We start from the raw sequence: 42,818 nt of genomic DNA on the forward strand, positions 1-42,818 counted from the left end.
TCTGCCACATCTCTTGATGTGATTATTCGCGCTTATTGTGCAACGAGTGTGTCTCATTTTTATTTGAAATAACTATAGTGATGGATAACTTACCAGCGCATAAAGTAGATTCAATTAAGCCTATGATTGAAGCGGTGGGTGCTTCTATCTTGTGTTTGTCCCCATACTCACGCCTATTTTAATCCAATTGAATTATGGTGGTCGCAACTCAAATCTTTATTGCGACAGTTTTCACCAACCACCACTAAAATGGTTGACACCATAATTGCTGTGGCTCTTGATTTAATGAATCCGAAACATCTCAAGAACTGGTTTACGGTAGCGCTCAAGATGTAATGATAAGTGATATAAGAGTTAAAGTTGATTTCCTGGTTATCTTTGTCTGCTCATGCCTGCTTGTCCCATCTGTACATCTTCCCGAACTGTCAAAAACGGTCGCATCCACAACGGTAAACAGCGCTTTAAGTGTCATGAGTGTGGACGGCAATTTGCCCTTGCATCCGCACAAGAAAGTGATTGATACAGCAACCCGGGCATTGATTGACCGCTTGCTGCTGGAACGCATTTCCCTGGCTGGCATTGCCCGTGCAACAAGCGGTGTCTGAGCAATGGCTACTTTCCCTACATCAATGAGAAATATGCTGCGGTGTCACGCCAAGTCCAAGTGACACAAAAAAAAAGGGGAGGCTAACCATGAGCGTGTGATGAGTTGTGGTCCTTTGTCGATAACAAGGGAAACAAACAGTGGGTCTGGTTGGCCCTGGATGCAGACACCCGCGAGATTGTGGGTGTTTACATTGGAAGCCTGGATGAAGCTGCAGCCCGCCAATTGTGGCAATCGTTACCACCTGTCTACCGCCAATGCGCAGTTGCATACACGGACTTTTGGGCAGCGTATGGGGCTGTTCTACCGACCAAACGACCGGACAGCGGTGGGAAAAGAAACAGGCTCTCACCAGCTACCGAAGAGCGCTTCAACAATACGTTGAGGCAACGGGTGTCTCGGCTAGTCCGAAAAACTTTGTCCTTTTCAAAATGTTTAGAAAATCATATCGGTGCAATCTGGTATTTCATCCATTATTACAATGCATCATTACTTGTTTAGCACTACCCTGGTTTACTAATTGCTGCTACTGTACCTCATAACATCCGGAAGTGCTGTATACACTGTATTGAGTAAATCAGAAAAAAAATGAAACCTTATTCGATCGAGCTAGTTTCCTTAAAAAAGTTAAAGCATATGAACAAGGTGAGACATAAATTGGGAAAGGAGCCACTCGTTTTGATGTGAGTAAATCCTTTGTTCAGAAACTCTTGAAACAAAACCAAACGACTGGTGATGTTCAACAAAAAAATTATATTAAGTCTTAAAAGTGTGTTAAAGTCGCGCACAACTGGATTGACTAAGATGGTATAAAAATATCCGGATAGCACGTTGTCAGAATATTGTGAATATTGGCTTATCAGTTATAAGGAAGCGGCCAGCTAAACGTAGGATCTGTCCTGAACTACAAAAACAAAATTAGTTTTTTTTACAAAATTTGAATAGATTTAATAGTCAAGTTGGGGCATTTGAATTGAATAAAAAGTCAAGAAATATATCTATAGCAATTAAAGGTGCACTATTCTCAAATAAATTAGACTCTTCATTCGCCACATCTATCACACTTCAAGACTTACCTTTTTGTGTCAAACCTCCTAGAACTTTGAGAGAAAGAGCTTTACCCCACCTCGGATCTACACCTTGAATTTCTGAACCTTATTTTAAAAAAGACCCACCAGGTCTATCTTGCATTGCTTTTCGACCCTGTATATACCATTCATAATATTTATCGTAAGCCTTTCCTGATTGAAATGTAGCTGGAACATAAGTAGGAATCAGTACACGCCTAGAATGTAAAGAAAGGTTCATCCCACTTTTGTGAGCCAGGAGAGAGTGAAACGCTAGAACGTCGCCCGCCTTAAGTTCTGGAATTATAGAGACCAGTCCCAACTTGCTGAACTCTTCCTCATCAATATCAAACTCGTCTTTTGGGTTTACAGGTAAAATCATAGTATGAGTATAAGGATATACTGCAAGAGATCCTGACTGCTCCTCTGCATCATCAATAGCTATAAAAACAGTAATAAAATGATTAGGATCTAACCCAAGAAATTTCCAATATGGATAATCTGTGTGTAACGCATATCCAGGTGTTCCTGGCTCTTTCATAATTAGTTTACAACGTAAAATTTGTACTTGCTCATTTATGAAAATTCTTGACTTGAGCAAGCTCTGTACTATATGTAGCAATCGCTTGTTAAAAACAATCTCTGAAAATAGCGGAGAAATATCCAACACTGGATCGAGCCGATCTGGAATATATTCATTCAATAGAGACTTTCTAAATTCAACTCTGAGATTATTATTATTTATTAAATCAAGTCCCCAAATGCGATCGGCTTCTCGCTGTAAGCCTGCTACTTCCTCGGTATTGAAAATACCACGAAAAAATGCATAACCTTTGTCCCAATATGATTGAGCATTGACTATATTATCATTATAATTCGCCATACCTATTTCACTTCCCTTTTAATTAAAACGTAAAAGTAGTTCGGAATAATCCAATCCAAATACTATCATTAGCAGCATTATGCTCGGGATTAGTAATCAACAAGACTCCGGGAGTAATAAAGATATTGTTAGTAAGTGGATAACGATAAGATAGCTCAAAATGCAGCGAACTATCGCGGTCTAACCGAGAAGAAACATCATTACTTGTCACCTTTGGAGGCATACCAAAGACAAAATTTAACTGACTACCTAACTTACCTAAATCTGGCACTACCGCAGTAACTGCCCAACTCCAGATATCGGCACTCGATCCCCTTGAACCATCTAAATCATTAACACGGGGCGAAGACTCAGCCCTAGCATTAAAATAGCTAACCCAAGCGCCTAAAATCAACTTATTGCTCAACTTATAAGTAGATTGTAACCCATAAGCGTTAGAAGAAGTCGCTGTACTTTCTCCAAAAGGTAACTGAGCAAATCTACTGCCCTTACTCCCCGTTACATTAACAGTTGAACCAGGTTCTGGAGCGTAGTAGTGACCGTAAGTAAAAGCGATCGCTAACCGATTAGATGGAGTATAAGTTAACTGAGTTAAAGCAGTATATTGACCGCCAAAAAGTCCCTCAACAGGATTGCTACCACTCGTAGTTAAATAACTGACACCGGCGGCAATTTTATCGGTAAAGTTATAGTATACTACAGCACCCGTACCAAAAGCAAACGAATAGATAGGACTTTCAGCACCAAAATTGGAAATAGAAGAAACAGGATTAAGGGCAGGAAAAATGCGAGTCGGAAAATCTGCAAGAGGTGCGATCGCTACTTTACCGCGTTTACCTATAGGAAACTCATAAAACAACGAGCCTAGCCTAAGATTATTGCTAGTGTCAACGGCACCAATCAGGCGAGTCATATCTGTTCCAGTAACACTACTACCAAAATTGCTGACATTTCCAGCTCGAATGCTAGTGCGTAATCGGTCTCGACCTGTAAAACTGGTGTCAAAGTTGAGATTTACCCGTGCTGATAGGGTAAGATTTTCATTCAAATCGTCCCTGGGATTTTCTCCAGAAGGAACAGCTTTCTCGTCTCCAAAAGCACTAATTAAATTAAAATCTACTGTCCCACGGAGAACTGTAGTAGTGCTAAACTGATTGTCGTTTAGAGAGTCTACTCGCTGTTCTAAATTATCTATTTTAGTTGTGAGGTTTTTCAGTTCAGTAGCAAAATCTGCTTGTAGCCTTTGTACAACTGCCAATTCTTCTCGATCGGGGAATGTATTGCTCAAGCTATAAATTATACGTCCAATTTTTATCAAGCAAGTATTCAAGGCAGCAGCAAATTCATAACGGGTTATAGCACGATTACCCTGAAAAGTACCTTGACCAGAACCAGCAATACAGCGATATTTTTCTACCAAGCTTCGCAGCGCTTCATAAGCCCAATCTCCCGGACTAACATCTCGCAAGTCTGTGACACTGGTAACTTCCTGCATAACATCTGGTGGTTGGCTATATAGTTGGGGCAGTTGTAATTGGTTAGTAGGAATTTCTTGGACTTGAGGTTCATCATTAGAGGTTACTGAGGGCAACCTATTACCAGAAGATACTTGGTTTTCCAACGTGGTGGAAATCACATTTGAATTACTGAACGATGCTTCCAAATACTTCTCGGATAAGATTCGATCCCTCCTAACTTCTTCAACTTCGCCCTTAACTTCCTCAGCTTCGCTCCTAACTTCCTCAGCTTCCCTCCGGCTTAAAAAGGGGGGAACATAGGCCTCTTCCTTTCCAAGAGGAGTTGGGGAGATATTCGAGGGTTCAAGATTACTAACCGACAAGTCTTGGGATTCTTCCCCCAAATCATTTGAGTTAAAAGTTGTTACAGATGATGGACGCAGAGATTCGTTAGTCGTGTTAATTTCATCAGTTGATGTAACCATAACACCTGAAGTGTCTGCCAATCTAATAACTTGCTCAGTAGCCTCATTCTTCTCTGGCAAGTTTGTAGTTGTAGTTGTAGTTGTTTGAAATTCGGGTACTGGAATATCGGCAAGATTTGCTTGCCCCAAGACCGGAGCTAATATTAACAAATTACAACCCAGTATTAATGAGGTTAGCGACAATGGCAGACTCAATTTGCTCATGATTTATCTTTTTGATCGTACATACAATGGATAACAAACCTTTTTATCTCCGAAGGTAGGAGGCAGGAGGCAGAGGGCAGGAGGCAGAAGGAAAACCGCCCTCTGTTTCCTGCCACATCGGAGGGAGCAAGGGTTTAAGACCGAAGGCAGGAGAAGTCGAATCCCCTACTGAGAAAGCTCCTCCTGCCACCTGCCTCTTCCCTCCTGCCTCTTGAGGAGCATCTCATATTTGTAAAAACACTTCTTCTGGCTCCTTCCTTCTTCCTCTTTCCTCCTGCCACCTGCCACCTGCCACCTGCCTCCTTCACTTCATTAAGGACGAACTCTCAATTCATTATTGGCAGTTTCAATCACTTTATTAGCTACATCTTCGGGAATTTTCGTGTACCCTAGCTCTCGATTAAATGCTTGACCCTTAGTTAGAATCCATGTCAACAAGTTCTTATTGGCTTGGACAAGAGTTTCGTTGGGATACTTTTCATAGAACAGTAGCCAACTCAAACTAACCAAAGGGTAGCCATCTTCTGGGTCATCAATATCTTCAGTGGTGAAGTCATCGTTAAACTTGATATTAGCTAGGGCTTTTTCCGTCTCTGGCAAAGTAGGTTCCACGTAACGACCAGCCCGATTTTCAATCCTAGCTGTAGCCAGATTGTTCTTACGAGCAAAGCTTGTTTGGACATAGCCAATCGCACCATCAATCCTTCGTACTTCTCCAGCTACTCCACTATCTTGAGGAAGGGCAGCGAAAACCTGAAATCCCCAATTAGGTGCCCGCGTCGCTTCTATCTTTCCACCCGTAATTTTTCGCAAGTATTTAGTGAGAGTCAATGTAGTACCGCTACTGTCGGATTGAACGACAACTTGAATCTTTTTGTTAGGAAAACGGGAATCAACCTGGTTCCAATTGGCAATTTTACCTGTAAATATTTGGGCCAGTTGCTCGCGAGATAACTTGACATCGGCTGTCACATCTTCAAGGTTGTAAACAATAGCTATTGCCCCTCCTCCTGTGGGTACCATCAGCAACCCATCTTCCATCTGATTTTTCTCAATAGGAGTGGGAATTAAAGTAGTACCTCCGAAGTCTACAGTTTTATTCATGAACAACCGAATGCCACCACCACTGCCAATGGAACTATAGTTAAACTTGACGCCTGTTTCCCGTTCGTATTCAACGCTATAGCGCTGATAAAGAGGTTCGGAAAAAGAAGCGCCACCACCCTTAAGTAATTGGACTCCAGCAACATTAGTAGTGAAAGCAATTGTTGTTGCAGTTAGTGTGGCAGCGACAATTCTCTGCCAATTACGGATCGTAAATGTCTTCATGGATCTGTACCGCCACATTGTATATTTTGACTGTTGATGTGCTAAATATTGATTTTTTTGCGGTAAATGACGACTTTATTACCATCGGCAGCAATTTCTAACCAAAAATCCCGAATAACAAATTGATAGAAAAATTCTCCAAGACGGGTACTCCGCCAAGTGCTGATAAGTGGGTCATTTGGTGCCCATTTTTTGAAAGCTTTTAGAGCAATTTCAGGGACTCCACTGGACTCTATTTGCTCGTCAACTTGAATAAGAGTGCCAGTGGGAGTAACTTGTACTTCAACTTCAAAGCCTTGTTGGTTTTTACCTCTGAGTATGTATATTAACGAACCATCTGACTTCAGTTCAATTCGAGCTTGGCTAAATGCAGCATTGGTTGCTGTTTTGGCTGAAGACATTGCTGGAAGTGCTACTTCTTCCAGGGGAATCTTTCGTACTATTCCCCCTAGATTTTGGGCGATTAATGAAACAGGGAGGAGGCAGGAGGGATGAGGCAGAAGGCAGGAGGCTTTATGAGCTTTCTCAGTGGCTCCTGCCTTCGGAGATAAACTTCTATTGTTAGTGAGAGATTGAGCTTGAGCCTCACCCAAATAAACAGATGAGGCTAGCACAGCTATTCCTGCAATTATTGAAATTTTCCAGGAAGTAGTGATGCAGGAAATTATCATTTTTTTAGTTGTTGTTGCTTTCTTGTTCATTTCAATTGTAAAAACTTAGTTTTTGACTCATCCAACACGGTTGGTTTAACTGGAAAATAGCCCAGAGTAGAAATCTCTTCGTTCACATAGGTCAAGTAATAGTTCACAAATCCTTCTACTTCCGGTCGTTGCCGAATCGCTTTGGCATCCGCATAAATATACAGCGGACGAGTGATCGGATATGTTGATAGGAAAGGGTCTACTCGATCGATAGCGATCGCCCTCACTTTGTCGCGGTTTTGTTGATAGGAGCTATATTCTAAAAAGCCAACCATGTAAGGATTAATTAAAGCTTCTGAGTGCAACTGCTCTACAAAGTCATAAAATACCGTATTGGGAGCATTAGTAAGTTGGCTAACGTTCCCTTTGAGAATAACTTGGGAAAGCAGGTCAACTGAGCCCCCCGTAGCAGCCCCGGCTGGGACAATGCGTTTAATCAGCTCTTGTGGCCATTTGGGATTGACATCTGACCACTTTTGAACAGTGAATACTTTTGCCAGTTCGTCGCGCGTCAGACTGTTTGGGAGGAAACTATTTTGAGAACTAACTACGATAGTCACAGCATCGGTGGCAATTTGAAAGCCTATTGGTTCAACACCTGACTTAGTACAGGCTGCTGACTCCTGACTGGTTATCGGGCGAACTGCATTGACAATATCTACCTTTTTATCCTCGCAAAATAGCTTGAAGCCAATTTGAGTATCAATACCAGCGAGATTAATCTTGCTAGGATACCCGTCTTGGATAAAGCGTTGAGCAATAGCTTGACTAATTGGTAAAACTACCTGACTTCCCGATATTGTCACTGTTCCTTCTAGTTCTATGGGTTGTACCTCTGGAAGCACAATGCCCTGTTTAGCTGAGTCTTGAACTGAGGGTGATTTAATTAATTTCCCCTCGACTTTCTGAATACCCAAGTTCTCTTTTAAAGATTTGTCCGCACTAGCTCGATCGTCAATATTTGCTTTTGAGCTTTTTGATTGACCAGCGCAGGCTGTTAATAGGAAAACTATGCCGAGCGAAAATAAGTAATTCAGGTAATTTTTGGCTCTGCTTCTTCTCATTTTGATTGATGACATATATTGATTGGCGGTTGCTCAACTATCTTCTCACTTGCACTCTGCTACCATTGTTAATCGGCGGCTTCACATCCTCCTTAATTCCTTTGGCAAGTAGAACAATTTTTTTGCGTTCTTCAATATATTCGATAAATTCTGAGGCAAATTTGTTGTTAGATTCAATTGCTGCGATAATGTGTGCTGCTGGAATGACTACAACCTCAATATCTTCATTAGCAACGGCTGTAACTGGACTTACCTCTCCTGGAAAGATAGCCATTTCACCAAACGCTTCGTTAAGTTCCAGCTCGTCCACTACCTTGCGATCGCCTTTTTCATCTTTTAGGTAAGCCTGGCCGGTACCCTTGAACATAATATAAAGTCCCTCGTCTTCTTTGCCTTCCTGAATAATTAGCTCACCTTGGCCGTAGCTTTTAAATCTAGCTCGTTGGGCTAATTTTTCAATCTGAGTGTCATTGAGCGTTAGGAAATAAGGCAGCGATCGCAAATAAGTTGCCAATTCCTGTTGGCGGTTCTCTAATACTTGAGGAATCCGGCTCGGTATTCCTTGTTGAGCATCGACGCTGTACTGGACTGTGATCGGATAGGGGGAGGTAAAACCATAACGTTTGGTTAGATAGTAAAGCCGGGATTTGAGTTCCGGGGCAACGATAGCAGCTTTTTCAGGCAGCACTTTATACCAAAGGTCGTAGGTGATACTGGAGTCTCCATAGGAACTCACCTCAGCAAAACCTTTGCCTTCGATCAGATCTATACCCTCGAACAAGCTATTTAGTGCTGGAATTACTTCATTAGGAGAGTCGTCATAAGAAAAGCTGGCGGAGATATTTTTAAAGATTGCTCCCTGACCGAAATTGGTGATGCTTGCCTTCGACAATACCCCATTGGGAATGTTTAATTTCCTGCCAGGACCGGCTATAGTAACCGACCACCAATTTTGCTCGAGTACCCGCCCCTTATTTCCGTCTACTTCAATCCAGTCACCGGTTCTGAAGGGTTTAGCAAATAGTAGCAGCAATCCTGATACCAAGTTGCTGAGGGTATCTTGCAGCGCGAGGGCAATTACCGCTGAAGCTATCCCCACACTCGAACCCAAACCAGTAAAACTTATCTCCCAAATTCCATTAAGAATGTGATAGCCAATGCCTAAGATTACTAACGCCCTAGCTACCTGAAAAAACAGGTTAGGTACATGAATTTGCCATTTGATCGGTTCTTTTTTTGTCGTTAGTAGGGCGTTGACTAAAGAAAGTCCCGCTACAATAACGGCAACCCAAGTTAACGTTTCGACAAAACGTGCCCAGGAATCTTTGCCAGCAATGCTTAAAAGCTGTCGCATTACCAAGATTACGGCCAACGGCGGTAACACATACTCGCGCACCTGACGCAGACCAATTGCTAAGGGGTGCTGCTGCCGTTCCAATCTTGAGGATGCTTCACCAAGCAGTATACCAAACAAGGGAAATCCTAGTCCTAAAAGCAATAGCCATCCCAGAAGTGATTTATCCATGAGTGTTTTTTAACGAACAATAAACGGTAAGTAGCAGGAGGCAGGAGGCAGGAGGCAGGAGGCAGGAGGCAGGAGGAGGCAGGAGGCAGGAGAAGGCAGGAGAAGGCAGGAGAAGGCAGGAGAAGGCAGGAGAAGGCAGGAGAAGGCAGGAGAAGGCAGGAGAAGGTAGAGGGAAGAAGGTAGAGGGAAGAAGGTAGAGGGAAGAAAGCAGAAGGTTTATAATTGTTTAGTTTAGTTTCTCCCAACTTCCTACTTCAAACTTCGTTTATCATGAGCTACAGAGAGCAATTTATCTGGCAGCGTGGAGTCAAGCTTGCGATTAACTGCTATCGCCTTACCGAAAACTTCCCAAAATCCGAACTTTACGGATTAACAAGTGAGGAGGCAGAAGGCTGGGGGCAGAAGGCAGGAGGGAAGAAACAACGGTTTTTTAATATCTAAAACCTAGAACAAGGTATTATTTTAACCTCCTGCCTCCTGCCTTTCAACTCCTGCCTCCGAATATATCCACTTTCTACACATTGCTTTAGGTTCGCTTCGAGAACTTGACACTCAGTTGATTATTTCCAAGGAAGTCGGATTAGCATCTCCTGAACTATTTACTCCTGTTTTGGAAGAAGTCGATAGATTTCAAGGAATTTTAGTGTCAAGCATTCAAAAAATCAAATCTTAAAACCCTCCTACTTCCTACCTCCTACTTGCTGCCTTCTTCCCTCTGCCTCCTGCCTTCTTCCCTCTACCTCCTGCCTCCTGCCTCCTGCCCCCTGCCTCCTTCAAACACCTATTTTTTCCAACTCAAGTTCTGCTGCTGCTTCTTTCATAATTTCGCTCAGGAATATGTAGGCTTCTTCCCATGCCTTTCGTACTGGCATAGTAAACTCTTCACCCAGTCCTTGCGCTAACGTCCACAGCAACGCCTCGCCGACAATATCGTAGTATTCAGCCTTGACACCATAGCCCGCATGGCTGCGACCCAGATTCTGGACGGAACCGATAATCTTATCTGGTTGACGCAAACCATCGACTGCGAGAGCAAGCGTAGCCATTAGCTTACGTTCCTGGTCTTTCATATTCCCTTTAAATAGAGAACGAAAGGAAGGTGCTAATTCAAACAGTCGTTGGTAGAAAAGTTCGGCAGCCTTCTCAGAAATAGGTTTCACTTTGGCAAAGGATGATTGAACCAGCTCCACCTGACTGGGAACTAACTTCCTGGTGGTTATCAGCGTCCAGGTTTCTACTTCTCCTAGTCCTTGAATTTTCATTCCAGGGTTTTGGATGAATGTGTAGCTATCTGCTATGCGTTCGTAAACACTTTGAGTCAGTAAAATATAGTTAAAATCAGCTTTACTCTGGAGACTGCTTGCTATATATGCTGTTTCTCCCCAAATGCTGTACCCAAGTCTCTGTGTTCCTACTACCCCTGCTGTCACAGGACCTGCATTAATGCCGATGCGTAAAGCCAAGGCAGAATGATAATTAACATTCAGACGCTGGATAATCTCGATCATGGCTAGGGCAAAATCAACAGTTCGCTTGCTGTGGTCAAATCTAACTTCGCTGAGTCCGCAAACCGCCATATAGCCTGTACTCAGAGAGTTCTGTCGTTCCAACCCGTAGCCTTCTGCTGCTGCGTCAAATTCATCAAATAGTTTGGTGAGCAATTCTGTCATCTCTTGCGGTGACAGAAGTTTATTTAACGGAGAAAGACCAGCCAGATGAGCATTGAGGATGGTTACTTGCTTGAGATTGTCAGCAATGTTCACCTCTCCTTGTTCTCTGCGTTTGGCGATCGCGCTTGGTAGGATATTCTGCAAGAGAATATCATTTTCTTGCTTCTTGGTTTCCAGTTGCTCTTCAGTTTGGCGTAATTTGTTCGCCACCTCTTTGAACTCTGTTGCCAATTCCCCAAACTCGTCTTGTGATTTCACCTCAACGTCCACATCCAGTTCCCCGGCACTAAGTTTTCGAGCACTCTCAGTCAAGCGGCGCAGGGGAGAAGTAAAAATCCTCGCAGCAATTGCCGCTAAAAACGCCGTCCCCAGTAGGAAAAGCACCGCCGCAATCAGCAAAATTACCTGCAACGTGTAAAGCGGACGATAAGCTTCCCCCACCTCCATCTCTGCCAGAATCGCCCAATTTAAACCGTTCAACTTCAAGGGAGAGTAGGAACTCAATACCTCTGCCCCCCGATAGTTGCGGCCTACCATCATGCCTTGTTTCCCTGCTAAGGCGGCTTGGGCGGCTGCCGAGTTGATTTTCTGTAAGCCAATGGTAGTGTTAAATTTCTCCATCAGTTGCAGAGTTATCTCGTCAGTCCCCGTGTAACGAACCACGTTTTGATATTTTTTGGGGTCTTCAACCCAAAAACGGGATGTCGAACGCATTAGGGAATCGGGTCCGACTAAATAAGCTTCCCCCGTTTTCTGCAAACCACTGCCTTCCCAATTATTACTCCGGCTAATCGCCTGGTCGATTTTTTCAATGGGAATTTGCACTGCCAAAATGCCAATCATGTTAGAACCGCTATAAATGGGCGTTGCCACGAAAGAGGCTGGAGCGTTATAAGAGGGGCGGTAAGGTTTGAAATCAGCAACCTGAATGCTACCTTGTGTAGGATTTGACTGGACTGTCTGCACCAAATCAGTTAGTGAACTCTGGGCGTAAAAACCCTGTAGTCGATTAGTCGCAAAATCTGTCTCTTTAAAATAGGAATAGATGATATCCCCTGTTTTAGGATTAATCAAAAATAAATCGTAATAACCGAATTTTTGGATAATTCCTGCAAAGATTTTTTGATATTTGGCATGAGCTTTGCTGTAATTGCTGCCATCACCAGCATCGAGTAGCTTGTCTTTTTTGCCGACAGGATTAGGATTAGAAGCAATGTAGTGATACTGGAGATAGCGAGCTGCTTGTCCGCTGGGACGATAGACACTGGGGTTGAGTTCTTGTGGAGCTAGATTATTTTTCAATTTTGGGAAAAACTGCTCGGTGTAGTAAGCATCCAAAGCTGTATCCCATTCGGTGGGAATAAAGTTGCGATCCAGGTTGCGGAAACCCCCATTCAACTCCACCATCGCTTTAACAACGTTGCTGTCTGCTGCCAGCATCCCCACTTGGTTGTTCAAATTTTCAAAGTACGACTCAAACTGCTCGGCTTTGGTGCTGCTTACACCTGCAAGCTGCTCGGCGATTTTGTTTCTGAGGGTAGCTTGTGTTTGATACCAGCCAATTCCACTAACTACAACTACAGAACCGAGGCTAACTCCTAGCAGCAACGCTTGCAGCTTGGATTGAATTGTCCAGCCGCCAAATTGGAGATTACCCAGTTTGAGATTACCTAGTTTGAAATTACCTAGTGAACTATTACGGAACTTAGGTAAGCGATTTAGGGGATTGAACATTTTTTATTTCTCTACTTGGTTAAGCTTTTTATTTTTTTATTTATATCTTTGTTCTATCTATATCAGAGTAAGTTATTGAAGTCAAGCTTTTTACAGGTTTTTTACAAAGGAATAATTCTTTACTTGAAAGTAGGAAAAGTAGGAAAAGTAGGAAAAGTAGGAACCTATTATTGGAAAGATAAAAAAGTAAAAAAAAGGTTTATTATTGGTTTAGCTTTCTCGATACCGAGTAAATCCATGCTAACTGAACTTCAAAAGAAAAAATTGACCTATTATTTTCATGCCTTTGACGTTGATAAAAATGGTTTTTTGGAAAAGTCCGATTTTGATAAAATTGTCAATGGTGTTGCAGAAGCTTACAACATCACACAAGATTCAGAAACCTACGAATATATTTCCTCAACTTATGGTAAGCGCTGGGAGGATCTTGCAAAAGAGGCAGACACAAACGCAGACAATAAAGTGAGTTTAGATGAGTGGCTTTCCTATCAAGACAAGTTAGTGAACGATCCCAACAGTGACTTTCTCTGGCTGAAAATAGCAAGTATGTTTCACGACATTCAGGATGTAGATAAGGACGGTGCAATCAGTATTGAAGAATATAAAGTCATGTACAAAATTCACGGAATTGGGGCTGATAGTTTAGCCGCAGAAATTTTTGCCAAGTTGGATTTTGATGGGGATGGCAAAATCATGAAAAATGACTACCTGAACCTAGTTGCTGATTTCTACTTGAGTAACAACCCACAAGCGCCTGGTAACTTGTTCTTTGGTGCCTACGAGTAAGCTGACACTTTAAGGATTCAGTTCAGCGAAGATGAAAGCGATTGCCTGAGAATCTGAAATCATCAGGTTCTCCGGCAACATCTATCTGCGATGCACGCAATTTTTGCCTAATAAATAAAAAACAAATATTTAATATTTACCCTTAAATGCCAGCAAATTATGAAACTTTTTAAATCAATTTACACAGCAATGGGTTTCGCAAACGACGAGTGCAGGCTTATGAGTGGTCTTTACCTCTAGCAGGGTCAAGTAGATGAAGCGATCGCATCCTGGTATTTTTGCTGCTATTAGGATGCACCCGATCACTCGCTAAATTCGCAAAATTGAACAAAAAGTTATGAATATCTTAAATACAGCCTCATTCTTAGACACAAGCGAAAATAAAGTATCGGTAGAAATGGCAAATCTATGAATGCAGGGCATCACAACCAAGCTTGTTCAAAAACCACCGTTAAGCCGAACAATGCCTCATTAATCCTGATGAACATAATTAATGCGAGTGACATTCTCAATCGGTATGCTGAGCAGGAACGAAATTTTGAAAATCTTAACCTTAGTCGAGTTGACCTGAAGGGTGCTGACCTAAATGGAATTGATTTTAGTCATACCAACCTCAATAGTGCTGATTTGAGTTATACCAATTTAAGGGACACAAATCTGATGTGGACAGATTTGAATCGAGCAAACTTAAGACAGGCAAACTTAACTCAAGCCAGTCTGCTCTACAGCAGCCTTTTTTGGGCGGATTTAACGTCAGCCACATTAGTTAACGCTAACCTGAGTAATGCTCTCCTAAATCAGGCAAATCTAACTTCTGCCTGTTTAAAGGGTGGTAATTTAACTGAAGCCTCTTTAGAAGGCGCTTGTTTGGTTCAAGCAACTCTGAGTCAAGCCAATTTATTGAAAGCAAACTTGAAAGGGGCGGATTTTACTGCAGCCAACCTTGATGAAGCAAATTTGCGTCAGACAAATTTGGAAGGTGCTATCTTAAGCCAAGCCTCCTTGCAGCGAGCCGATCTCCAAGAGAGCCAGCTTAATGAGACTATTCTCAAGAGAGCTGATTTGACCGAGGCGGATTTGGTTGGGGCTGATTTGAGATATGCTGATTTGACAGAAGCAATTTTGTGCCGAGTTACTTTAGAGTTAGCCAACTTAGTTGGGGCTGACTTAAGCCGTGCAACTCTCAAGCGAGCTTCTCTATTTCAAGCCGATCTAGAGGGAGCAGTTTTAAGAGATACCAATCTGGTTGAAACCGATCTCAGACACGTCAACTTGAAAGATACTCAGTTAATGGGTGCTGATTTTTCTGGTTCTCGCGTCAAAAGAGCGTGTTTTACAGATGCTCAAGGGTTAACTGGCCAACAGAAGCAGTGGCTCAGAGCTAATGGAGCCTTGAATATCCCAACCTAGTGCAAGAAGGCAGGAGGCAGGAGGCACAAGAGAAGAAAGCTTGTACAGTAAGCTTTTTAACCTTTTTTAGCTGGTCGTTTATTCCGCCGTGATGTACTAGCAAGTTGCTATTTGAATGAAAAATATTGAAAAACTTGTTGAATTTGCGATCCAGTTAGTTGCTACAGAAACAGGAGTTTCGCTTAACTTTCTTCAAAAAGTAATCTTGCGAGAATCTCTCCTTGAAAACAAAAAAACTTACGCTCAACAAGCTGAAGAAAATAACTACTCTGAAAGCTATATTAAGTTCACAGTTGCGCCTAAGTTATGGCAGTTGCTTTCAGACGCGATCGGTGAAAAAGTTAATAAAACAAATCTCCCATCGCTGCTAGAACAGCAGTTCGTAAATCAGAATAATTCTCAGCCGACTGAGACAACAACAGCGATGTCTGCGGCGGGCTTGACTGCGGAACATTACGTTTTAGAATCTCCTGAAGGACAGGTTCCCCTGGTTTCCTGTATATACATTGAGCGCCAGAATATCGAACAAATCTGCTATCAAGAAATTCTCCAACCCCGTGCGTTCATTCGCATCTTTGCACCTCGAAAGATGGGGAAGACTTCCCTAATTGCCCGAATTCTGGATTATGGGAGCAGTCAGAATTATTACACAGTACGACTTAGCTTATATCGCGCTGGCACACAGGTGTTTGCTTCGAGCGATCGCTTCCTACGCTGGTTCTGTACCAATGTCACTCAGCAGTTGGGTTTGGCATCTAGATTAAATGACTACTGGGACGAGGATATGGGAGCTTTGATTAACAGCACCATTTATTTTCAGGGCTATCTACTCAAGGAAATCTCTAACCCTATCGTTCTAGCACTAGATGGCGTAGACCAATTATTTGAGTACCCAGAACTCGCTAGTGATTTTTTCGCCCTGTTGCGTTCCTGGTATGAGGAAACAAAAGACATTTCAGTTTGGCAGAAGTTACGAGTCGTGATGGCTCATGCAGTTGAAGTTTACATTGCTTTACCCACCCATCGCTCTCCGTTTAATGTAGGATTGGCGATCGAACTGCCGAATTTTAACCAAGAACAGGTGCAGGATTTAGCCAAACGTCACGGATTTCAACTCACAAATCCTGAACTCGATCGGTTCCTGAAGTTGACTGGTGGCTTTCCGTATTTAATACGACTGGCATTGTATCAAAGTGCTCGCTTGAAGATTCCTGTGCAAACGTTAATGCAAAATGCTACGAGGGATACTGGAATTTATCAACAGCATCTTCAGTATCAGTTGTTGAACCTTCAACAGCATCCTCAATTAGCTGACGCTTTTCAAAAGGTTTTAATGGCTCCAATCCATTTAAAGATTGAGGTGGCGTTTAAGTTGAAAAGTTTAGGATTGGTGCATCTTGTCGAGAATCAAGCAATTGTTAGCTGTGAGTTATATCGAGAGTTGTTACGCAATTATTTTTCTTAATTATTGAACCCTATTCTCAGTGACGTTAAGAAATTGTTTCACGTTAAACCATTTTAATTTTGTTTAATGGCTGTGATTTTTTATCACTTGTGATAAATTAAATATTAGCTCTTGGGATATGGCTTTCAAAAGAAGTTTTCGATTGGTTGTTAGAAACAAGTGTTTGCCTGGTATCATATGCAGTTTGAATGTGTTATTGGTATGCTGATGCCAACCTAAGATATCGTCCTGACTAACCAAAGAATCTTGTTCACCACCCCAAGCGGAAATTGGACAGTCCAATGGCTCTTTATTTGAGTAAATATAACTCTGCAAAAGTTGATGGTCTAATCTGCAAATAGACATCAAATACTCCATGAACTGTTTGTCTTCCTGAAGTTCGCGAGGGATTTCTCCTCTTTTCAGGATTCGTTCTTCAAGAAAAGATTTGTCCAGCAACTGATTAGCAGAAGCAACAGCTTGAGGAGCGAAAAATCCACCAACGAGCAAGTGGATTGGGCTGCAACCATACTGTTGGCGAAGTAGATGGGCAACTTCAAAACCAATCAAATTTCCCATGCTGTGACTGTAGAAAGCAAAAGGTTTGTCGAGATGGGGAATAAGAACCTGTGCCAGCGTTTCCACAAGTGGCGCAAACTGAGTGAACGGTTGCTCGCTAATGCGATTTTCCCGCCCTGGTAGCTGAATCGGGCAAACTTCAATATCTGGTGGTAGGTGATCTGACCATTCCCTAAATACGGAAGCTGCTCCTCCTAGGTAGTGGAAGCAGAACAGACGCAAACGAGCATCTGGCTTTGACTTACGGTAAGCTATCCAGTTACTTGCAGGCTGTTTTACAACTGAGTGTTTAATTGATTCTGATGCACCTTTTGGTGTCAATTGCTGGGCTAGCTCTTCTGCCAGTTCAATAATGTTGGGATTTTGAAGCAGCTTCCTGGGCGGCAACACAACGTTCAAGCTGCTCTCCAACAAGTTTCTTAGCTCTATGATGGTCAAAGAGTCCAGACCCAACTCATTTAATGATTGTTCGATCGCTATTTGTTGAGATGAACTCCACCCCAAAACTTTAGCAACTTGCTTTTGAACATGAGCAACTAAAAGTTCCAGGCGTGTTTCTGGACTTACCTGTTGTACTTGACGCAAAAATTCAAGTTGTTTAACTCGCAGTTGCTTGCTTTTCTCTAGCTGCTGCACCTCTTGGTGAGCTAAATCCGAGAATAAAGCTGGGTAAGCATGATTTGGGAATTGCTGGAGAAATTTCGACCAATCATACGAAAACACGCCAACTTGCACAGCATTTTGTTCCAGCAACTCTCCCAACGCCTGCAATCCCAGTTCGGGGGGAATCATGCCCGATCCGCGAGCCGCTCTGCGAATTTGGTCGCGACTCGCCAAGTTGGCTGCCATTCCTGCCTCTGCCCAAGAACCCCAATTGATGCTCAATCCAGGCAGTCCCAACCCCCGACGATAATGGATTAGGGCATCCATGAACGCATTGGCTGTGGCATAGTTTCCTTGACCTTGCGTGCCCAGCAATGCTGAGACTGAGGAAAAACAGACGAAGAAGTCTAGGGGCAGGTTCTGGGTTAAAGTATGCAGATTCCATGCTCCTTCCACCTTGGGAGACATTACCTGGGTAAAACGCTCCCAGTTTTGCTGCAACAACACCCCGTCATCAAGAACTCCGGCAGCATGAACTATCCCGCGCAGCGGTATCCCGGTTGCTTGAATTTCCGCCAGTATCCGAGCTACATCTGAAGGATTAGCAACATCCCCCTTGACAACATTAACTTGAGTCCCAGCTTGTTCTAGTTGAGCGATCGCTTCTTGTGCGATCGCACTTACCCCACGACGACTCATTAAAACTAAATGCTTCGCTCCTTGCTCTAGCATCCACTGAGCCACTTTCAGTCCCAGCGCACCCAAACCACCAGTAATCAAATAGCTGCTATTTGCTTGAAGAGAAAACTGCTTTGAATCAGCACTCTTGTCGATCGGCAAAGTACGTCGCACTAACCTAGCAACGTGACGAACTCCCTGACGATAAGCAATCTGGTTTTCTGAATCTGGGAACCACAGTTCTTCTAACAGGAGTTGGATGTCGCTTTCCTCAACGAATGGCGGTAAGTCAAGACACGCGCAGTGCAGTTCTGGATGCTCCATTGCAATTACGCGACTTAATCCCCAAACAGGAGCTTGTTGTATTTGCAGGGAACCTAGCGCTGGTTCTACAGCCTGAGATCCTTGAGTTACTAGCCACAAACGGGGAAGAGTAGACCATCCAGCTTGAATTATCGCTTGCACCAGAGGTAACACGCTGCCACAACCCAAAACTTGAGCATTTTGTAACGCCGCCAAGGAGTCTGCCTGTGTCTCTTCCAGACTCCACAGGTGAACTACCCCACGATAAGGAGGTTGACTGTCGCCGACGGTATCCTCTAGCAAGCGCTGGAAGTCGTTTGGATTGGAAGGATTAAGGCGATAATGCTCTCTCGAAGCCCGATCGTAAGCGAGTCCGGGAGACACCAGGACACAGGACGCGCCCCGTTCTGTCAGCCGTTCGGCGAGCTTGATCCCAATCCCGGCTGCGCCGGCAAAAATCAGCCAACTGCCCGGTGCCTCCGTCGATAACGGATCTAAATTGCGATCGCTCGGCTGGGGTTGCCAAGCAAACTCGTACAACCAGTCCCCTAAATTCTTGTTTTGGAGACTGCGTAACAATACAGCACGACTTGCTTTGCGACACTCGTACCCAATTACTTCTGCGATTATCAGTCCGTTCTCATCGAACAGAGTGACATCTGCAACCAAGCTTTGAGGATTCGCTCTGTCTTTTTCCCGCTTTTGAGCATGACACCAAAGCTGACTAAAATTACTGGGACGTTTGTAGAACTTAAAGCCCGCTATTTGAAAAGGAATATAAATAGCATCGCTACTGGTTTTTTCCTCAAACCAGCATACAGATGACAATTGAAAACAAGAATCAATCAAACCTGGATGAAGCTGATAACCACTTAAAGCGTCCTCTGGTAAATCAGGAGGAAGGTGCATTTTTGCTAAAGCTTCTCCCCCTTTGCGCCAGATCGTTTCCAGCCATTGAAACGAAGATTCCTGGTTGAATCCAATCCTCGCAAAAGCTGCGTAAAATTCTTGTCCAGAAATCTCTCGATCGCATCGCTCTTTAATTTCTTGCCAACTCAGCCAACTCGGTGCTGTAATTGACATTTCTTCAGCGAGCCGAACTTTTCCAGTTGCGTGTAACATCCAGGAATTAGTATCATTATCGTTTTGTTCTTCCCCTGCTTTGAGGCTTACTAGCTGGAAAGAAGTTTCTTCAGCTTCAGGCGTTAGAACCAATTGCACGAGCCGATGACTTTGCTCTAATAGGATCAGAGGTTGTGGTATATACAACTCCTGTATTTCGCAGGATTCAGTGCCAAAAGCTTCCTTAACTGCCGATAAAACCATTGAAACATGGGAGGCCGCAGCAACGACTACTGTTCCATATAGCTTGTGGTCATTTAGATATGAAGGTCGATCGAGCCTAAATAGGGATTCAAAGCGAATTTCTTGAGAAAATGGTAATCGCAGCCGTTGACCGAGCAGAGGATGATATGAATTGGGTAGCGAAGATTGGGAAGGCGCGAGCGCATTATTTGCAGTCGGTTCAATCCAATAACGCTGTCGCTGCCAGGGATAAGTTGGCAATACTACCTTGCGGCGGTAATAATCACTGTCAAAACCCGACCAATCTACCTTTACGCCGCGCACATATAATTCGCCCAAACTGTGGAGTATTTGCTCCCAGTCCTGCTGTCCTTGACGCAAACTAGGAAGCCAAACTCCCCCGAATTCTGGTATGCACTGGCGACCCATTCCCAACAAGATTGGCTTCGATCCTATTTCCACAAACACTTCAAAACCTTTTTGATGAAGTGTTTCCATACTCGCTGCAAATTTTACGGGTTGCCGGATGTGACGGCACCAATATTCGGAGGTTGCTATTTCAGAGGTGGCAAATTCTCCCGTGACATTAGAGATTAACTTGATTTGGGGTTCCGAGTAGGCGATCGTTTTGGCGACTTGTGCAAATTCCGCTAGCATTGGTTCCATTAAAGGGGAATGGAACGCATGGGAAACTTCTAAGGCTTTGGTCTTCACCCCTTGAGCTTCTAAGGTGGCACAGACATTTTCTATGGCTTGACTTCTACCAGAGATGACGATGCTCTCTTGACCATTGATAGCAGCGATCGCAACTTCATCTGTGTAGGGTTGAATTGCCGCTTGCACCTGGGCTTCGGAAGCCAGCAGTGATACCATCTTGCCATCAGGTGGTAGAGCCTGCATTAAGCGTCCGCGAACCGCAATTAGCTTCAGACCATCTTCGAGACTGAATACCCCTGCACTTACAGCAGCTACATATTCGCCAACACTATGACCCATAACGACATCAGGCTTTATCCCCCAGGACTTCCACAATTGGAAGAGAGCATATTCCAGGGCAAATAAAGCGGGTTGGGTATATGCTGTTTCGTTGATGGGTGAAGTTTCTCCTGGTTCTGGATATAAGACTTCAAGCAGGGGTTTTTCCAGGTAGGAACGCAGGATTTCATTACAGCGATCGAGACTGTTGCGGAAGGTAGGCTGAGTCTGGTAGAGTTGTCGTCCCATGTTGAGATACTGGGAACCCTGACCCGTGAATAAAAACGCTATTTTTGGATACTTCTGATTACTTACTTGTTTGCTTACCAGTCCAACTCTTTCTTCCCCAACCGCAAAAGCACCAAGTTGCTCTTGCAAATGTGCGATCGATTCCGACACTACTGCTAAGCGGTAGTTAAAATGGGTGCGCCCGGTATTAGCAGTAAAGCAAACATTTGCAAGGGCTACCGTCGGATTTTTACCTAAAAACTCCTGATAGCGTTGTGCTAATTCTTGCAGCGCCTTTTGGGTCTTTGCCGATAGAGTTAGAAAATGTAACGGACGCTGGAAAGAAGAGTTAATTTCGTCAATAGCCTTTTGCTCGTCATTTTCCGAAGGTGCTTCTTCCAGAATTACATGGGCATTAGTGCCACCAACGCCAAAGGAACTAACTCCAGCGCGTCGGGGAGTCCCGTTAGTTTTCCATTCCGACAGCTTAGTATTGACATAAAAAGGACTATTGGCAAAGTCAATATTCGGATTAGGTTGTTCAAAATGCAAGCTGGGCGGAATTAATTTATGTTTAAGTGCTAGGACAGTCTTAATCAGCCCTGCTATACCAGATGCCCAAACTAGATGTCCAACATTTGTTTTGACTGAACCAATTGCACAGAAACCCTTTTTCTGGGTACTGGTACGAAAAGCTTTTGTTAAACCTGCAATTTCAATTGGGTCACCAATAGGTGTTCCAGTGCCGTGAGTTTCTATATAATTAATGGTTTCGGGGTCAATTTCAGCTAGGTTTTGAGCTTCCGAAATCACTGCTGCTTGACCATCGACAGAAGGAGCTGTGTAGCCAACTTTCTTGGAACCGTCGTTATTGATAGCTGTTCCTTTGATAACTGCGTGTATGCAGTCACCCGAGGCGATCGCATCTGTGAGCCGTTTCAAGACCACAACTCCTACACCATCGCCATATACAGTTCCCTGGGCTTTGGCATCAAAAGCGCGACAATGGCCATCGGGAGAAAAAATCATCTCTTGTTGATAGAGATAACCAGCCTTTTGAGGAAACCGGACTGTAACCCCACCAGCTAGAACCATGTCGCATTCGCCTTGCAACAAGCTTTGGCAAGCCAAGTGAACAGCTACTAAAGAAGTCGAACAGGCGGTTTGAACATTGACAGAAGGTCCACAGAGATTCAGTTTGTAAGAAACCCGCGTTGGCAAAGAATCTTTATCGTTTCCAATCCTCATTTGGAAACTGCTCAATGATTGGAAACTCTCAAATGAGCGTTTTAGGTCAGGGTTTGAATAGAGGTTGTTGAGCATATAGGTGCTCATGCACGAACCGGCATAAACACCAATCAAACCCTCGTAAGTTTCTAAATCGCAGCCAGCGCTTTCAATAGCTTCCCAAGCACATTCTAGGAAAATCCGGTGTTGCGGATCTGTGATGGCAGCTTCCTGGTCGTTGAAGCCAAAGAAGCGAGCATCAAACAGTTCAGTATCTGCCAAAAAAGGGTTAGCTTTAACGTAATTTGATTGGCTCAACAATGCAGGGTTTATTCCTTCATCTAGGAGTTCCTCTACAGAGAATTGGGAAATAGATTCCACCCCATTTTTCAGGTTATGCCAAAATTCATCGAGATTTTTCGCCCCTGGAAAGCGACCTGCCATCCCAACAATGGCGATCGCTGACTGATCGACTAAATCAAGGCAATTCAATTCTTTCATCTGCTCGTCCTTAAATTAATTAAGTTTATTTGTTAACAACCTATCCCATTTTTGATTTTTGTCTTCGTTCTCGCTGTTGCTCTAGAGCAGCTTTCCTTGAGCGACCCATTTGTGCTTTTTCATTGCTTTTTAAAGGATTTGATTGAAAATTTTGCCTGTTAGTTAAGTAGTCAGCTAACAAGTGTATTGTTGGGTATTGATACAGTTCAACAATTGATAGTTGTTGTCCTAATATATTTGATAATTCTAATATGCTTGACAATTTACTATGAACCTGAGCCATAAGTAAAGAATGTCCACCCAGTTCAAAGAAATTGTCGTGAATGCCAACATATTCTAAGAGAAGTACCTCTTGCCAAATAGTAGCAATGATTTCCTCTATCTCGGTTTGAGGTTTTACATAAGCAGCTTCTAGTTCTGGATGTATAACTTCGCGACTCCGTAGAGCAAGCCGATCTATTTTGCCGTTAGGGGTTAGAGGTAAAGAATCAAGCAGCACAAAGGCAGAAGGCACCATATAATCTGGTAACTTGCGATCGAGATAAGCACGCAGTTCTGCTTGGGTAATCTGGGATAAAGATGAGTTGGGAACTACGTAGGCTACAAGGTGGTTTTCCTTTCGTTCATTCTCTGCTGCTATGACCACAGCTTCTTTAACGCTGGGATGCTTTCCCAGTATAGACTCAATTTCTCCTAGTTCAACCCGCATCCCCCTAATCTTGACTTGAAAATCAGTGCGACCTAATAACTCTATAGCACCATCCGACCAGTAGCGCGCTAAGTCGCCAGTTTTGAATAATCGCTGAAGAGGATCGCTATTGAAAGGATTTGAGATAAATTTTTCGGCATTCACCTCTAAACTGTTGAGATAGCCACGAGCTAAACAAGCACCACCCATATAAAGCTCACCGACTTCTCCTGGTCTAACAAGCTCAAGATTTTCGTCGATGATATAGGCTTGGTTATGGGGATAAGGATAGCCTACAGGTATATAAATATATCCTCGTTCTGGGTCAAAGTCCTTTGGAACCGAATAAGCACAGTTACCAATGGTTTCTGCTTGACCGTAAACGTTGAAAATGTCTAAGCGCTCTTTAAACAGGTCTCGTAGCTGCTTGTAAATTTGAACTGGTGGTAAGTCACCAGAAAGCACAATCATTCGTAATTTAGATTTGGTCAGTGCCTCTGTGTGTCTTTTGTCCAGAGTTTCTAATGCCTGAAGTCCATAGCGCCAAACTGAGTGTACGCTGTCAACAATAGTTACTTTTTGTTTCTGGATCAGCTCGAACAAACTGATAGGGTTTTTGGTTTGTTCGCTATTGGCAATAATACTGGTGGCTCCTCGATACAGAGGTACCATTAATTGCCTGACAGAGGAAGAAAACGAGAAAGATGCCACATGGAGATAGACATCTTCAGGCTGAATTTGCATCACTTGGCTGACTGCTGGAATATAATGCGAGATGTTGGCATGAGTCACTTGTACTCCTTTTGGCTTGCCAGTGGAGCCAGAAGTGTACATGATGTAAGCCAAGTTTTCTATTGTTACCTCAGTGTTAGGTGTTTCCTCACTCTCATGGGCAATAGTGTCACAATCTGCGTCCAGACAAACGACTTGAATTTCCTCTTGGATAAAATTCTCAACCAGATGCTTTTGAGTCAACAGCAATGGCGCTTTAGTTTCTTTAAGAATAAAGTCCAGACGCTCTTTTGGATAAGCTGGGTCTAGAGGAACATAGGCACCACCTGCTTTGAGAATACCTAGAATTCCTATAACCATGTCTAGGGAGCGTTCCGCGCAAATTCCCACTCGCACTTCTGGCTTTACGCCTCGCTTTTTGAGATAGTTAGCTAGCTGGTTAGCCTTGGCGTTGAGTTCACGGTAAGTCCAGGACTGCCGATCGAATATCACCGCCACTGCATTACTGTTCTGCTCTACCTGTGCTTCAAATAACTGATGGATGCACTTATCCTGGGAATAAAGTGATTCTGAGTTATGTGCAGTTTGGCTCAGGGTTTGATCGGAAAAATTACTCATTGCTGCTAATATTACCTTATTGTTACGAATTAATAAACTGTATCAACATAAAAAATAGGTTCTTCCGTACTTACTGTGCTGAACTTTTAGGAAAATGCCAAAAGAGTAGGCAGGGTAAACGCATCTAATTTATAAATTCCCATATATAGCGTTCGAGTAGAAAAAAAAGCGCTACAGGTGGAAAGATTGTTCTCAATAAACAACAATAAAGCCGAGTCCGCAGTGTTCTAAAATCCCTCGTTATTGACAAGATGCGTTTGCCCTCTATTTTGAGCCGTGTCAAAGGTATAAAAATAAAATCTCAATTTCTTCTGGTGAAGTTCAGTTACATAGGTTAATTTCTAGCTCGCTAAGTAACATAATTTGTTTCAATTAGTATCAAAGCTTATTTGGTAATATAAAGTCAAGTCGGAAAAGTCGGAAAAGTCGGAAGTCGCAACAGGGCGATCGCACGGTATTTCTGAAACCCAGCCTCAATAAGGATTTTGACGAAAAAACAGGCTAAATTAATTAACTTTTATGCCCCAAGATAGCTATCAACTCGGTGGCAGTTTAACCATTGATGCACCTAGTTACGTGCAGCGGCAAGCCGACTCGCAACTGTATGAAGCCCTGAAGCAAGGAGAGTTCTGCTATGTCCTCAACTCCCGACAAATGGGCAAATCCTCACTTCTGGTGCGAACCAAGCATCGCCTCCAGCAAGACGGATTTCACTGCGCTGCGGTCGATTTGAGTGTGGTGGGGAGCGAACAAATTACTCCACTGCAATGGTACAAGGGATTCGTCGGTGACTTATGGCGACAGTTGGGGCTGCTGGAAACCTTGAATCTGAAAACTTGGTGGCAAGAACGCAACGATCTCGGTTTACTGCAACGTTTGCGATTATTTATTGAGGAATTGCTACTGGTGCAGTTTCCTCAACAAGAATTGTTTATATTTGTCGATGAAATTGACAGTCTGCTGGGCTTAAACTTTTCGATTGATGATTTTTTTGCCTTCATTCGCTTCTGCTATAACCAACGGGCAATTAACCCAGAATATCAACGCATTACCTTTGCGATTTTTGGGGTAGCAACTCCCTCGGATCTGATTCGAGACAGAACGAAGACACCGTTTAATATTGGGCAAGCTGTAGAACTAAAAGGGTTTGAGTGGGATGAAGTAACTCCCTTAATTCAAGGGCTGGACAAAACAGTAGAACAGCCTGCATCAGTGGTGAGGGCGATTTTAGACTGGACGGCTGGACAACCGTTTCTGACTCAAAAGTTGTGTCATTTAGTCGCGCAATTGAGTCAGCAGACAATCGGGAACGGTGGCAAAATGAGCATTCCACCGGGCACGGAATCGTTCTGGATTGAGAACTTGGTCAAAACTCGCATCATTGAGCGTTGGGAATCGCAGGATGAACCGGAACACCTGAGAACTATTCGCGATCGCATTGAACGTAACGGTCAGCGGGCTGGTAGAATTCTAGGCATTTATCAACAAGTTTTGCAAGACATTGAAATAAAAAGTGATGATAGTCGAGAACAGATTGAATTGTTACTGAGTGGCTTAGTAGTTAGACACGAGGGAATACTAGGGGTAAAAAATCGTATCTATCAACAAGTATTTAATCTGCAATGGGTTGAAAAAAAATTAGTTGCATTGCGTCCTTACTCGCAGGCGTTTGATGCTTGGATTGCTTCCAAACAACAAGATAGTTCGCGTCTTCTCAGGGGGGAAGCACTGAAAGACGCGACCTCTTGGGCGCAAAGTAAAAGTTTGAGCGATTTGGACTATCAATTTTTAGCCGCTTCTGGCGATTTAGATAGGCTGGAAATGCAGCAAGCTTTAGAAGCAGAACGCCTTAAAGAAGTGGAAACGCGACTGGTCGAGGAACAAAAAAGATTAGCACTAGAGAAAAAAAATTCTAGGCGGCAAAGGCTTTTGCTTTTTGTAGTAAGTATGGCATTAATTCTAGCCTGTGCATTGGGGCTAGCGGTTTATTTTCAGTATCGGCAAAGTGCTGTCAGCGAGATCAAAGCGATCGCCAAATCTTCCGAAGCGCTATTCGCCTCAAATCAAAAATTAGACGGATTAATACAAGCCATCAGAGCAAAGCAACAACTGCAAAAGTTAGGTAGTGTAGAACCAGAACTCGAAGACTCAGTTAAAGAAGTTCTCCATCAAGCTATTTATGGAGCGGTTGAGTATAACCACTTATCCGGGCATAACAATGTGGTTAATGATGTAACTTTCAGCCCTGATGGCGAACTCATCGCCTCAGCTTCTGCGGACAAAACCATCGATCTTTGGAAAAAAGACGGTACAAAACTAGAAACGCTTCAAGGGCATAACAATGCAGTTTGGGGAGTCGTATTTAGCCCCAGAGGGGATTTAATTGCTTCAGGTTCTGGGGATAAAACAGTCAAACTTTGGCGCAAAGACAGTACAAAATCAATTAACGTAAAGCCGAATTATACCTTGTGGCAAACCTTAAAAGGACATACCAATAATATTTCACAAGTCGCGATCGCTCCTAACAACCAGATTATTGCTTCCGCTTCTAAAGATAAAACCATTAAACTCTGGAGTACAGACGGCAAACTACTGAAAACTCTCACGGGGCATACAGATGAAGTTGACAGCGTTGCCTTTAGCCCGGACAGTCAAATTATTGCATCTGGTTCTAAAGATCAAACAATTAAACTCTGGAATACAGAGGGTAAACTGATTAGAACTCTCATCGGACATACGGATAAAGTCATGAATGTTGCCTTTAGCCGTTCAGGAAATCTCATCGCCTCGGCGAGTGCGGATAAAACAGTCAAACTTTGGCACATTGATGGAACTTTAGTCAAAACCCTAACTGGACACAGCGATGCCGTGACCAAAATCGCTTTTAACCCTCAAGCTGGTTTGCTTGCCTCGGCAAGTCTAGACAGAACAGTCAAACTTTGGCAGATTGACGGGACTCTGCTAAAAACCCTGCTAGTCGCCAAGGATGTCGTCTCTGGATTGGCTTGGAGTCCTGACGGGCAAATCTTTGCCTCATCCAGTTGGGATGGCCCGATCGCACTCTGGAAGCTTGATGACAGTTTGCTTAAGACTCTTAACGGACATCAAGCATCAATTTACACCATAAAATTTAGTCCTGATGGTAAGACAATTGCCACCGCCAGTCGTGACAATACCGTTAAACTTTGGCGGCTTGATGGTAGTTTAATTCGCACTTTTCCCAAACAAGCTGATAAAGTTTTCGGAGTAGATTTCAGCCCAAACGGAGACACGATTGCTACAGGTGGTTATGACGGCACTGTTCGATTGTGGCGACTAGATGGAACCTTAATCAAGACTTTTACTGGACATCAAGGTAGAGTTTTCGCGGTTGATTTCCATCCCGACGGGCAGTCACTCGCCTCGGCGGGTGAGGACAAAACAGTTAAAGTGTGGAGGATTGACGGCACCCAATTGGCAACTCTCAAAGGACATACCGATTACATTAACGGAGTGGCATTTAGCCCCGACGGACAAGTTATTGCCTCTGGTAGTGTGGACGGCACTGTCAAACTTTGGCAGTGGGATAATGCGATCGCATTTGGAAAGTCCAGTTACAAACTTCTACACACTTTAACAAGCCATCGCCGTCAGGTGGCGGGAGTGGCATTTAGCCCTGACAGCAAGACTCTTGCTTCAGCAGGTATGGATAGTATGGTGAGACTTTGGCGGTTGGATGGTACAGAAATTAGAGCTTTAAAGGGACACAAAAATGGGGTATTCGGAGTGGCATTTAGCCCCGATGGCAAGACTCTCGCCTCAGCAAGTTTTGACGGCACTGTTAAACTTTGGAGGTACGATGGTCAAGAGCTTGAAACTTTAAAAGGACATAGCGATGGGGTGTTCGGAGTGGCATTTAGCCCTGATGGGAATTTAGTCGCCTCAGCCAGTCAGGATAAAACCGCTATTGTGTGGAATTTAGAGCGAATTTTCCAGCTCGATTTTCTTGAGTATGGTTGCGATTGGGTGCGGGATTATTTGCGGACGAATGCTGAGGTGAAAAAGGAGGACAGACATTTGTGCGATCGATCTCCCCAATAGACATCTTCAATAACAGTTTTTTAGCTTCTGTTGGTGAAGATAACACTCTCGTTGTCTGGGATTTACCGCGCAAGACGAGAACTTGACCTGCTGGAATATAGCTGTAGCTGGGTACGAGATTATCTGAAGACTAACGCAGAGGTGGAAGAGGGCGACAGACAACTTTGTCAATAGTCATTCGCGATCGCGCCTCTTGGAACCAACCTGAGCTTCTAGTTGGGGGATTAATTGACCAATTTAGTATATTGACAAAAGCAACTAATTGTGTATTTCGGGACTTGCAGCAATATAACTTTACACAAACATACCAACTTTATCTATTTCTCGTTGAGCTAAACAACTGAATAATTAATAGTGAAGTTTTTTGGTGAATGTCCGCTGACAGTAATTCAGCCCAAGTTCTTCTGCCCTGTGCTATCTGGATCAAAGCCGAATGGTTTTAACTACCTGTTTTGTGAGCATAAAAATTAGCGAGCTAATTTGCTGTGTGCATACTACTCAAATGGAGTCACTACATGAATGTTGGCGAAGTTTTGGAAACTGTAGAACAAAGTCTGCTCTCTAGGCAACTGAGTTCTCTTGAGCGCTTAATCCTGTGTCACTCATGGCTCGGACGCGGTTATAGCGAGATGGCAGCCGATTGTGCCTATAGTATCGCTCACATCAAGGATATTGGCTCTCATTTGTGGCAGGCTCTTTCAAAAACATTAGGGGAGAGGGTGACGAAAAAAAATCTGTTTTTAGTGCTGAAGCAATATTTGCTCTCCCGGACAAGTGAAACAGTGGTTAGTGACCAGTTATTTGTTACCTTAGAGTTAGTAGAAGTAATAGAGCCACTACTAACGCCTACCACGAATCAGTTACCAGTTACCGCTGATTTTTTGGAGGTTTCATATTCAGAGGATAGCGAGCAATTACTACGCTTGAGCGTTCCCTGCGAGCTGTTAACTGAAGAAAGTTCGCAGCTAGAGAGATCGCAGCAGCAGTGCCAAATTTCTTGTGATAATACAGAGGCAGAAAATAATTTAAAAGCCCCAGTCATACAGAGCGAAACAACAACTCCTAGTAATTGTTTGCCGCTAGACTTTCCTCTTTACATTAATCGCCCCCCGATCGCAGAACTCACCTACAATGAAATTAGTCAATTTGGGCGATCGATCGGCATCAAAGCAACCAGGCTTCCGGGGAAAAATTTCCTACTTTTCCGTATTCTAAATCGTGCTACGCATTGTGGATACAAGACTGTCTACTTGGACTTTCAAGAAGCAGACGTTACCTTTTCTGCCGAACTCAATCAATTTTTGGGCTGGTTGTGTGCTAATCTCAGCAGGCAGTTGCATCTTAATCCCATGCTGAACGAGTATCGGGAATATGGGTAGCAACACCAACTTTAGGCATCTGTTTAAGGAAGCTACCATCTTTGTTTGAGAGCTAGCTTCAGTTCTAATTATTAAATAAGCTGGGAATTGCAAAGAAGTGACTATGGAGTGTAAAAATTACCAGTTTGAGAATGAGATTTGCCAAGAAATATTTTCTTTATCAAAATTAGACAACTGGCATTGTTTTCTCGCTCTGCTAGAGGATTATGTTATAATTTTCTTGATGGCAGCCACTTGTTCAGTTTCCTGGTATCTTTACCCTGTGGCAGTTTTAATTATTGGGTCTCGCCAGCGTGCATTGGCGACGATTCTTCACGAAGCATCTCACAAAACTTTAGCCAAAAATAAATTTCTTAATTTTGCGATAGGTACTTTTTTTTCTGGCTACTTTGTTTTACAAACAATGGGGTCTTATCGAGAATCTCATGTGCGATTTCATCACGGACATTTCGGGGATATTGAACTAGATCCCGATTACAAGTTTGCTATTGAAGCAGGATGGTATGCTCGACCTCAATCTGTAGAAAAGTTTACGATCCACAACATAGTTTTGCCATTTTTGTTGGCTAAAGTTCCCAGCTACTTGCGTTCCTTAATCAAGCATCGGCTTTTGGATAAACGCAATCGTCAAGAGACAATTGTCATGATTGTTTATCTGGGAGTTATAGCATCTATTTTCATCGGGTTCGGATGGGGCAAGTATATTTTGCTATTTTGGATCGTTCCTTATTTAACCACCTTCCAAATCATTGGCTGGTTTATTGAGATGAGCGAACATTATCCCTTGATGAACAATAACATTAATCTCTACAATACTCGCAATCGTCACAGTCATTGGCTGGAAAAGTTTTTGACGGGAATGCACAATGAGAGTTATCATCTTGTTCACCATTTGAATCCAGCAATTCCCTTCTGGAATGTTCCCAAGGCACATCAGGTTTATCTTCAGGATAAAAACTATGCTCAATTCGATCGTCAAGCAGGAGGAATATTTATTTCTGCCAATAATGCACCGAGTTTAATTCAAAGTGCGATCGACACCCTTCGTTCCCCAAGCCAAACAGATTTATAAATTTAGGTCCAGAATTAGGGATTGGCAAAGGCGAACTTCAGCTTAAAGCTTGTTCCAGATCCAAAATCAGCGTTTTCACATCCTCAATACCAACTGATAAGCGCAATAGATCATCAGGTATAACAGTTTCAGCACTGCTGGTGTCAAGGTTTTGCATTGATTCCATAAGTGCCCCGATTTCCACCAAACTTTTCACCCCTCCCAAGCTGGTTGCTGAAGTAAACACCTGTAATTTCCCTGCAATTTGAAAGGCTTCCTCACGGCTACCTACCTGAAAAGAAACCATTCCACCGCCATAGAGCATTTGTCTAGCAGCGAGTTCAGCACCTGGATGTTCCGGCAACCCCGGATAGTAAACTCGCTTAACTTTAGGGTGGTTACTCAAAAATTGGGCAATGTCACTTGCTGCCACTGAACTCGCCTTAATCCGCAACGGCAAAGTTTGAATGCCCCTAAGAATTAACCAAGCATCAAACGGCGCGTTCCCAATCCCCATGCCAACCTGAATCTCCCGAATCCGCTCGAAAAACTCATCTTTGACTTTGGATACAATAACCCCGCCCATCGCATCGGCGTGTCCCCCCAAATATTTGGTGCAAGAATGGGTCACCAAATCTGCTCCTAACTCGAACGGACGTTGTAGTATAGGCGTTGCCCAGGTGTTGTCACAAACACACCTCGCTCCTACCTGATGAGCCATTTGTGCGATCGCTGCAATATCTGATATCTTGAGCAATGGATTTGAAGGAGTTTCAAGCCAAACCAATTGAGTGTTAGGGAGACTGATGGCTTTCTCCACCTGATTCAAATCGGTCATATCCACAAAGGTGGACTTCAAATGCCAGCGTGCAAACACGGTATTCAGCAATAAACCTGTACCACAGTAGGAATCTAGAGGTGCTACAATATGCGCCCCTGGTTCCAATGCTAAGAACACACTTGCGGTTGCGGCAGAACCGGAAGCGACTGCTGCTGCAGCTTCTCCCCCTTCCAACTCACACAGGCATTTTTCTAAGTTGTCGCGTCCTGGGTTGGTACAGCGAATGTAATCATAGGGGTGCTCGTAACTCCCATCTGACTGTCTGGCAAAAGTAGTGGATAGGTGAATTGCTGGTGTAACAGCATCCGTACCGGGGTCTAGCGGGTGTCCTGCATGGACAGCGAGGGTTTCGATACCAGGCTTAATCTGCATATTAATATTTAAAAAATGACTAATCTCTTGGTAAGTTTTTCCATCATTCTTCAATTAAGATAGGTTCTCAACTTTTGAGCGAGAATCTCACTTTCAATGATGGAGTAGTGGTTGCCAGGAATATTATGCGTAATCATACTTCCGGCTACTACAGAAGCCCAGCCAAGACTTGGGTCGTGGTTCTGCTTCATTGACTCGTCAGCACAGAAAAAAGTAATTCGACCTAAATAGGGTTGGGGTGTATAGCGAGCTATCGCTTGAGAGTTGGCTTTGAATACCCGAAATAGCGAACTGCCTTGCTTTTGTCCTATTTCTTTTGGTAATAGTCCGACTTCTTTAGCTTGCTCTAGAACATAGTTTAATTGATCCTGTGCTTCTAGAGGGCGCAATATTTCTGCTGATATTGGCAAAGCTTTGTTAGACAGTTCACTCAGTTTTTTTACCCAATCAGCTAACAGCATTGTCTCATCCATCAAGAGAGAAGCTTTGAACTTTTGGATAGGCGCATAGCTGTCAATCAGAGCTAGCAGAGATACCGTTTGCCCAGAAGCTTCCAACTGCACAGCTATTTCAAAAGCGATCGCCCCACCCATAGACCATCCTCCAAGTTGGTAGGGCCCCTCTGGCTGAATGGTTTGCAAAGCTTTGATATAAGTGGCAGCCATATCTTCAATTCGGGTTAGGGGTTCGCACGACCCATCTAAACCTAGCGATCTCAAGGCGTAAAAAGGTTGCTCTAAGCCGAGATAGCCCGCTAAATCTGCATAGCAGAGAACATCACCGCCGACAGCATGGACGCAGAAGAAAGGAGACTTGTTTCCTTTTGGCTGAATTGGAACTAAACAAAAATCAGTTGGGATATCTTTTTCAGTTTTTATCAGATTCGCTAAATCTGCGATCGTGGGAGACTGAAAAAGTGTTACTAAAGGTAAACTTTTTCCGAATTCCTGCTGAATTTTAGCCATCAAGCGGACGGCTAACAGCGAATGACCCCCAAGAGCAAAGAAGTTATCTTTCACTCCCACCGATTCAACATCCAAAATTTCTGACCAAATTTGCGCTAGTTGTCTCTCTAAGGCATTGCTTGGAGGTACAAAGCCGGTATCTGTGAAGCTAGATTTATCTGGGGCCGGTAGGGCGCGACGGTCTACTTTCCCATTGGGGGTAAGTGGCAGAGACTCCAAGACTACAAAGGCGGCGGGCACCATGTAGTTTGGTAGCTTTTGTTGCAGGAAACTACGCAGTTTACTGGCGGTAAGCGTTGAGAGTTTCGGCACTACATAGGCAACAAGTTGTTTGTCGCCTGATTCTTTGGTTCTGACGATAACTACACACTCTCGTACTTCTGAGTGCTGACCGATCGCTGTTTCAATTTCTCCGAGTTCGATACGGAAACCGCGAATCTTCACTTGATGGTCAATGCGACCAAGAAACTCAATGTTTCCGTCTGGTCGATAGCGAACTCGATCGCCAGTTTTATACAGGCGCGCCCCAGGTTCATTACTAAAGAGATTGGGGATGAATTTCTCTGCTGTTAAATCTGGGCGACCCAGATAACCGCGAGCCAAGCCTAAACCACCAATGTGCAATTCCCCTAGAACACCAATTGGGACAGGTTGGAGGTGATGGTTCAGAATATATGTAGTAAGATTCCCGATCGGGGTGCCGATGGGTACGCAAGAAGCAGCAGGATTATTGGCTATGAATTCAGACAAGTCATAATAAGTAGTTATGGCTGTTGTTTCCGTTGGTCCGTAGCCATTGAGCAATTGCGGAGGATGCGCCAGTCCCTTCACGCAACGTTGCCACAGCTTTAAGGTTTCTGGCAAAACGGCATCTCCCCCAACAGACACCACCCGCAACGATTCTGGAAGTGTCTCTTCTGCCGCTGCCAGTTCCACCATCACCTGATGCCAGTGGGATGTCGGCCAATCCATCATGGTTATTTCCCACTCGCGGCATCGTTGCACAAATCTGGTGCCAGATAGTAGCATTTCGTCGGTCCGTAGAACCAGTGTTGCGCCTGCACTCAGGCAAGGGAAAATTTCTATTACCGCCGCATCAAAGGCAATGGAAGCAAACTGGAGAACACGGTCTGACTGTGTAATTTTGTATATCGTTATAGCAGATGAGGTAAAATTGACAATAGACCGATGCTCAATCATCACTCCTTTTGGCTTTCCGGTAGACCCAGAAGTATAAATCACGTAAGCCAAGTTACTGGCTTTAACCTCAGTGAGTAGATTTTCTTCACTATGAGCGCCGATATTCTGCCAGTCGCTATCCAAGCATATTACCCGTGCTGCACTCACAGGCAATGAGGACGCCAATTTTTCCTGAGTTAGCAGCACCTTAACCTGAGAATCACTCAACATATAAGCCAAGCGTTCAGCAGGGTAGGCTGGATCTAGGGGCACATAAGCACCACCCGCTTTGAGAATTCCCAACAATCCTACTACCATTAAGGGCGATCGATCTACACAAATCCCCACCAAAACTTCAGGCCCCACTCCTAGCGCTCTCAAGTGATGTGCTATTGTGTTTGCCCGTTGGTTTAGCTCTCGGTAGGTCAGTTGTTCGCCTTCTAAGATTACCGCAATAGCATCGGGCGATCGCGTCACCTGTTCCTCAAATAACTCATGGATACACTTATCGAAGGGATACTCTTTTGTGGTATTGTTCCATTCCACTAACAACTGATATCTTTCTGACTCAGTTAGCAAAGGTAATTCCCCAACTCTTTGGTCGGGATTAGCAACAATCGCTTCTAACAAAGTTTGGAAATGACCTGTCATTCGGGCAATTGTATCCGCCTCAAACAGGTCGCTGTTATATTCCCACGACCCCATTAGTCCCTTTTTTGTCTCCCCAATCGACAGGCTCAAATCAAACTTAGCCGTACCGCTTTCTACCAACTGGGGAGTAATAGTAATACCGGGCAACTCAAATATCTCCTGCGAGAAATTCTCCAACGAAAACATCACCTGAAACAGAGGATTGTAGCCAAGGGAACGTTCCGGCTGCAAGGCGTCTACCACTTGCTCAAACTGCACATACTGATGTGCGTGAGCATCCCAGACAACAGAGCGCACATGAAGCAGGAACTCAGAGAAACTAGGATTGTTTTTGAGCTGAGTACGCAACACCAAGGTATTGACAAAAAAGCCAATTAGTGGTTCAATTTCTTGGCGATTGCGGTTAGCAAAGGGCGAACCGATACAAATATCGTCTACTGAGCTTTCACGATGGAGTAAGATTGCGAAAGTCGCCAGCAGGGTCACAAACAGAGTGACACCTGACTTTTGGCTCAGGGTTATCAGTTGCTCGGTTAAATGCTCTTCAATTTGAAATTCCCTGGTAGCACCACAGAAAGTCTGAACCGGGGGGCGCGGATAATCTGTTGGCAATTCCAACAAGGGCGGTGCGTCAGCTAACTGTTGTTTCCAGTAATTAAGTTGTCGCTCAAGCAATTCCCCAGTCAAACACTGCCGCTGCCAAAGAACAAAATCAGCATATTGTATCGTTAATTCGGGTAAGGGATTTGGCTCACCTTTTGTGAAGGCTTGGTAGAGGACTCCTAACTCTTTGAAGAATATCTCCATTGACCAGCCATCTGTAATGATGTGGTGCATAACTAGGAGCAGTACATAGGATTGTTCGCTTAGTCGCAGCACAGTGGCACGCAGCAGGGGCTCATTAGCTAGGTCGAAGGGGCGCTGAACTTCCTGTTGAGTCAACCGTTGCACCCGATCGCACTGTTCGTCTTCTGCCAAGTCAAGCAAATCTACCACTGGTAGAGTCACAGTTAAACTGGAAGCGATCGCTCGCACTGGAAAGCCATTCACCACCCCAAAACTGGTGCGAAGGGATTCGTGACGGCGAATAATCTCGTTGAGACTTTGCCTTAGTGCTGCGACATTGAGCGTCCCTCTAAGGCGAAAGCATCTGAAGGCATTGTAAGAATAGCCATCAGGATTTAACTGCTGCAAAAACCACAGTCTCTCTTCAGCAAAGGATAGAGGTAAGTTTTTGTTACGGGATACCTTCTGAATAGGTTGAACTAGAGAACTGGAAGCCTGATTTTTATGCCGTAAAAAACTAATAATCTCTGCTTTGCGCTCTCGCAATTGGGTGAGCAACTCTGGAGTTAGCGTTCCCTTGGGTGCTTTATATCTCAGGCGAGCCTGTTGGGGCAAAGTGCTGTCAACTTCATCCACCCAGAGTTTTACGCCTAGACTGTCAAGATAAGATAGAAACTCATTCATCGCTTTTATATTTCCCCCTCTTCCTGGTCGTCAAAGGAAGTAATTCGTTCGTACCCAAAGGACTCTGCTAGCTGCCAGGTTTGCTCTCCCAGAAAGTCAACCTGATAATCTTGTTTCCACAGTTCGGCAGCCTGAGCCGAAATCTCTTTGTGAGTGTGGAACTTTATGTCACCTATCATCCTTGACACCGAGTGAATGCCATCGGTCATCCGCTGCTTTTTGTCCTCATAGATCTGTAACATTTCCGGAGCGAAAGAAAGACCAAGAAATTGGCACAACCCTTCGACAGTAGTGTGAGGTTGTTTGACCAAATCCTCGAACTTAACCCGGTATTGGCGATGAGCGGGGATATGCTCTAAGAATTCTAGAATATTCTGGTGGCTAATCAGCCACATTAGCTCAGCCTTTTCTTTTGCAGACAGAGAAATTTCATCCTTAACTTGCGCCGATAACAACAGATCCAGTTTCGCCTCTTCCATAGAGCGGATCGTGCCGTAGGGGTGACGAAGCAGATGAACGTAGAGGGGGTTCTCGAAATAAATTTCGGCTCGTTGAAGAACTTCCGGGTTAAAAGCGTAGGGGGGACTCTTATCAACTAGGGTTTTGCCGGGAAGCCATTGTTGCATCAGGTCATAAAACTGTTTTGTTGTCAGCTTTTTGTCTTCTAACTCTTGCATGAGGCTTTGTGCTTCCTGAAGGCTATAACCCTTGATTTCCATGAGCGCTCGAATCAGACCTTCGCCCATGAACTGGATGCGTTCAACGAAGGTAGCTTTTCGTTCTTCGAGGGTGTTAAACGAGAGTAGATGTAACTCGGGTGGAGCAAATAGCTGCGGGTGTCCACCCACGATGACACGGAGCAAGGTTGAGCCAGAGCGTGGAGGGGAGAGGATAAAGATCGCTGGTTTGTTCTTCTTGGTTTGAGGTTCTTGACTGAGAGATAATCCTGACAGATGCCGATGTAAATAACGACGCATTCGATCGATTTGAGCGACTTCAATTTTCTGATTTGACCAAGTTGTTGAACTCAGCTTAGAGCTGCTTGCTTTTCCAGCGAACTCTGGATAGTGTTCGTTGAGGTAAGCCACAAATTGGGCAATTGTCGGAGCCTCGAACAGTGCTGTAGGGTGTAATATCTGACTTATTTGGGCTTGGGCTTGAAGTTCATTAATCAACCTCATAGCCTTGATTGAATTACCACCAAGTTCAAAGAAGTTATCGTGGATGCCAATTGGTTGTACTTGGAGAATTTTTGTCCAGATGTTGGCTACAATCTCTTCTACTGGTGTGCGGGGTGGGACAAAGGTTTCTACTGTTGTGCGTGTTGGTAAGGGCGCGGGCAAGGCGCGGCGATCCACCTTCCCGCTAGGGGTTACGGGGAAAGCCTCCAGCACAACAAAGGCGCTGGGCACCATGTACTCAGGCAGACGTGCTTTCAGATAACTCCGCAGCGGCGGCACCAGCTTTTCGAGGGAGTTTGACTGTGGCAACATCTGTTCGGCTTGCAATTGGGCCTCTTGGCTCTGCTCCTGGGGAGGGCTTTCTTGCGAAGTCGGTACGATGTAGGCTACCAAGCGCTTGTCACCTGGTGCATCCTCACGAGCCAAGACTACAGCCTGTCGAACCGCTGGGTATGCCGTAACTACAACCTCAATTTCTCCCAACTCGATGCGGAAGCCACGTATCTTTACCTGGTCGTCGCTCCGACCAAGAAACTCAATGTTACCATCGCGATTGTAGCGGGCTAGGTCGCCAGTTTTATACAGACGCGCTTGAAGTAAGGAGCTATTGGGGTCGGGAATAAATCGCTCAGTAGTTAAATCGGGTCGATTGAGGTAGCCCCGTGCCAGAGCAATGCCACCAATGTACAGTTCCCCAGGGATGCCTTCGGGAACTTGCTGCATCTGGGCATCTAGCAGATAAATCTGTGTGTTAGCAATGGGGCGACCAATCGGAGGAAGTGCCGGCCAATCAGAAGGTGAACCAGTCAGGGTGAAAGCCGTAACTACATGGCTTTCGGATGGTCCATATTGATTGTGCAGAGTGCAATTTTGTAGCTTTGTCAACCAGTTGGCGATCGGTCTGGTTATCTGCAACTGTTCACCCGCAGTGATAATCTCACGCAGCGTCGGGACAACGGCTCCCTGAGCATCAGCTACCTCAGCTAGCTGTTGAAGGGCTACAAAGGGAAGGAAGAGTCTGTTGATTTCTTGAGCTGCGAGAAAACGCAACAACTCGAACGCATCGACGCGCACTTGATCTGAGATTAAGACCAGCGTTCCGCCTGAACACCAAGTCGAGAAAATTTCCTGAAAGGAAACATCAAAATTGACAGGAGCAAATTGCAGAGTCCTTGCTCCCACAGGCAGCGTTGAGTTTTCCCGTTGCCAAATAATTAGATTCGATAAGGGACGGTGACTCATGGCCACTCCCTTTGGTCTGCCTGTAGAGCCGGAAGTGTAGATTACGTAGGCTAGGTTATCGGGCGTTACCGCAATGATTGGGTTCTCCTCACTGTGGAAAGCAATCTCCTGCCATTGCGTGTCCAGGCAGACAACGTGCGCTTGGTGTTTTGGAAGAGACTCGACTAACCGCGCTTGGGTTAGCAGCACTGATATTTGGGTGTCTTCCAACATGAACGTCAATCGCTCAGTTGGGTAAGCTGGGTCAAGCGGCACATACGCTCCACCCGCCTTAAGAATGCCTAACAGTCCCACGACCATTTCTAGGGAGCGCTCTATGCAGATGCCTACCAACACCTCTGGCCCGACGCCCAATGCCTGTAGGTAGTGCGCTAGGACGTTGGCGCGACTGTTCAACTGGCGGTAGGTGAGGCTCTCCTGTCCAAACACCACTGCCACCCCATCAGGCGAAAGCTCTACAATCGCCTCAACTAGCTGATGGATACAGGTTTGGGCGTATTCCGTTTGTGTACTATTCCACTTCATCGGTAGTTAATGGCGTTTTACTTGGATCGACAGTGAGAGTTCGTCGAGCCGTCTCGTGAGGAGAAGCAACCCGACTTTCGACTGATTTCTGAAAGTTTTTGATAGTCTGAAAATCTTGTGAAGATTTTAAATTTTCAAATAATTTCCTATTGCATTAAAGAAGTTAATCCACCCATAAAACATTTCTTGAGCCCCCTGGATAATTTTGTTCTCTTGCTCGCTATCGAATTGACAACATAGTGCGTATTCCACATTCGCCACATGGTCTGGTTCTTGGGTTAGATGAATATCTACCCAAGGTAATTTTTGGGTTTTGGTACAATTACTAAAAGAATTAAATGAATAGTAACTGCACCCAATGGTTTGTCCAGGCAATCCCGACACAACCCAGCCGCCCGACCAGGTGCATATCAATCGAGCGGGGATTTGCTACGGCTGCCTGAACCGCAGCGGGTGTGATTTGGCTGTAGACCACCCGCTGAGGATGCTTCAATTTTAGGGCTTGTTGGAGATGCCATGCGATCGTAGTGGGCATTTCCAAAAATTAGGGAAGCAGGGATTGTACGTCTTCTAGTGGCGTTTTAGTGGTCTTCACGACATTAGTCTTGAGCTTGCCATACTCCACGTACTTGTAAGTTCGATCTGATGGATTGAATCTCAATATTACCGAACGCAGATATCCTTGATAAGTGAAAGCTTTCTGACCTGACGGCACCGAAATCTCTATCGTTTCCGTTTTAACTTCGCTCCATTCCTCCGTGAAAGTTAAGCTAAATCCAATTTTGGTACTAGCCTTGATGAATTCTATCGAAGCCTCGAATGAATTTTCAATGCTAAAAGACTGACTGGTCGAGAAAGTAAACCCCTCGCTCACACTTATGCTATACGTTGATTGAGCTGGCGAATCCGTGTTATCCAGACACCCGATATTATTTAAATCAGGAGCATATAACACGATTACTTCAACAAAATCCTCTTTAGCGATCTTTGGCAAAGATTTTAGAAAGGTATCCGCGTTCGCTGGCGGCTTAGTGGTGAAAATTTCTATTTTAGACGGTTTTATTGGAATAGCACGAGCTGAATTGAATACCTTAAACAGCCGCTCTTTGAAGTGACTTGTAATAAACATGTAATCCGACAGAAGCGGAGCGATATCTGTGTAGAGTATCGAGCGACAATTGATATCTAGAGTCGTATCATGCTTCAGAGCTGTTTTTTTCTCTTTATAATCCTTGATCCTTAGTCTCCAGTTGATTGTTAAGACCCCGATCCCATCAGCTTCGGTTTTGTCTGGATCGTAATTTAATACCAAAAATATCGCCCGACTATCGGTCTTGTCGTAGTCCTGGGCCTGCTGATCGTTAAGGGGAGCGATCGCGTTACTCAAAACTGATTCGAGCGCTTGTCGATCTAGACCTTGAACGAGAGTTGCTGAAGCATTAACCCCGACTTGTACGAATAATTGCTTAATAGCATCTATGGTATCGTACTTATCGGCATACGTAGGTTGCTCGTTTTTAATGCCGCCAAAACCCGGTTTATTGGACAAGAGGTAATCAAAATGTAGTGGGAACTGAATGGTTGATAGTTCTGCCGTATATCCCGCCGCGCTACCATCCGGTCGCCAATTCCCCTCTGAAGATGGTGCTAACCCACGATATACTATCTCGTCACCCAAACCGCGTTCGACGAGCGACTCGACATCGAACTCACTCCTGTAAGCCAACTGATTGTTTTCACCTTCTTGAGGGGTGAAAATACCGTAGCTTTGCACTCTTCCGCTAGGAATTGTATTTTTGACATCCTGTATGTACCCATCAAGTTTATCTGTAGCCGAATCTGGACACGTCAATCCAATCGAATTCAATTGTTGTTTCAGGGTATCAACTGTTAGCTGTGTGGGTTGAGCTTTCTCTAACTGAATTTTAATTTTTCTGACAGGAATAGGCATTGTTTTTTCTCCTGAAGTGTTTTTTGTTTGACAACAATACTATGAATTATCCAGTTGTTTAGCTCAACGAGAAATAGATAAAGTTGGTATGTTTGTGTAAAGTTATATTGCTGGGAGCCACATAGTACACAATTAATTGCTTTTGTCAATATCCTAAATTGGTCAATTAATGCCCCTACTAGAAGCTCAGGTTGGTTCCAACAGGCGCTTCGGACGAATTACAGATACCCAGTCAGTAGCCGTTTAACCTCTGTTGGCGAGATCGCTCTCAACTGCCCTCTCTCCACAATCTGTTGGACTCGATGCAGTCGCCTATCCACGCTGTTCGAGGCATCCGACCTTCTGTCTATCAGAGTAGTTAAAATTATTTAGAAGCTTTTCCAGCAATTCTTGCTTCTTCCAGCCAACCATCAACCAGTGCTTGATGGTTTTTCACCCACACTTCGGCATTATGACGGATATTTTTTGAGCGATTTTGACCCTCATGGGCGAGTTTTTCTTGGGTAATAAGATCCTCAAAAGGAACCCGAACCAGTTCAAACCAACGTTTGGCGGCTGGGTTAGCCTGTAAAAATTGCCGGGAAGCCACAAAACGCCCTTTATCCGCAATAAATCCAAGATTCTTCCCACCTATCGTGGTGTCTTTTTGTGTCACCTCTTTTCCATTTTCTCCTGGTAAAGAGGTAAAGGGAACTTCTAACCAAACCACATCTTTACCAGTTTGTAACACTGAAGTCAACCAATCAAGATTAAAACTGTTATAGAGTACGGGTTTTCCTTGCTGATAGCGAGCAATGATATCTGCCTTGAGAACTTCAAATTCTCCTTTATCCTGTTTGACAGTATCCTCTAATCCATAAACTTTCAAGTGATGATCGATCACCAGTTCACAGGCAGAACCCGGATTGCAACCCGTTAAATTTGCCTTACCATCTCCGTCTGAGTCAAAAAGTTTTGCAAGTTTTGGGTCTTTCAGTTGGACTAGATTCGTAATTTTATATCGAGCGGCAGTCTTCTTATCAATCGAATAACCTTGAATAAGAGCGCCGGAAACGGGAGCATCCCGGTTTTGCAAAAACCTCAAATGGCTAAGAGGTCGTTGAGGTAAGCACAACGAAGTTTTAGCATTTG

Annotated in this window: 22 protein-coding genes and 1 pseudogene; 8 read left to right on the forward strand and 15 right to left on the reverse strand. The window is 44.1% G+C overall.

The features are described 5' to 3' along the window. The first annotated feature begins 388 nt into the window (after nucleotides 1–388). Nucleotides 389–1,105 (forward strand): annotated as a pseudogene (locus tag QUA99_RS22870) (IS1 family transposase). A gap of 654 nt (nucleotides 1,106–1,759) precedes the next feature. On the opposite strand, the gene QUA99_RS22875 reads toward QUA99_RS22870, so the two are convergent. From QUA99_RS22875 to QUA99_RS22900, 6 genes are all read right to left on the reverse strand, one after another. Next, entirely contained in the window at nucleotides 1,760–2,554 is a 795-nt protein-coding gene (locus QUA99_RS22875; RefSeq protein WP_333241202.1) for a phytanoyl-CoA dioxygenase family protein, read from the reverse strand. A 22-nt stretch (nucleotides 2,555–2,576) separates the two neighbouring features. Beyond that, nucleotides 2,577–4,700, reverse strand: coding sequence for an iron uptake porin (locus QUA99_RS22880; protein ID WP_333241204.1), 2,124 nt, complete (start codon nucleotides 4,698–4,700; stop codon nucleotides 2,577–2,579). Nucleotides 4,701–5,012: 312 nt separating this feature from the next. After that, nucleotides 5,013–6,029: a phosphate ABC transporter substrate-binding protein PstS gene (gene pstS / locus QUA99_RS22885; RefSeq protein ID WP_333241205.1), complete on the reverse strand. Its 1,017-nt coding sequence runs from the start codon at nucleotides 6,027–6,029 to the stop codon at nucleotides 5,013–5,015. Nucleotides 6,030–6,070: 41 nt separating this feature from the next. Next, the gene (locus QUA99_RS22890; protein ID WP_333241206.1) at nucleotides 6,071–6,730 is read right to left on the reverse strand and encodes a hypothetical protein; all 660 of its coding nucleotides are present in this window, start codon (nucleotides 6,728–6,730) and stop codon (nucleotides 6,071–6,073) included. Next, nucleotides 6,727–7,809 (reverse strand): substrate-binding domain-containing protein, encoded by a 1,083-nt coding sequence (locus tag QUA99_RS22895; RefSeq protein WP_333241208.1) that lies wholly within the window; start codon nucleotides 7,807–7,809, stop codon nucleotides 6,727–6,729. Before QUA99_RS22895 ends, QUA99_RS22890 begins: the two co-directional genes overlap by 4 nt. Before the next feature lie 22 nt (nucleotides 7,810–7,831). After that, nucleotides 7,832–9,319, reverse strand: coding sequence for a mechanosensitive ion channel family protein (locus QUA99_RS22900; protein WP_333241210.1), 1,488 nt, complete (start codon nucleotides 9,317–9,319; stop codon nucleotides 7,832–7,834). Nucleotides 9,320–9,824: 505 nt separating this feature from the next. On the opposite strand from QUA99_RS22900, the gene QUA99_RS33235 reads away from it, so the two are divergent. Next, nucleotides 9,825–9,992, forward strand: a complete 168-nt coding sequence (locus QUA99_RS33235) for a four helix bundle protein (RefSeq protein ID WP_445251035.1) — start codon at nucleotides 9,825–9,827, stop codon at nucleotides 9,990–9,992. Between the two features lie 100 nt (nucleotides 9,993–10,092). Here the strand turns inward: QUA99_RS33235 and QUA99_RS22910 are convergent, their stop codons facing one another. Continuing rightward, nucleotides 10,093–12,723: an adenylate/guanylate cyclase domain-containing protein gene (locus QUA99_RS22910; RefSeq protein ID WP_333241214.1), complete on the reverse strand. Its 2,631-nt coding sequence runs from the start codon at nucleotides 12,721–12,723 to the stop codon at nucleotides 10,093–10,095. 123 nt (nucleotides 12,724–12,846) lie between these two features. Between QUA99_RS22910 and QUA99_RS22915 the strand changes: the two genes are divergently transcribed. The 3 genes from QUA99_RS22915 (at nucleotide 12,847) to QUA99_RS22925 (ending at nucleotide 16,384) form a co-directional block, all read left to right on the forward strand. Then, nucleotides 12,847–13,509 carry an EF-hand domain-containing protein gene (locus QUA99_RS22915; RefSeq protein WP_333241216.1) on the forward strand — a complete coding sequence of 221 codons (663 nt, stop codon included), beginning with the start codon at nucleotides 12,847–12,849 and terminating at the stop codon, nucleotides 13,507–13,509. A 408-nt stretch (nucleotides 13,510–13,917) separates the two neighbouring features. Further along, on the forward strand, nucleotides 13,918–14,919 hold the full coding sequence (locus QUA99_RS22920; RefSeq protein WP_333241217.1) for a pentapeptide repeat-containing protein: 1,002 nt from the start codon (nucleotides 13,918–13,920) through the stop codon (nucleotides 14,917–14,919). Between the two features lie 115 nt (nucleotides 14,920–15,034). Next, nucleotides 15,035–16,384 carry an AAA-like domain-containing protein gene (locus QUA99_RS22925; protein ID WP_333241219.1) on the forward strand — a complete coding sequence of 450 codons (1,350 nt, stop codon included), beginning with the start codon at nucleotides 15,035–15,037 and terminating at the stop codon, nucleotides 16,382–16,384. 63 nt (nucleotides 16,385–16,447) lie between these two features. Here the strand turns inward: QUA99_RS22925 and QUA99_RS22930 are convergent, their stop codons facing one another. Continuing rightward, a complete protein-coding gene (locus QUA99_RS22930; RefSeq protein WP_333241221.1) occupies nucleotides 16,448–22,762 on the reverse strand; it encodes an SDR family NAD(P)-dependent oxidoreductase in 6,315 nt (2,104 codons plus the stop codon). A 40-nt stretch (nucleotides 22,763–22,802) separates the two neighbouring features. Further along, the gene (locus tag QUA99_RS22935) at nucleotides 22,803–24,800 is read right to left on the reverse strand and encodes a non-ribosomal peptide synthetase (RefSeq protein ID WP_333241223.1); all 1,998 of its coding nucleotides are present in this window, start codon (nucleotides 24,798–24,800) and stop codon (nucleotides 22,803–22,805) included. A 519-nt stretch (nucleotides 24,801–25,319) separates the two neighbouring features. Here QUA99_RS22935 and QUA99_RS22940 point away from each other — a divergent pair. The 3 genes from QUA99_RS22940 to gntB all read left to right on the forward strand — a co-directional run bounded on the left by QUA99_RS22940 (nucleotide 25,320) and on the right by gntB (nucleotide 31,331). Continuing rightward, a complete protein-coding gene (locus QUA99_RS22940) occupies nucleotides 25,320–28,880 on the forward strand; it encodes a WD40 domain-containing protein (protein ID WP_333241224.1) in 3,561 nt (1,186 codons plus the stop codon). A gap of 515 nt (nucleotides 28,881–29,395) precedes the next feature. Then, complete coding sequence (locus tag QUA99_RS22945) at nucleotides 29,396–30,259, forward strand: AAA-like domain-containing protein (RefSeq protein ID WP_333241226.1); 864 nt, start codon at nucleotides 29,396–29,398, stop codon at nucleotides 30,257–30,259. Nucleotides 30,260–30,362: 103 nt separating this feature from the next. Further along, nucleotides 30,363–31,331: a guanitoxin biosynthesis L-arginine gamma (S) hydroxylase gene (gene gntB / locus QUA99_RS22950; RefSeq protein ID WP_333241227.1), complete on the forward strand. Its 969-nt coding sequence runs from the start codon at nucleotides 30,363–30,365 to the stop codon at nucleotides 31,329–31,331. 37 nt (nucleotides 31,332–31,368) lie between these two features. Here the strand turns inward: gntB and QUA99_RS22955 are convergent, their stop codons facing one another. From QUA99_RS22955 to proX, 6 genes are all read right to left on the reverse strand, one after another. Continuing rightward, nucleotides 31,369–32,523 carry an aminotransferase class V-fold PLP-dependent enzyme gene (locus QUA99_RS22955; RefSeq protein ID WP_333241229.1) on the reverse strand — a complete coding sequence of 385 codons (1,155 nt, stop codon included), beginning with the start codon at nucleotides 32,521–32,523 and terminating at the stop codon, nucleotides 31,369–31,371. 50 nt (nucleotides 32,524–32,573) lie between these two features. Next, nucleotides 32,574–36,788 (reverse strand): amino acid adenylation domain-containing protein, encoded by a 4,215-nt coding sequence (locus QUA99_RS22960; protein WP_333241230.1) that lies wholly within the window; start codon nucleotides 36,786–36,788, stop codon nucleotides 32,574–32,576. 5 nt (nucleotides 36,789–36,793) lie between these two features. Then, nucleotides 36,794–39,736 carry an amino acid adenylation domain-containing protein gene (locus tag QUA99_RS22965; RefSeq protein ID WP_333241232.1) on the reverse strand — a complete coding sequence of 981 codons (2,943 nt, stop codon included), beginning with the start codon at nucleotides 39,734–39,736 and terminating at the stop codon, nucleotides 36,794–36,796. 334 nt (nucleotides 39,737–40,070) lie between these two features. After that, nucleotides 40,071–40,271 carry a hypothetical protein gene (locus tag QUA99_RS22970; RefSeq protein WP_333241233.1) on the reverse strand — a complete coding sequence of 67 codons (201 nt, stop codon included), beginning with the start codon at nucleotides 40,269–40,271 and terminating at the stop codon, nucleotides 40,071–40,073. Nucleotides 40,272–40,280: 9 nt separating this feature from the next. Next, nucleotides 40,281–41,687 carry a hypothetical protein gene (locus QUA99_RS22975; RefSeq protein ID WP_333241234.1) on the reverse strand — a complete coding sequence of 469 codons (1,407 nt, stop codon included), beginning with the start codon at nucleotides 41,685–41,687 and terminating at the stop codon, nucleotides 40,281–40,283. Nucleotides 41,688–42,051: 364 nt separating this feature from the next. Further along, the coding region (proX, locus tag QUA99_RS22980) for a glycine betaine/L-proline ABC transporter substrate-binding protein ProX (protein ID WP_333241236.1) at nucleotides 42,052–42,818 on the reverse strand (767 nt) is incomplete at its 5' end.

Origin of the sequence: Microcoleus sp. F10-B2 (assembly GCF_036704965.1) — a bacterium.
Taxonomy (GTDB): Bacteria; Cyanobacteriota; Cyanobacteriia; order Cyanobacteriales; family Microcoleaceae; genus Microcoleus.

Bases quoted from the DNA above. Each gene is read 5' to 3' on its own strand.
- QUA99_RS22875 (WP_333241202.1), bottom strand. From the start codon at position 2,554: ATGGCGAATTATAATGATAATATAGTCAATGCTCAATCATATTGGGAC.
- QUA99_RS22895 (WP_333241208.1), bottom strand. From the start codon at position 7,809: ATGTCATCAATCAAAATGAGAAGAAGCAGAGCCAAAAATTACCTGAAT.
- QUA99_RS22910 (WP_333241214.1), bottom strand. From the start codon at position 12,723: ATGTTCAATCCCCTAAATCGCTTACCTAAGTTCCGTAATAGTTCACTA.
- QUA99_RS22920 (WP_333241217.1), top strand. From the start codon at position 13,918: ATGAATGCAGGGCATCACAACCAAGCTTGTTCAAAAACCACCGTTAAG.
- QUA99_RS22880 (WP_333241204.1), bottom strand. From the start codon at position 4,700: ATGAGCAAATTGAGTCTGCCATTGTCGCTAACCTCATTAATACTGGGT.
- QUA99_RS22900 (WP_333241210.1), bottom strand. From the start codon at position 9,319: ATGGATAAATCACTTCTGGGATGGCTATTGCTTTTAGGACTAGGATTT.
- QUA99_RS22955 (WP_333241229.1), bottom strand. From the start codon at position 32,523: ATGCAGATTAAGCCTGGTATCGAAACCCTCGCTGTCCATGCAGGACAC.
- gntB (WP_333241227.1), top strand. From the start codon at position 30,363: ATGGAGTGTAAAAATTACCAGTTTGAGAATGAGATTTGCCAAGAAATA.
- QUA99_RS22940 (WP_333241224.1), top strand. From the start codon at position 25,320: ATGCCCCAAGATAGCTATCAACTCGGTGGCAGTTTAACCATTGATGCA.
- QUA99_RS22960 (WP_333241230.1), bottom strand. From the start codon at position 36,788: ATGAATGAGTTTCTATCTTATCTTGACAGTCTAGGCGTAAAACTCTGG.
- QUA99_RS22945 (WP_333241226.1), top strand. From the start codon at position 29,396: ATGAATGTTGGCGAAGTTTTGGAAACTGTAGAACAAAGTCTGCTCTCT.
- QUA99_RS22930 (WP_333241221.1), bottom strand. From the start codon at position 22,762: ATGAAAGAATTGAATTGCCTTGATTTAGTCGATCAGTCAGCGATCGCC.
- QUA99_RS22935 (WP_333241223.1), bottom strand. From the start codon at position 24,800: ATGAGTAATTTTTCCGATCAAACCCTGAGCCAAACTGCACATAACTCA.
- QUA99_RS22975 (WP_333241234.1), bottom strand. From the start codon at position 41,687: ATGCCTATTCCTGTCAGAAAAATTAAAATTCAGTTAGAGAAAGCTCAA.
- QUA99_RS22965 (WP_333241232.1), bottom strand. From the start codon at position 39,736: ATGAAGTGGAATAGTACACAAACGGAATACGCCCAAACCTGTATCCAT.
- QUA99_RS22890 (WP_333241206.1), bottom strand. From the start codon at position 6,730: ATGAACAAGAAAGCAACAACAACTAAAAAAATGATAATTTCCTGCATC.
- pstS (WP_333241205.1), bottom strand. From the start codon at position 6,029: ATGAAGACATTTACGATCCGTAATTGGCAGAGAATTGTCGCTGCCACA.
- QUA99_RS22925 (WP_333241219.1), top strand. From the start codon at position 15,035: ATGAAAAATATTGAAAAACTTGTTGAATTTGCGATCCAGTTAGTTGCT.
- QUA99_RS22970 (WP_333241233.1), bottom strand. From the start codon at position 40,271: ATGCCCACTACGATCGCATGGCATCTCCAACAAGCCCTAAAATTGAAG.